Annotated in this window: 47 protein-coding genes, 1 tRNA gene and 1 pseudogene (2 of these 49 running past the window's edge); 28 read left to right on the top strand and 21 right to left on the bottom strand. The window is 42.1% G+C overall.

What is annotated here, in order from left to right; all coding sequences use genetic code 11:
* The 7 genes from NSTC731_RS10285 to NSTC731_RS10255 form a co-directional block, all read left to right on the top strand.
* A protein-coding gene (locus NSTC731_RS10285; RefSeq protein ID WP_445630716.1) for a hypothetical protein crosses the window boundary here: on the top strand, window positions 1-1,355 show its 3' portion. 94 nt of this gene lie to the left of the window's left edge; 1,355 of the gene's 1,449 nt are visible here — the last part of the coding sequence; its start codon lies beyond the left edge, outside the window; the stop codon is at window positions 1,353-1,355.
* A 349-nt stretch (window positions 1,356-1,704) separates the two neighbouring features.
* Window positions 1,705-2,166: a ribosome maturation factor RimP gene (gene rimP / locus NSTC731_RS10280; RefSeq protein WP_322697628.1), complete on the top strand. Its 462-nt coding sequence runs from the start codon at window positions 1,705-1,707 to the stop codon at window positions 2,164-2,166.
* A gap of 225 nt (window positions 2,167-2,391) precedes the next feature.
* Window positions 2,392-3,675: a transcription termination factor NusA gene (gene nusA, locus NSTC731_RS10275; protein ID WP_445630715.1), complete on the top strand. Its 1,284-nt coding sequence runs from the start codon at window positions 2,392-2,394 to the stop codon at window positions 3,673-3,675.
* 134 nt (window positions 3,676-3,809) lie between these two features.
* On the top strand, window positions 3,810-4,079 hold the full coding sequence (locus NSTC731_RS10270) for a YlxR family protein (RefSeq protein WP_322669753.1): 270 nt from the start codon (window positions 3,810-3,812) through the stop codon (window positions 4,077-4,079).
* Window positions 4,080-4,558: 479 nt separating this feature from the next.
* Window positions 4,559-7,723 (top strand): translation initiation factor IF-2, encoded by a 3,165-nt coding sequence (gene infB / locus NSTC731_RS10265; RefSeq protein WP_445630714.1) that lies wholly within the window; start codon window positions 4,559-4,561, stop codon window positions 7,721-7,723.
* Window positions 7,724-7,828: 105 nt separating this feature from the next.
* Window positions 7,829-8,449, top strand: coding sequence for a low-complexity tail membrane protein (locus NSTC731_RS10260; RefSeq protein WP_445630713.1), 621 nt, complete (start codon window positions 7,829-7,831; stop codon window positions 8,447-8,449).
* 310 nt (window positions 8,450-8,759) lie between these two features.
* The gene (locus NSTC731_RS10255) at window positions 8,760-8,957 is read left to right on the top strand and encodes a hypothetical protein (protein WP_322660560.1); all 198 of its coding nucleotides are present in this window, start codon (window positions 8,760-8,762) and stop codon (window positions 8,955-8,957) included.
* Here the strand turns inward: NSTC731_RS10255 and NSTC731_RS10250 are convergent.
* Window positions 8,954-9,493 (bottom strand): alpha/beta hydrolase, encoded by a 540-nt coding sequence (locus tag NSTC731_RS10250; protein WP_445630712.1) that lies wholly within the window; start codon window positions 9,491-9,493, stop codon window positions 8,954-8,956. The two genes, NSTC731_RS10255 and NSTC731_RS10250, sit on opposite strands and share 4 nt — an antisense overlap.
* A gap of 294 nt (window positions 9,494-9,787) precedes the next feature.
* On the opposite strand from NSTC731_RS10250, the gene NSTC731_RS10245 reads away from it, so the two are divergent.
* A complete protein-coding gene (locus tag NSTC731_RS10245; protein ID WP_445630711.1) occupies window positions 9,788-11,482 on the top strand; it encodes a DUF1565 domain-containing protein in 1,695 nt (564 codons plus the stop codon).
* Window positions 11,483-11,828: 346 nt separating this feature from the next.
* Here the strand turns inward: NSTC731_RS10245 and NSTC731_RS10240 are convergent, their stop codons facing one another.
* A complete protein-coding gene (locus NSTC731_RS10240) occupies window positions 11,829-12,122 on the bottom strand; it encodes a DUF3493 domain-containing protein (RefSeq protein WP_445630710.1) in 294 nt (97 codons plus the stop codon).
* Between the two features lie 33 nt (window positions 12,123-12,155).
* Here NSTC731_RS10240 and NSTC731_RS10235 point away from each other — a divergent pair.
* Window positions 12,156-12,227 (top strand) — tRNA-Thr (locus NSTC731_RS10235).
* A 155-nt stretch (window positions 12,228-12,382) separates the two neighbouring features.
* Here the strand turns inward: NSTC731_RS10235 and NSTC731_RS10230 are convergent.
* A complete protein-coding gene (locus tag NSTC731_RS10230) occupies window positions 12,383-12,820 on the bottom strand; it encodes a hypothetical protein (RefSeq protein WP_445630709.1) in 438 nt (145 codons plus the stop codon).
* Window positions 12,821-13,368: 548 nt separating this feature from the next.
* Between NSTC731_RS10230 and NSTC731_RS10225 the strand changes: the two genes are divergently transcribed.
* Both NSTC731_RS10225 and NSTC731_RS10220 read left to right on the top strand, forming a co-directional pair.
* Window positions 13,369-13,767, top strand: coding sequence for a DUF433 domain-containing protein (locus tag NSTC731_RS10225; RefSeq protein WP_335191030.1), 399 nt, complete (start codon window positions 13,369-13,371; stop codon window positions 13,765-13,767).
* Window positions 13,679-14,113 carry a DUF5615 family PIN-like protein gene (locus NSTC731_RS10220; RefSeq protein ID WP_445630708.1) on the top strand — a complete coding sequence of 145 codons (435 nt, stop codon included), beginning with the start codon at window positions 13,679-13,681 and terminating at the stop codon, window positions 14,111-14,113. Before NSTC731_RS10225 ends, NSTC731_RS10220 begins: the two co-directional genes overlap by 89 nt.
* An 84-nt stretch (window positions 14,114-14,197) precedes the next feature.
* Here NSTC731_RS10220 and NSTC731_RS10215 read toward each other — a convergent pair whose 3' ends face one another.
* The 3 genes from NSTC731_RS10215 to NSTC731_RS10205 all read right to left on the bottom strand — a co-directional run bounded on the left by NSTC731_RS10215 (window position 14,198) and on the right by NSTC731_RS10205 (window position 18,020).
* The gene (locus NSTC731_RS10215) at window positions 14,198-15,268 is read right to left on the bottom strand and encodes a M42 family metallopeptidase (RefSeq protein WP_445632057.1); all 1,071 of its coding nucleotides are present in this window, start codon (window positions 15,266-15,268) and stop codon (window positions 14,198-14,200) included.
* A gap of 13 nt (window positions 15,269-15,281) precedes the next feature.
* On the bottom strand, window positions 15,282-16,310 hold the full coding sequence (locus tag NSTC731_RS10210) for an SGNH/GDSL hydrolase family protein (RefSeq protein ID WP_445630707.1): 1,029 nt from the start codon (window positions 16,308-16,310) through the stop codon (window positions 15,282-15,284).
* Window positions 16,311-16,628: 318 nt separating this feature from the next.
* A complete protein-coding gene (locus NSTC731_RS10205; protein WP_445630706.1) occupies window positions 16,629-18,020 on the bottom strand; it encodes an S-layer homology domain-containing protein in 1,392 nt (463 codons plus the stop codon).
* Between the two features lie 1,631 nt (window positions 18,021-19,651).
* On the opposite strand from NSTC731_RS10205, the gene NSTC731_RS10200 reads away from it, so the two are divergent.
* A complete protein-coding gene (locus NSTC731_RS10200; RefSeq protein ID WP_322669737.1) occupies window positions 19,652-20,857 on the top strand; it encodes a histidine kinase in 1,206 nt (401 codons plus the stop codon).
* Between the two features lie 45 nt (window positions 20,858-20,902).
* Here NSTC731_RS10200 and NSTC731_RS10195 read toward each other — a convergent pair whose 3' ends face one another.
* Complete coding sequence (locus tag NSTC731_RS10195; RefSeq protein ID WP_445632056.1) at window positions 20,903-21,928, bottom strand: diguanylate cyclase domain-containing protein; 1,026 nt, start codon at window positions 21,926-21,928, stop codon at window positions 20,903-20,905.
* A gap of 638 nt (window positions 21,929-22,566) precedes the next feature.
* Between NSTC731_RS10195 and NSTC731_RS10190 the strand changes: the two genes are divergently transcribed.
* Window positions 22,567-22,827, top strand: coding sequence for a chlororespiratory reduction protein 7 (locus NSTC731_RS10190; RefSeq protein ID WP_445630705.1), 261 nt, complete (start codon window positions 22,567-22,569; stop codon window positions 22,825-22,827).
* Window positions 22,828-23,156: 329 nt separating this feature from the next.
* Here the strand turns inward: NSTC731_RS10190 and NSTC731_RS10185 are convergent, their stop codons facing one another.
* Window positions 23,157-23,726, bottom strand: coding sequence for a DUF2854 domain-containing protein (locus tag NSTC731_RS10185; RefSeq protein WP_445630704.1), 570 nt, complete (start codon window positions 23,724-23,726; stop codon window positions 23,157-23,159).
* Window positions 23,727-24,136: 410 nt separating this feature from the next.
* Here NSTC731_RS10185 and NSTC731_RS10180 point away from each other — a divergent pair, with 410 nt between their 5' ends.
* The gene (locus tag NSTC731_RS10180; protein WP_292732096.1) at window positions 24,137-24,310 is read left to right on the top strand and encodes a hypothetical protein; all 174 of its coding nucleotides are present in this window, start codon (window positions 24,137-24,139) and stop codon (window positions 24,308-24,310) included.
* Window positions 24,311-24,427: 117 nt separating this feature from the next.
* On the opposite strand, the gene NSTC731_RS10175 is transcribed toward NSTC731_RS10180, so the two are convergent.
* Window positions 24,428-24,829 carry a response regulator gene (locus tag NSTC731_RS10175; RefSeq protein ID WP_445630703.1) on the bottom strand — a complete coding sequence of 134 codons (402 nt, stop codon included), beginning with the start codon at window positions 24,827-24,829 and terminating at the stop codon, window positions 24,428-24,430.
* Window positions 24,830-24,990: 161 nt separating this feature from the next.
* A pseudogene (ppk1, locus tag NSTC731_RS10170) lies at window positions 24,991-27,200 on the bottom strand (polyphosphate kinase 1).
* A gap of 856 nt (window positions 27,201-28,056) precedes the next feature.
* Here ppk1 and NSTC731_RS10165 point away from each other — a divergent pair.
* Both NSTC731_RS10165 and NSTC731_RS10160 read left to right on the top strand, forming a co-directional pair.
* The gene (locus NSTC731_RS10165; protein WP_445630702.1) at window positions 28,057-28,464 is read left to right on the top strand and encodes a hypothetical protein; all 408 of its coding nucleotides are present in this window, start codon (window positions 28,057-28,059) and stop codon (window positions 28,462-28,464) included.
* A 731-nt stretch (window positions 28,465-29,195) separates the two neighbouring features.
* Entirely contained in the window at window positions 29,196-29,627 is a 432-nt protein-coding gene (locus NSTC731_RS10160; RefSeq protein WP_445630701.1) for a hypothetical protein, read from the top strand.
* A gap of 70 nt (window positions 29,628-29,697) precedes the next feature.
* On the opposite strand, the gene NSTC731_RS10155 is transcribed toward NSTC731_RS10160, so the two are convergent.
* Entirely contained in the window at window positions 29,698-32,418 is a 2,721-nt protein-coding gene (locus NSTC731_RS10155; RefSeq protein ID WP_445630700.1) for a hypothetical protein, read from the bottom strand.
* 1,310 nt (window positions 32,419-33,728) lie between these two features.
* On the opposite strand from NSTC731_RS10155, the gene NSTC731_RS10150 reads away from it, so the two are divergent.
* Genes NSTC731_RS10150 through NSTC731_RS10140 form a run of 3 tightly spaced genes read left to right on the top strand, consistent with a single transcriptional unit; the run spans window position 33,729 to window position 39,021 of the window.
* Window positions 33,729-36,290: a GAF domain-containing protein gene (locus NSTC731_RS10150; RefSeq protein ID WP_445630699.1), complete on the top strand. Its 2,562-nt coding sequence runs from the start codon at window positions 33,729-33,731 to the stop codon at window positions 36,288-36,290.
* Window positions 36,284-36,733 carry a response regulator gene (locus NSTC731_RS10145; protein ID WP_445630698.1) on the top strand — a complete coding sequence of 150 codons (450 nt, stop codon included), beginning with the start codon at window positions 36,284-36,286 and terminating at the stop codon, window positions 36,731-36,733. Before NSTC731_RS10150 ends, NSTC731_RS10145 begins: the two co-directional genes overlap by 7 nt.
* Before the next feature lie 5 nt (window positions 36,734-36,738).
* Window positions 36,739-39,021, top strand: a complete 2,283-nt coding sequence (locus tag NSTC731_RS10140; RefSeq protein WP_445632055.1) for a response regulator — start codon at window positions 36,739-36,741, stop codon at window positions 39,019-39,021.
* 252 nt (window positions 39,022-39,273) lie between these two features.
* On the opposite strand, the gene ychF is transcribed toward NSTC731_RS10140, so the two are convergent.
* The 3 genes from ychF to yidD form a co-directional block, all read right to left on the bottom strand.
* On the bottom strand, window positions 39,274-40,365 hold the full coding sequence (ychF, locus tag NSTC731_RS10135) for a redox-regulated ATPase YchF (protein ID WP_445630697.1): 1,092 nt from the start codon (window positions 40,363-40,365) through the stop codon (window positions 39,274-39,276).
* A 45-nt stretch (window positions 40,366-40,410) separates the two neighbouring features.
* Window positions 40,411-40,638 carry a hypothetical protein gene (locus tag NSTC731_RS10130; protein WP_445630696.1) on the bottom strand — a complete coding sequence of 76 codons (228 nt, stop codon included), beginning with the start codon at window positions 40,636-40,638 and terminating at the stop codon, window positions 40,411-40,413.
* A 179-nt stretch (window positions 40,639-40,817) separates the two neighbouring features.
* On the bottom strand, window positions 40,818-41,054 hold the full coding sequence (gene yidD / locus NSTC731_RS10125; RefSeq protein WP_012412579.1) for a membrane protein insertion efficiency factor YidD: 237 nt from the start codon (window positions 41,052-41,054) through the stop codon (window positions 40,818-40,820).
* Between the two features lie 60 nt (window positions 41,055-41,114).
* On the opposite strand from yidD, the gene NSTC731_RS10120 reads away from it, so the two are divergent.
* Together NSTC731_RS10120 and NSTC731_RS10115 are read left to right on the top strand one after the other, a co-directional pair.
* A complete protein-coding gene (locus NSTC731_RS10120) occupies window positions 41,115-41,816 on the top strand; it encodes a diacylglycerol/polyprenol kinase family protein (RefSeq protein WP_445630695.1) in 702 nt (233 codons plus the stop codon).
* Window positions 41,817-42,037: 221 nt separating this feature from the next.
* Complete coding sequence (locus NSTC731_RS10115; RefSeq protein WP_445630694.1) at window positions 42,038-42,517, top strand: pentapeptide repeat-containing protein; 480 nt, start codon at window positions 42,038-42,040, stop codon at window positions 42,515-42,517.
* Window positions 42,518-42,760: 243 nt separating this feature from the next.
* Here the strand turns inward: NSTC731_RS10115 and NSTC731_RS10110 are convergent, their stop codons facing one another.
* On the bottom strand, window positions 42,761-43,660 hold the full coding sequence (locus NSTC731_RS10110; RefSeq protein ID WP_445630693.1) for an alpha/beta fold hydrolase: 900 nt from the start codon (window positions 43,658-43,660) through the stop codon (window positions 42,761-42,763).
* A gap of 448 nt (window positions 43,661-44,108) precedes the next feature.
* Between NSTC731_RS10110 and NSTC731_RS10105 the strand changes: the two genes are divergently transcribed.
* The 5 genes from NSTC731_RS10105 (at window position 44,109) to NSTC731_RS10085 (ending at window position 47,794) form a co-directional block, all read left to right on the top strand.
* Window positions 44,109-44,663, top strand: a complete 555-nt coding sequence (locus tag NSTC731_RS10105; RefSeq protein ID WP_445630692.1) for a thioredoxin family protein — start codon at window positions 44,109-44,111, stop codon at window positions 44,661-44,663.
* A gap of 71 nt (window positions 44,664-44,734) precedes the next feature.
* Window positions 44,735-45,463, top strand: a complete 729-nt coding sequence (pyrH, locus tag NSTC731_RS10100; protein WP_322669722.1) for a UMP kinase — start codon at window positions 44,735-44,737, stop codon at window positions 45,461-45,463.
* Window positions 45,450-45,998, top strand: coding sequence for a ribosome recycling factor (gene frr / locus NSTC731_RS10095; protein WP_445630691.1), 549 nt, complete (start codon window positions 45,450-45,452; stop codon window positions 45,996-45,998). Before pyrH ends, frr begins: the two co-directional genes overlap by 14 nt.
* Window positions 45,999-46,192: 194 nt before the next feature.
* Window positions 46,193-47,314: a geranylgeranyl reductase family protein gene (locus NSTC731_RS10090; protein ID WP_445630690.1), complete on the top strand. Its 1,122-nt coding sequence runs from the start codon at window positions 46,193-46,195 to the stop codon at window positions 47,312-47,314.
* Window positions 47,315-47,368: 54 nt separating this feature from the next.
* Window positions 47,369-47,794, top strand: a complete 426-nt coding sequence (locus tag NSTC731_RS10085; RefSeq protein WP_445630689.1) for a hypothetical protein — start codon at window positions 47,369-47,371, stop codon at window positions 47,792-47,794.
* Between the two features lie 247 nt (window positions 47,795-48,041).
* Here the strand turns inward: NSTC731_RS10085 and NSTC731_RS10080 are convergent, their stop codons facing one another.
* Window positions 48,042-48,599 (bottom strand): Uma2 family endonuclease, encoded by a 558-nt coding sequence (locus NSTC731_RS10080; protein WP_445630688.1) that lies wholly within the window; start codon window positions 48,597-48,599, stop codon window positions 48,042-48,044.
* Between the two features lie 122 nt (window positions 48,600-48,721).
* Here NSTC731_RS10080 and lysS point away from each other — a divergent pair, with 122 nt between their 5' ends.
* A complete protein-coding gene (gene lysS / locus NSTC731_RS10075; protein ID WP_445630687.1) occupies window positions 48,722-50,245 on the top strand; it encodes a lysine--tRNA ligase in 1,524 nt (507 codons plus the stop codon).
* A gap of 417 nt (window positions 50,246-50,662) precedes the next feature.
* On the opposite strand, the gene purF is transcribed toward lysS, so the two are convergent.
* From purF to NSTC731_RS10050, 5 genes are all read right to left on the bottom strand, one after another.
* Window positions 50,663-52,162 (bottom strand): amidophosphoribosyltransferase, encoded by a 1,500-nt coding sequence (purF, locus tag NSTC731_RS10070; RefSeq protein WP_445630686.1) that lies wholly within the window; start codon window positions 52,160-52,162, stop codon window positions 50,663-50,665.
* A gap of 499 nt (window positions 52,163-52,661) precedes the next feature.
* On the bottom strand, window positions 52,662-55,058 hold the full coding sequence (gene purL / locus NSTC731_RS10065) for a phosphoribosylformylglycinamidine synthase subunit PurL (protein WP_445630685.1): 2,397 nt from the start codon (window positions 55,056-55,058) through the stop codon (window positions 52,662-52,664).
* Between the two features lie 30 nt (window positions 55,059-55,088).
* Entirely contained in the window at window positions 55,089-55,493 is a 405-nt protein-coding gene (locus NSTC731_RS10060; RefSeq protein ID WP_445630684.1) for a type II toxin-antitoxin system death-on-curing family toxin, read from the bottom strand.
* Window positions 55,480-55,794, bottom strand: a complete 315-nt coding sequence (locus NSTC731_RS10055; RefSeq protein ID WP_445630683.1) for a hypothetical protein — start codon at window positions 55,792-55,794, stop codon at window positions 55,480-55,482. Before NSTC731_RS10055 ends, NSTC731_RS10060 begins: the two co-directional genes overlap by 14 nt.
* A 912-nt stretch (window positions 55,795-56,706) precedes the next feature.
* Entirely contained in the window at window positions 56,707-57,192 is a 486-nt protein-coding gene (locus NSTC731_RS10050; RefSeq protein WP_445630682.1) for an allophycocyanin, read from the bottom strand.
* 223 nt (window positions 57,193-57,415) lie between these two features.
* Here NSTC731_RS10050 and rlmD point away from each other — a divergent pair, with 223 nt between their 5' ends.
* Window positions 57,416-57,671, top strand: the 5' portion of a protein-coding gene (rlmD, locus tag NSTC731_RS10045) for a 23S rRNA (uracil(1939)-C(5))-methyltransferase RlmD (RefSeq protein WP_445630681.1). 1,115 nt of this gene lie beyond the right edge of the window; 256 of the gene's 1,371 nt are visible here — the first part of the coding sequence; its start codon is at window positions 57,416-57,418; the stop codon falls past the right edge of the window.

Here is a 57,671-nt window from a genome sequence, read left to right as displayed (position 1 = left end):
ATTTAAGTTACGTACCTTGGCGAGATATCTACTTGCGAAAACTTCCTCAAATTACTAAGATTTATGACCCAATTAAAGGTATTGAAAGTCATCGAGACACAAAAAGTTATCTAGAAACAGTAGACGCATTAGAGGAACAAGTTAGGCAAACAGGGTTACAGTCGCCTCAGGTAAATAGCAGGTTAATACAAATAAGTCGTCTTAGTAGCGAGATGATTGACAGTAATCCGTTTGCAGGAGCGAATAAGAGTGGGACGCTGGAGAAAATCAAACAAAGGATGCGATCGCACATCGGTAAAGAATCTGCAAAACAATCCTTTGCTACTTTTTGGAGTCAGCCATACTTATCACAAAATGACTGGCTTGAAGAAATTAATTTTTTTAACAAAAGCATTCGCCCTTTGATCGCCAGTAACTACTACCGCCAAATCGGGGAAAATGGCGATTTTATTGATAAATTCTGGCTTATTGACTTACCTTTTCTGATTTTATTTGGCGTAGAATTGCTGGGGCGCACCTTCTGGCTCAGACGCCAACATCCCGGTTTTAGCTGGTTAGAAGCACTATTGTGGCGTTGGTACGATTTATTTTTACTACTGCCATTTTGGCGAGGGTTGCGAATCATACCTGTATTAATTCGCCTCGATCAAGCGCAGTTATTGAATCTGCATCCAGTGCGAAAGCAACTTAATCAGGGGATTGTTGCCAATTTTGCCGAAGAACTGACAGAAATTGTCGTGGTGAGGGTGATTAATCAGGTTCAGGGTTCAATTCAGCGGGGTGAGTTAACAAACTGGCTCTCGCAACAAGAAAATTTACGTCCCTACATAGATATTAATAATGTGAATGAAGTGGAAGCGATCGCAGGTCTTTTGGTAAAAACAATTGTCTACCAAGTGCTACCTGATATCCAACCTGCGATCGTTGCCATTCTGCGCCACAACATCGAAACCGTTTTCCATCAAGTCCCTGTCTACCGCAACCTCCAGAACTTCCCTGGCGTGGGACAGGCTCAAAACCAGTTAAGCGAACAACTGGCGACTCAAATCACAACTAATCTTTACAAAACTTTAGTTAGCGCTGTTGAAGACCCTGTAGGAGCACAACTCACCAGTCAATTACTAGAAAGCTTCACCAAGGTCTTAGGATCTCAAATCAAGGAAAAACATGTACTCTCAGAAATTCAGAGTTTACTTTTTGACTTCTTAGAGGAAATCAAACTCAACTACGTCCAGCGTTTATCCCAAGAAGACATAGACCAAATTATCGAGCAAACCCGGCAGCTAAGAACACAAGTATCAGTTCCGGTGGTAGTGGATAAAGGTGCTACTCTCCCAAAAATACGGGAAGGGTAGGGAGAGCAGAGGGGCAGGGGAGAAATCAATTCAAAATTCACGCATTCAAAATTCAAGAACTTCTGCCTTCTGCCTTCTGCCTCCTCTTTTCCAATAGACTTCTTGCAGAAGTAGGGAAAAGGGAAAAGGAATAAAAAACCTTTCCCCTTTAACCTTTCCCCTTTTCCCGCAAGAGTGCAAAAGTTACTTTTGCAAGAGGTCTAATGCCCAATCCCCAATACACGACTATAAAAGAAATGCGCTAAACTCGAATTAGGCGAATCATAATTTGGTTCGTCACAAGACTTCTTGGAAGATATACCTATCGCAGGAAGTGGGTCGATGCCCACTTTTTTTATTGAATTCTCTCATGGCTCATCCTTTAGTTCCACAAATTATTGATTTGGCGACACCAGTTGCAGAAGAACTGGGATTGGAAGTGGTTGGCGTGGTTTTTCATACTAACCAAAGTCCACCAGTGTTGCGGGTAGACATTCGCAATCCTGAGCAAGACACTGGGTTGAACGATTGTGAGAGGATGAGCCGTGCTTTAGAAGCCTCCTTAGATGCTGCGGAAATCGTTCCAGATACATACGTCTTGGAAGTGTCTAGTCCTGGTATTTCGCGGCAATTGGTAACAGACAGGGAGTTTATTTCCTTTAAAGGATTTCCTGTTATTATCTCCACAACGCCACCCTACGACGGACAACAAGAGTGGATTGGTCAGTTGATTCGTCGGGATGAGACAGCACTTTATTTAAATCAAAAAGGTCGTGTAGTCGAAATTCCCCGCTCCCTAATTACTAAGGTGCAGTTAGAGGAGCGCCGATAAACAAGTTACTAAGGCTAGAGGCTAGAGACTAGGTATTGGAGGGGCACAGGAGCAGAGGAGCAGAAAAGCAAGGCAGACAAGGTGACAAGGTGACAAGAGGTGAGAACTTGCAACAAGTTTTTCCCCTTGCCCCCAATTCTCCTTGTCCTCTTCCCAATGCCCGATGTCCAACGCTCAATGTCCAACGCCCAGTCTCTAGTTCCTAATTTTTAAAGGAGATTGCTTATGTCAATGGTTACTTTATCTGGATTAAAAGAATTAATTGAAAGTATAAGTCGCGAACGGAATTTACCCCGGCTTGCGGTTCAATCAGCTATAAGAGAAGCACTACTTAAAGGCTATGAACGTTATCGCCGCGCCCAAAATTTAGAGCGCAAACAGTTTGACGAAGATTATTTTGAAAATTTTGAAGTAGAACTCGATATTGAAGGAGAAGGATTTCGCGTTCTTTCTACCAAAACCATTGTTGAAGAAGTAGATAATACAGATCACCAAATTTCTCTAGACGAAGTTCAACAAGTCGCTCCCGAAGCGCAGTTAGGGGACTCTGTAGTGCTGGATGTTACCCCCGACCAAGGAGAATTTGGTCGGATGGCGGCAATGCAAACTAAGCAAGTATTGGCGCAAAAATTACGGGATCAACAGCGCCAGATGGTGCAAGAAGAGTTCCAAGATTTAGAAGGAACTGTTCTCCAAGCAAGAGTTCTGCGGTTTGAACGGCAATCAGTGGTTCTAGCAGTTAGCAGCGGCTTTGGTCAGCCAGAAGTAGAAGCTGAATTACCGAAACGGGAACAGTTGCCCAACGATAATTATCGGGCAAATGCCACCTTCAAGGTATATCTGAAAAAAGTCTCCCAAGGTCAGCAACGAGGGCCACAGTTGCTTGTGTCTCGTGCTGATGCTGGTTTGGTAGTTTATCTTTTCGCCAATGAAGTCCCAGAAATTGAAGATGAAGTGGTACGGATTGTTGCCGTAGCTAGGGAGGCAAACCCCCCTTCCCGTTATGTCGGCCCCCGGACTAAAATAGCAGTAGATACTCTCGATCGCGATGTAGACCCAGTAGGCGCTTGTATTGGAGCTAGGGGATCGCGAATTCAAGTGGTAGTCAACGAATTACGCGGTGAAAAAATAGATGTAATTCGCTGGTCGCCAGACCCAGCAACATACATTGCTAATGCCTTAAGTCCAGCACGGGTAGATGAAGTACGCTTGATGGACCCAGAATCACGGCAAACTCACGTACTTGTAGCTGAAGATCAATTGAGTTTGGCTATTGGGAAAGAAGGACAAAACGTCCGTTTGGCAGCCCGTCTGACTGGTTGGAAAATAGACATTAAAGACAAAGCTAAGTATGACTATGCAGCAGAGGATACCAAATTTGCAGCCGTCAGAACAAAATATCAATCAGAGGAATCAGAAGACGACCCGGACTTTGAAGAAGAATTCGAGGATGAAAATCAGAACGAATTAGAAGAGGAAGATAGTTTTGACAATAACGATGATGAATAATTGATTAATTTTGTAAAGTTTTGATAGTGTAAGATTGTAGTCTTAGTCTCAAAAGCTACTTGGTATAAGTAAAAAATAGTAATAATAAACTTATTTTTACTTCCATTATCCTGGACTGAGATGGCAAAGAACCGATGAAACCAAATTATCGGCGCTGTATTAGCTGCCGGAAAGTAAGCTCAAAAGATCAGTTTTGGCGGATTGTCCGCGTCTTTCCATCGGGAAAGGTACAATTGGATCAGGGCATGGGGCGTTCTGCCTATATTTGTCCAGAAACGAGTTGCTTACAAGCGGCTCAAAAAAAAAATCGACTAGGGCGATCGCTACATGCATCAGTGCCAGAAGCGCTGTACCAAAGCTTGTCGCAACGTCTAGCCCGCAGTAATACCCAAAACCAAATTTAGTTGGAACAACTTTGTGACGTAATCATTAGAGGAATTGTGTCGAAAGCCGAGGTCGCGCTTTCATCACACTCCCTATCGATCGTTAAGGTTAGTGCCAAAATAGTAAATGGGTGTAAAAGGCATTCGGCCCTCTAATAACGAGGGGCGAGGCAACATTCCCAGAACAAAATGTAATCGATTGTGTTGTGGAAGACTCAGAATCAACAAAACAAGAAACTACAAAATGGCAACCTGGTAGCGCTCAGGCGCAGTTCGGCGTCAAGGGTTCCTATAAAAATCTTTTATTTAAGAAATTTTTATGGGTATCCCTCAACCATCATTCCTGGTGGGGATGCCATTATTAAACCGAAACATCTCTCTTTCCTGATTGGAGGCACCGGCAAAAACTGAACGGCAGTCTAAAAACAGTAATCCAAGGATGGAGATGTCGCAAACCAGGCAACCATCCGCTAAAACTGTAAATTAAAGGGGAAGAGTGGATGAACAACGGCAAAGTTAGAATTTATGAATTATCAAAGGAATTGAATTTGGATAACAAAGAGCTACTAGCAATTTGCGACCAGCTCGATATTGCGGTCAAAAGTCATAGCAGCACGATTTCAGAATCCGAGGCAGAAAGCATCCGGGCGGCAGCAGAAAAGCTAGCAGCCACGAATGTGTCAGCCAAAAAGGAACTAGGTACAACCAGCCATAAACCAAATTCACCACCCAACGGCGGACGTAACCGACCTGCTGCACCCCACAAACAGCAAATTTTGGAAATACGCAAACCCAAAATATTGAGAAATACTACTCCCAACGCCCCAGAGGCGTCACTTGCTAACAATACCCAAGCTGCCTTGTCTGAAGCTAATCCTCCCTCTCCGCCACGGCCTTTCGCTACACCAGTCTCACCCCAAAAACCGGCAGCACCAACTCGACCTGTGCCCCGGACTCAATCTGAGACTCAAGAGCAACCTTCGATCGCTAACTTGGAACAAACGCCTAATCCAAGTCCGGCACCGGAAAAAATAGCATCCCAAAAACCGGAAAAAATAGTTCCACCTAGACCAAAATCGGAAAAACCGATCAAACCACAACTAGTTGCTCCTCCAGCCAGACCTGCGGCAGAAGAAGCCCAGATGGTAGATGAGCCGCCAGTATCTCAGGCAGATAAACCGATCCTCAAGCGCGACCAACGGCAACGACCCACAGAAGGCGATCGCGAACAAATTAAGCCGAGAGTCGCTAAACTGCCAACAGACCAGTCTCCACCAAGTGCGCCACAAAGGGCAAGTCGTCCCACCCCTGCACCCAGCAGACCAGAGCAGAGAGCTAATAGACCATCTGCTCCATCACAACTGGGAGAGGGGCAACGACCCAGACCGGCACGTCCAAGTGAAGCAGTAGCAGCCGCAATGCCGATCGCTACTCCCCCCAGGCAGATGTCAGGCATAGCGAGCAAATCTCAAGGATTGGGTGATGAACCAGTCACACCCGATCTCCTCGATTTGAAACGCCCAAGTCCACCTCGACCGACCAAAGGCGGCAAAAAGTGGGTAGAAGAGGAAATAATTGACGAAGTTAAAGAGAAGTCAAAAGCTGGCGTCAAAGGTAAGCGAATCAAGCCGATACTGGATGATGAGTTTGAAGAAGATTTGCTGGATGATGACGATATCGACTCACCAGCCACAGTCCAAGTCAGCCTTTCTATCGCTCGTCCTCCCAAACCGAAAGCGACTCGACCTGTACAGATACCAGGTGCAACCCTTGCTAGCGCCCCAACTGCAAGAGCCAAAAAGTCTGGTTCTAGGTCTGGTTCCAAGTCTGGTTCTGGACGCGACAATCACCAAAACCGTCGCCAAGAAGGCGAGACAAAGCGCGAACGCCCCGAAAAAGTGACGATCACAGGGCCGTTGACTGTGCAAGAACTGGCTGACGTATTAGCCGTTCCCGATACAGAGATTGTGAAAATCCTGTTCCTTAAAGGTATGGCGGTGAGTATCACTCAAAATCTGGATATTCCGACAATTACCCTGGTAGGAAAAGAACTAGAAATAGAAGTCGAAACCGCCGAACGAGAAGCAGAAGCTCGGAAAATTACGGAAATGGTCGGTGCAGAAGACCTAGAACATCTCCACCGCCGTCCGCCTGTCGTGACAATCATGGGTCACGTAGACCACGGAAAAACAACCCTGCTCGACTCAATTCGCAAAACCAAAGTGGCTGCTGGCGAAGCTGGTGGGATCACTCAACACATTGGTGCATACCATGTGGATGTAGTACATGAGGGCAAACCACAGCAGATAGTCTTCCTGGATACTCCTGGTCACGAAGCCTTTACAGCAATGCGGGCCAGAGGAGCGCGGGTAACAGACATTGCCGTGTTGGTAGTAGCTGCCGATGATGGTGTCCGTCCTCAAACCATTGAAGCCATTAGCCACGCCCAAGCTGCGGGAGTGCCAATTGTTGTTGCAATTAACAAAATTGACAAAGAAGGGGCACAGCCAGAACGCGTTAAACAAGAACTCACTCAGTATGGTCTGACCTCAGAAGACTGGGGTGGTGATACGATCATGGTTCCCGTGAGCGCCATCAGAGGCGAAAACCTGGATACGCTCTTAGAGATGATTCTCTTAGTAGCAGAGGTTGCAGAACTATCTGCCAACCCAGATCGTACCGCCAAAGGAACTGTGATTGAAGCACATCTGGATAAAGCTAAGGGAGCAGTTGCTACATTGCTAATTCAGAATGGTACCCTGCATGTGGGAGATATCTTGGTAGCTGGCTCGGCTTTCGGTAAAGTTCGGGCAATGGTAGATGACAGAGGCAAGAGAGTAGAGATTGCTTCTCCTTCATTTGCCGTCGAGGTACTAGGTTTAAGTGATGTGCCAGCAGCCGGCGACGAGTTCGAGGTCTTCGAGAACGAAAAAGAAGCCAGAACGCTTGCTAGCGATCGCGCCGACAGACAACGCCTATCCCGTTTGTTACAGGGTCGTGTTACCCTGACAACGCTCTCGGCTCAAGCACAAGAAGGCGAGTTGAAAGAACTCAACTTGATCTTGAAAGGAGATGTACAAGGTTCGGTAGAAGCCATTGTGGGAGCGCTCAAGCAAATCCCGCAAAACGAAGTCCAAATTCGGATGTTGTTGGCTACTGCTGGAGAAATCACCGAAACAGATATCGACTTAGCAGCTGCCAGTAACGCTGTAATTATCGGCTTCAACACCACCTTTGCCAGTGGTGCTAGACAAGCCGCCGATGAAGCAGGTGTTGATGTCCGGGAATACAACGTGATTTACAAACTCCTAGAAGATATCCAAGATGCCTTGGAAGGTCTTTTGGAGCCAGAGTTGGTGGAAGAACCCTTGGGTCAAACCGAAGTCCGTGCCGTCTTCCCAGTCGGTCGTGGTGCGGTTGCCGGTTGCTACGTTCAATCTGGCAAGCTAGTTCGTAACTGCAAAGTCAGGGTGCGACGCGGCGGTAAGGTGATCTATGAAGGCGTTCTTGACTCCCTAAAACGGATGAAAGAAGATGCTCGTGAGGTCAACGCCGGTTATGAATGCGGTGTTGGTATCGATAAATTCAATGATTGGGTTGATGGTGATATCATCGAAGCCTATCAGATGGTTACGAAGCGCCGCACTCTTACCTTAACGAGATAGTGTTCAGGGTAAAATGGTTAGAAGTTAGGAGTAATAAATTAAGAGTTAGGAGTTAAAGACTGCTAATTCCCAACTCCTAACTCTTAACTCATAACTTTTTAAAATATGCATTCATTTCGCTCTGAACCTATTTTGTGGATTCACGTCGCTGGATTAGCGACGTTGCCTGTTTTTTTAGTACTCTGCTTATTGTTCTTGTCTGTAGGCGAGCCATTTTTACCAGTTTGGATGGAGCTATTCTTAGTTGCCGCTATTGGTGTTCTCCCCCTGCTATGGATGCAGTTGCGTCGCCCCTTTTATATATTTGCTCTTTTAGGAATAGCCCAAAAACCAGAAAATCTGACTGAGCGGCAGCGAAAAATTCTCTGTTTAATTAATACAAAGGTAAATCGGATTCTGGCATTGGTGGCAGCAGCCTTGTCGGTTTTGATACTGTGGTATCTTTACCAAATTGCCCCATTAGTAGCAGATTCAGCTAAATTTCTCCCACAATGGCGCAGTCTTGCACTAGTGCTGGCGGGATTAGCATTTTTGGGTGGCAATCTATTTTTACAAGTACCTGTGAGTGTAATGCGAGTTTTGGTGACGAATGACACAGAATTTGCTGGCATAGAACCATTATCTTTAGAAAAGATTAAGCAAGATTTCACAATTTTAGGGGTGCGAGTTAATCAAATCGTGCCTCGATTATTACAATCCTTGTTTAAGATAAATACAGATTCGTAGCAGCCCGTAAAGTATATTATTTAACTTTAAAGGGCTACAAATAAGTATCAGAAGAATCAGAAGATGCAGGGGTGCAGCACTTCTCTACGAGACGCTGCGCGTAGCTTGCTTCCCCGGAGAGGTACGGCTACGCTCAGTGAACGAGGAGCGGGGAGATGAGGGAGTGAGGGGACAAGGAGATAAACAAAACTCTTAACTCTTAACTCAGCACTGGCTCAACGCCGAGCTGACGCTAACAGCACTCCTAACGCCCAATGCCCCATTACCAATATCCAGTTACCGTTGAAGAAAAACAAAGGAATGAGGAACTATGGCTCAAATTCCAGCTTCTAGCGATCGCCAATTTTCTGCCGATACTGAAATTTGGTATAGCCTCAAATGTGCGATCTCCACTAGTTCCGGTTTTCAACGCTGGCAACTAGAACGCGATGCTCAATTAGAGGGAATTCGCTTAGAACATCAGGTACAACGGTATTTAAGAGAAACTTTAGAAACTTTAGCTTACTAAAGACCAAATAAATCTTGTAGGTTTGTTTGCAAACGACGGAGTTGACGGTATGCACCCTGCAGGCGATCGCCATCAACTTCCACTTCATTTGTGGGATAATTCTTAATAATTTCAATCAGCGACACTTGCCCGTCTTGATTCGCAGCAAGTACCAAAGCGGCTCGTAAAGCTTGCCGATTTGCTCTTTGAGACGGTGTAGAAATAACTTGACTAACTCGATCCAAAATAATATTACCAATCTGGCTATTGAGCACTTTATCTAAAAATTCAGAGTTTACCTTTATTGGCTGTGTTAAATACTGACGAATGGCTTTGGGGTCTTGTCGCGCCAAAGCTACATTAACTTTTAGTAAACCTGAGAGTTCACCTGTTTGGGCAAAGGTAGATATATCCTCTACAGAAAGTGATTCACGGAAAATACCATACTTCAGCACTACTCGTTCTGCCGCAAAGGCAGCAGGAGTGGACAAAAACAGAAGACAGATAATGCTTACTAAAACTAAGACGCGATGCAGCCATAAAAAATTAAAATGCATTTCTCTCGATTTCCAATAAGTTTGCTTTTTTTGTGATGATATTCCAGCAGAATTAGTTGCAGCATCTAGCTTTAGAGAATACTAAAAATCGCCTCATCTTCATAGTGCCCCTCAGAAAATGTTCTGAATAACCCAATATAACTAATGTATAAGTTCTGTAACCTCTCTAGTAGATTTAGCTGAATCAGTGCTAATCATCCAGTATAGTTTTGCATGGGTTTTAGAGCAGCTACAACGTTGTTATCTTTAACCTTGTTCGACATACCGTAATTCAGCACATCACAGACTCAAAAAATGAAATATCGGGGTTCTTACATTACTTTTGCGAAAAATTTTCGCCTTCTTTCCAGCAGTCATCTGAGATACACGTTGCGCGTAGGAGCCGGGCTAACGGCAATACTTGTTGTTTCTAGTGGATCGATACTACTATCTAGTGAGGTTAATGCTGGTGCGACTCATCCAGAAAATATCGCCCCAACTCGCACAGCCCAAGCTCCTGCAACTGCCGCAGCGATTTACGTTAATCCAGCAACTGGTGCAGATAGGGCTGGTGCTGGTGCCACCTCGGCAGCACCCTACAAAAGCATAAGTTTCGCTCTCAGTCAAGCCCAAGCAGGTGCAGTTATTCAATTAGCACCTGGTAACTATAACCAAGAAAGTGGTGAAACCTTCCCGCTTTTACTTAAACCAGGGGTGACACTGCGGGGTGATGAAGCTACTAAAGGTCAGGCGATATTGATTACAGGTGGAGGCTTCTACACTAGTCGCACTTTTGCCAGACAAGACATTACCATCCTGGCCGAGCAAGATACCACGATCGCTGGTGTCACCGTCACCAACCCAAATAGCCGGGGTACGGCTGTGTGGGTGGAGTCAACTAATCCGACTATCAAAAACAGTACTTTTACTAACAGTGTCAGAGAAGGTGTTTTTGTCACGGGTACAGGCAATCCCAAAATTGAAAGTAACCTCTTTGTACAAAACAAAGGCAATGGGATTTCAATTGCTAAAGCTGCTCAAGGAGAAATTCGGAGTAACTTATTTCAGGATACTGGTTTTGGTCTGGCGATCGGTGGCACTTCCACACCTCTAGTTGTAGAAAACCAAATTATCGAAAACCAAGACGGTCTTTTTATCTCAGAGTCAGCGAAGCCCGTATTGCGTAAAAATGTCATTCAAAATAATAAGCGGGATGGAGTAGTAGCAACTGTCAACGCTTCACCCGACCTTGGCACCAACGAAAATCCTGGTGGCAATCTTATTCGCAATAACACTCGTTATGATGTGAACAACGCCACTAAAACCAGTAAAATTGTCGCTGTTGGCAACGATATCGATCAGAAAAAGATTTTTGGCTCTGTAGATTTTGTTGCCGCCAGTGTTGATGTACCGCCTGGAGGGGCTGTTGCCTTTAAAGATGTACCAGCAAATTACTGGGCAAAAAGCTACATCGAAGCTTTAGCTTCTCAAAATATTATTGCTGGTTTTCCTGATGGCAGCTTTAAACCCAATGAACCTGTAACCCGCGCTCAATTCGCCACTATTGTCACTAAAGCCCTAACGCCAGCAGTTAAACGCCCAGCAATTAAATTTAAGGATGTAGCAAGCAATTTCTGGGCTTACGCTGCCATTCAATCTGCTTACCAGAGTCAATTTGTTTCTGGTTATCCCGATGGCACTTTTAAGCCACAGCAGCAAATTCCTAGAGTGCAAGCGTTAGTCGCTTTAGCTAATGGTTTGGGCTTAACTGCAAGTAATCAAAATGTCGTTTCCTTTTACACTGATGCTGCTCAGATTCCTAATTATGCGATCGCACCAGTTGCCGCCGCAACTGCACGACAACTAGTAATCAACTATCCTACAGCCAAGCAACTCAATCCTAATCGTGAAGCGACTAGAGCCGAAGTTGCTGCTTTTGTTTATCAGGCACTTGTCAATGCTGGACGTGCCCAACCAATTCCTTCATCTTATTTGGTAACAGTTCAGTAAATGTCTAGTTAGCAAATTGGAAGCGCCAGACTAATAAATTATCAGTCTGGCGCTTTCAATATAGTGGTTTTTTAATTTTAGGGTTTTTGAATCATAAAATTTGGGGTCTTTAAATATAGCTGACCCCATTTGAATGTGATTGGGTTTATGGTCAGGGTCTTTATATTGGCTGACCCCGTTTCAATGATTTCTATTTTCACAGAAATTTTTGCTTTTTGGGATTTCCTAATAATTTTTTTATTTTTTCTTTCTGGATATTTTAATCTTCATAAAAGCATGAATAAATTTGAAGAAAAGATATATCAAAAGAAAGTAGTCAAAAATTAACTAGCTCAGATTTCCCCCTTTAAGAATTAGGATTTTTACCCGAATTGGGGCGTTGTTGCTGACGCTGTTCCCAACGCCAGAGGAAAACCATTAAAGCAACTATTCCGACTTGGAGAGCTAAACTTGGTATTGCACTCTCAACATTGCGTCCGGCAAGCACTTGGAAGAAAAAGACGAATGCACCGAGTAAGCCAGAAGCGCCGAAAGCAATGTAAAAAAATTGTCGGAAGCCGCGATAGGGAGCAGCTATTTCTGCTTTCAGACTGGCATACTGTTCAGGATTAAGACGATTTTTGGGATTTTGATCTACCATGATTAAATCGTGTTATACTTTTAGATTGTGTACGCCGATGTGGCTCAGTGGTAGAGCAGCTGATTCGTAATCAGCAGGCCGTGGGTTCAAATCCCATCATCGGCTTTGATGAAAGTATTCCTCAATATTTAGAGTTTGACATAAATCATGTACAGTGATTAATTATCTGTCGTCGGTGACACATCGATCTCGTTGTGACAAACTACTGCCATTGGTAGATTTTATAGCAATGCTGGCGATCGCTGCTACTGGATATGTAATTATTGCAGCAAAGAAGTTGTGCCATTACCGTTAGTTAAGGCATTGGCAATTGCAGCTTCAGTAGGTTGAGTAGTAAGAACCGCTATAAGTGGAGTAACTTTTGAACTAGATTGTTTACTTCGTCTTCGATTAGAGCCGCCAGCCTTGGAATACTCTATACTGTTTCTGCCGTAGACACTTGCAACTCCACTTAGCATTCGTTCAGACATTTCGGAAAGGGCTTTATCCATCTGGGTTACTGTTTTACGCGATTCTTCCAGATTGGAAACCAGTGTATTATTAGCTTCTAGCATCGCACGGGTAGAGTTGATTAACTGACTGTAAGCTTCAATGGTTAACCCATGTCCTAAATCCAGATTCTCATCAATAGATTTAAGTAAGGCGAGACGAAGTTGGGCTTTGTCAATAGCAGCAGATCCACGAGTTTTTAAAGACATAACACATCCTTTTTTAATAACTCCTTTCTCAACATAGTGGAGTATCCTTTTGCCTGAGATGGGTAGTTTTGTGGATTTATTTCATTACAAGTTAAACGAAATAATTACGAGTTTCCCTGTGTTTTTACTCATTTTTTATATCAATTTCTTGTTTGAGAATAAGTACAATTAGCAATTGGGTACTCCGAAATAGCAATTGGGTACTCCGAAATAGCAATTGGATACTCCGAAATAGCAATTGGATACTCCGAAATAGCAATTGGGTACTCCGAAATAGCAATTGCGTACTCCGAAATAGCAATTGGGTACTCCGAAATAGCAATTGGGTACTCCGAAATAGCAATTGGATACTCCGAAATAGCAATTGGGTACTCCGAAATAGCAATTGCGTACTCCGAAATAGCAATTGGGTACTCCAAATCGATAAATGCGTTGGAGTAGCCCAACCCAGGCATCGCCAAAATCACAAACGATAAATTGAAACTGCTACGGGGCGATCGCGTAGAATAAAGCAAGTAATGAAAAGTAAATTCATTGAGCTTCAGCAAATGCCTTCGTACTTGGTCAATTTACCTGTTCAACTACAGCAAGAGATAGAGCAATGGGCAACTAGCCAAGGAATTTCCCTCGATCAATTTATTTTGTGGGCAGTAGCAGAAAAAGTTGCCTCCCTTCGCCATCAACTGAACGACCCCTCCTTTCCCTTGATTAGCTATCGCATTGGAAGCAGTGGCCAAAAAGTTCCCGTTGTTAGTGGTACAGGAATTCGAGTGCAAACTCTAGCGATTGCTGCTCATCAGTGGGGCTGGTCTTGCGAGGAAATTGTTCAACAATATGGTATTACTGAAGCTCAGATCAATGACGCACTGGGTTTTTACACTGCCCATCGTACCGAGATTGATGAAGCGATCGCTACAGAACAAGCGATTGAAACTGCTGGTGTCTAAACTCCTGCTGCATTTAGATGCAGACACCTCCATTAAAGCATTGCATACGGCTCTAGTTGCTCGTGGTCATGATGTGACTCGCACTCCCAATGAATGGATGCCAGAAGATGCTAGCGATGAAATGCAATTGCTGAAAGCCACAGATAACGGACGGTGTATTTTTACCTTCAACATCAAAGATTTCTTGTCCTTAATTATTCAGTATCCGCAGCACAGAGGCATTATTCTAGCGGCACAAAATAGTTGGAATTTGTCTGACCTCATTCAAGCATTGGATCGCTTGCTATCAGAAACTCAAGCAGAAGACTGGCCTGGGCAAATACGTTGGTTGAATCAATGGCGATGAGAATAGCGTATCAATTGAAAAACAGAACTTTGCGATCGCTAAAATCGCAATTGCAATGCTCCTTCAAATTAAAGCCTCTATACATCACTCAAACTCAGTTTCACAGAAAGCTTTTAATAAATCGATACAATTAGCGATCGCTCCTAAATGAGCAATTTCATATCCATGTGTATTTTGGGTAGGAAACGCCAAACACGCAGCACGGCCAACATGACCAAACTTCATCGCAATTGAAGCATCGCTACCAAATCCACTTAGAGTTGTAAATTGTATCGGCATATCGAGTTGCTTGGCACTATGGCGCAATTGGCCATTTAGTCCCTCATCATATATTCCATAGGCATCTTGAGATAAAAGTACAGGACTTTTACCATCTTTAACAGGATATTCCTCAGATAATGGACAAATTTCTAAAGCAATCAAGGCATCCAAACGCTGATTTTGAGTGAAAAATAGCGCCCCAATTGCTCCCACTTCTTCTTTAGCTGAGGCTACTAAATAAACATCAACTGCTGGCTGTTTCAGGTTTTCAGCCAAAGCTAGCAAAATCGCCACAGAAGCTTTGTTATCCAAAGTGTAACCAGCAATATGATCCTTTAACCGAATTGGACGCTTGCGATGTTTGCCAATCACCATTCTGGTTCCAGGTCGAATACCAGCTGCTTCTAATTCAGCAGATGTCAGCTTCGTTTCAATCCAGGCATTTTCCCACTTCACAGTAGTATCTTCCTGCTGCACTTTTTGCGGCGATTCGTGGGAAACGTGGCGGGAACCAAAGCTGAGAATACCGTGAATGGTTTCGTTATCTCCGAGTAAATCGACAACTCCTTCACCGTAAACCCACGGGAAAGAACCGCCGAGTTTGCGGACTTCCACACGACCTTCATCGCCAATACTCTTGACAATTGCACCAATTTCGTCTTTATGTGCTGTGATGGCGTAGGCGCGAAGCGGCTTGTCGTTAGACATCGCTCGGTCTGGATTTTTCCCTGGAATTTTCGCAATAATATTATCGGCGCGATCGCACCAGACTTCCACACCCAGCGCCGCAAATCGTTTCATCAACAACTGGTTAATCTCAGCTTCTGCACCACTCGGAGAATGGTGCATAACCAATTCTTCAATAATTTCAAATAAGCGATCGTAATCCCACATCAATACAGTTAGTTTAGTTTTCAACTGTTGTATGAGACAATTGTGCATCAAAAACCCGACCTGCTGACCTTTTTTGTTGACGCTTCAGCACTCCTACCGCACCAAAAGCACCAAGGGCTAAAATCCCCAAGTCGATCGCAGGTTCAGGAACAGACTTAGCATCAATCGCCGCTAGTGCAGCGTCTGCTACTAACTTATGAGCAGCAGTCGTTGGGTGAAAATCGTCCCAGAAGAGAAACTTGTTGTTACCTGGATTACATATATCTAGCCTAGATAAACAAGACTCGGTTACATTCGTAAAACCTAATGCACTTGTCTGATTGAATAAAGAATAAGTATCAACAGAGATGATGTTGAGATTTGGGTTTTGACTCAAAGCGCTCACAGTTTTTGCTAAACCCAAGTTAAACTCACTCGTCGATTTACTAAGGGTTGCAGGGTTGCGATCGTCAATTGTAGCTGCTGGGATCTTTCCCAAATCTGACAAGTTAAACACCAAAATATTTTTCGCGCCGACTCCTACCAGAGTATTCAACGCCAGGGATATATTACTGATTGGCGTGGTAGAGTCTTCGGGGTTAAGAAAAAGGAAATCATTCGCACCTCCCCACAATGTATAAAGTGCATTTGGGTCAGCAGTTTGATTATTTGCTTGCAGAGTTCCAGCAAAACCAAGGACTTGTTTGAGTACTCCCGGTAAATTTGGATTAGGAACGACAGCGTTACCTGAACCAGAGCTAGCACCACCGAAAGCGAAGTTTATCCCTTGAGTAGCAGGTGTGGAAGGAAGAGTAGTGAATAAAGTAGGCTTTAACCCTAGCCGATCTCCGAGATAATCTACCCAGAGCGGCCCATCGGAAAAACGTCCTTCAAAGTAAGGTGGGCTTTGAGGGAATGTTTTCCCAGTAGCATTGTATATATTGCCTGTATCGGAAAGACTATCGCCAAATACATAAAGCCGATCGAAACTCACAGCCGAGGCTTTGGTCGGCAACATGAAAGATAGAAGAACAAATCCTGCTGCTACAGCTTGTTTTTTCATATTTGTTTTACCTGTGGTCTTTTTAATTTGTTTAAAAACAATGAAAGGGCGATAGTTTGACAACTTACTCTTTTGAGATACTTCAAAACTAAGTACGTCTATTGAGTTAATTTACGTTGTTTTACTTAACTATGCCTCAAAAATTCATCAAACACAGGTAAAAACGCTTAAAACACTTAGATTTACATTTTCTTGATGAAAAATAGGTGTATTACAAAGAAATAGCAAAATTTATATCCTAAAGGACGGAATTGCCTACTTTTATGCTGATGGTGGACTAACCACAACTAAATCAGGTAGACCATCGTAGACATAGCTTTAACTTTGCTTTAATTTCAAAGCCTCAGTAGCCGATACACCCTCACCTTGACTGCCGAAATACCACAAAGCCGTAGCAGCCTCAGCACGAGTTACTGGTTTTTTGGGTTGAAACAGAGTCGTATAACCAAACACCCGGCGAATATTCGATTGTTCGCCATTCTGATAATCAGCCAACACTGCTCTTAAAGCCTTAGAGTCAATTTTCGCTACGTCTTGGAAACCCCAGGTTTGTTTAACCGCATCTAAGTTAGCAGAGGGTAAAGCTTGGCGAGTATCTAAGGGTAATTTCCACAGTAGCAACTGTTCCCGCGTTAGAGGTGCATCAGGACGAAATAAAACTACTGTAGAATCTCCAGACAAAGGACTAGGAATTAAGCCAGCTTCAGCTAATCCCTGAATTGCAGGAAAATCAGGGTCTTTTGCTGACACATCACTAAAAGCTGGTTGAGTACTTTCTGATGCCAAACGAATCTGTTTAGCTGGATTGTTCGTATATACAGCATTGTTAGCAGCAATCAGCCAACGGGCATATTCTCGATGTGTAACGATTTTACTGGGTTCAAACTGATTAGTTGTAGTAGTATTGCTCTTAGTTGTTTTTGTTTCTATAGATAAAACACCTAATGCAGCCAAGTCCTGGATATGTTGCTGCCATTCTTGTGGTGCCTTATTCAGATCGTTGAATACCTGAGATTTAGAGGTGGTTGTAGGGATTGTTTGGTTATTAGCTGTGCTTGGTGGCTGTGCTGCCGAGTTTGTCGGTGGTATTGGGCCAATGAACTGTGAATTTCCCGGTTGAGGAACAGCGTTAGCAGTTTCGTTAGGATTTGTAGTTGAAGTAGGTTGTGCTGTTGCAGTACTATTCGGTACGTAATCAATCAGTAATTCAGTGGCTGTTTGGGGTTGATTGGGTGTGGCGTTAGTAACTGATTTGGGCTGAATGGAAACCTTCAACAGCAAATCGTTGCGACGTGCCTCAAAAGCCCCTCCGGCATCATCTGTTGGCTGTTGTAAAATCTGCCAGTTATTTGTTTGAAACTGACTGCGATAAAAACTAGCAATAAAATTACTGGGGTCAGAACTTAACCAACGAGTTGAAATTTTGTTTTCTGAGCCGCTAGCAGGTGTAACTTCCTGTAGCTTGGCATTGGAATATAGTGGGATATCTTTAGGAAAATCAACTGGTAACTGAACAGTTGATTCGTTTTGCTGTGCTTGCGGTTGGTTACTCTGAGATTCTCCAAAAACAACTGGATTGCTTTGCAGTTGTGGATCTGCCGCCAAAGATTCCTCAAGGTTTTTGGCGACTGGACTATTAGCACAAGCTGTTAACGAAGTGAGTATAACAGCACAAATGAGAAATACAGCTGGACGTTTACAGGGAAGCACAGGAAATCACAAATTGAGTTTCAATTCCTACCCTAGCGCAGACTGTCCATTAAATGGGAATGAGGCATGGGACATGGTTATTCTCCTTTATTCCCCTGCTCTTTTCTGACTCTCTATATCACCCAAAAACACTACCGACTCACTACGTCTTCTTCGTAAATGTCTATTTTGGTGATGATATCTCCAAAAATGAGTAAACGGTAGCAAAAGCTACCGTATTGTCTTCGTTTTACAGCCATTAGGTTTTGATAATTCCTATGCTTATTTATAGAGTTCCCTAAAATTCTGGAAAACTAACATTTTTGGAAAAAAATATAAATAAACCTGAAATCATTGCTAGATAAGAGTTTTATAATTTCAGAATTCGTAGTCAGGACTTTAGTATTTAGATAAAAGTCACCAACTACAAACCGAGCGATACTAGATTGTGAAGCAATCTTTTAGAGAGTTATCTAAACATCCAAGTTGTAGAGCAGATAACTGATTGATAACTGGTCAAAAAACATTTTAGCCAGCAAAAGCTTGAATCTACTTCCAGATGCACTAGTTGTAACGCGATGCCTACGCCAAGCAACTGAAGTGATAGACTTAGAATAAAGCTCCCCTTAGCTTCACCCAAAGAGGGGAATAGAGCGAGTTCACTAACACTGGCTAACAATCGATTCTGAAAATTATTCATCTGACGATGATAATGTGAGTCGGGCAATAGCTGAAAAATGCCAGTGTTAAACAATTCCAGTAACTTAGCGTAAGTTCGTTATTCTTGACGATTGGGGTAATCAGTAAAGCAGTCAAGTGTCGCAGCAGTTTCCTTAGTATCTCTAAATTGATTTTCTGGAGAAAGTGCTACTTGTGCTGTAGTCAAGAAATTATTGACAGCCTAGAAAGCAGTGAGTGCTTTCTCTAAAAGTGCGTAGTTTACCGCCGTAGGTCTTACCCTGAGCCTGTCGTACCACTTCGTGGAAGCAAGCTACGCGGAGCGTATCGTAGAGAAGGGCATCGCCTTTATGTTATCCAAAACTTTCCCTCAATCAACCCATCCCCTGTTATTCTTGGATAGGGCTGTGCTTCTTTTAGGAAAGCTGGAAGGTGCGCTTCGCAAGTTATAGAAATAGTACATAGTTGGCTTTGGCTGTTTTTCCCAATCCTAGTTAATGATTGGCTTGAGGCGAAAAAGACACTTCATCAAATGCACTGGTGGTTGAAAAAACCTCTACAAACTTGGTCTGAACAGTTAACACCTTCCTGATAGATTAGATACAATTAGCATCTGTGTTTTCTTGGGCGTAGGCGTAGCCCGTCGTAGACATCGCTTGCTCAAAGCAAATATTCAAATTGACATGGTGCTGGACTAGCCAATTTGACATAGTATTAAACCTTTCACCTGCTGGCTCTGACGAAAATTTTTGATTCTGGGCAAATTAAGACTTATATTCAAGGGGCTTAGGTGTTTATTGGAGATGAAGTTCACCAAAAGGGAGCAAAAGGCTGAAAAAGACACGTTTGATGTCAAAAACGCAGATCGGATAGGAGTATGAAAATCTAAAATAGATATTAAGAAGAAAAAACAACGACCATCGACAACCGTCAGTCCTTTTTACTTTCTGTAAAGCGTCACCGGGTTGTTACCAGTGCTGAAACACGATTACATGCAAGTTTCCCAGGATCAGCCTATTTATTCTGAGGCTCCACTCCAGCTGTTACTGTTTGTCGATGGACGTCCCAAGTCCCGTCAACAGGTGCAGCGAATACGTGCTTACTTAAAAGAGTTGCAGGTTGAGTATAGTTTTGAACTTCAAACTATTGATGTTGGTCAACAACCTTACTTAGCAGAACACTTTAAATTGGTAGCAACGCCAGCTTTAATTAAAATTCACCCGGAACCACGGCAGGTTTTGGCTGGAAGTAATATCATCGCGCAATTGAAAAACTGGTGGCCTCGCTGGCAAGCCGCTGTAGACGCCTATTTGAAATTACAGGAAGACTTACAAGAACGGATAGACGATAATGCTAGGGTGACATTACCCAAATCCACTATTCGTTCAGTTGCTGTTTCTGCCGAACTGATCCGACTCTCAGACGAAATTTTTCGCTTAAAACAGGAAAAAGATAACCTCCAAGAGCAGCTACAGTTTAAAGATCGGGTGATTTCGATGCTGGCACACGATCTCCGCAATCCCCTAACTGCCGCCGCGATCGCCATCGAAACTCTCCAATCTAACTACAATTTAGAAACAGGTCAATTTCAGCGCCTTAAACCATCCTTAACGGCGCATCTATTAAAACAAGCCCGCAATCAAACTAAGATCATCGATCGGATGATTGCCGACCTTTTGCAGGTAGGTCGGGGGAAAGATACTGAGTTTCCGATTTTACCACAAAAATTACAGCTAGGTAAACTGTGCTTAGATGTACTAGAAGAATTGTGCGATCGCTACACCGCTAAATCCCAAGAGGTCGAAACAGATATTCCCAATGACTTACCTTATGTATATGCTGACCCAGAACGCATCCGGCAAGTGCTAGTGAATCTGTTGGATAATGCCATCAAATACACCCCAGAAGGTGGCAAAATTAGCATCGCCGGATTACATCGCACTACCCAAAAAGTTCAGTTTAGTATTGGCGATACTGGGCCTGGTATTCCTGTGGAGAATCGCGATCGCATCTTTGAAAACCACTTCCGCCTGCAACGGGATGAAGGTACAGAAGGTTACGGCATTGGTCTTTGTCTATGCCAACGCATCGTTTTAGCACACTATGGCCAAATTTGGGTAGACTCTGCCCCCAATAATGGAGCATGGTTTCACTTCACACTGCCAGTTTATCCTTCTTAGGTAATGGGTATTAACAAATGACCAATGACTAATGACAAATGACAATTAAAAACTTGAGACAAAGCGATCGCGTCCCCCGGCCTTTGCTTGATAGAGTGCTTTATCTGCCAGCACGATCAACTCTGAAGGTGAAGATTCCCAAGTCGGGACAACAGTTGCCACACCCATACTGAGAGTGACGTGCTGACTCACCGCAGAACCGTCATGAACAATTTGCAAATCTTTGATTCCCGCTCGAATTGCGGCGGCGACGTGAAGTGCGCCAGATGCAGGAGTGTATGGCATAATCACAGCAAATTCTTCGCCACCATAACGCGCTACTAAATCCTGATGTTTTTGTGCCTTAAGGCTTAAGACAGCACCCACCTTTTGTAAACATACATCCCCTGCCGGATGGCCATATTTATCATTATAAAATTTAAAAAAGTCGATATCACACAAAATCATTGACAAAGGAAATCCCTCTTGTGCGAGATTAATCCATTGAGTATTGAGATAATCGTCAAAGCGGCGACGATTAGCCAACTCAGTTAAGCCATCTACATTGGCAAGGTGATGCAAAGCTTCGTTTGCCGCCTTTAACTGTTTGTATACTTGTGCTTGCTGTAGCAGTCGACGCAACCGCTGGCGTAATACAGGCCAGTGAATTGGCTTAGTGACATAATCAGTCGCTCCCGCTTCAAAAGCACGGTTTACAGATTCCTCGTCGTCCAAGCATGTGATCATCAAGATGGGAGTGCGTTCCCATATCTTAGACATGACCGTATTGTTAAGAGTCGAGTCAGTATCAAAGGTGGCAAGGGCTGAGATTAAATTATTCCTAGCCATCTGGAGCAAGTGCTTACAGCAGGTAAAGCCATCCATCACAGGCATTACAGCATCTAGCAAAACTATATCCGGTTTGATAGTCTCGTAAGCATCTAAACATTGCTTACCATCATTAACCTCGACCACTCGATAACCTTCTTGTTCCATTGCTTTACGCAACAATACCCGGATGGTCTTGTCATCATCAGCCACTAGAATCAGTGGTGGTTGCTTAGAAACAGAAAATGGGCTTATGCCTGACATGAGTTGCCTTCCACTTGCAGGACTATCCTGAAAAAGACTGTGCAACTCAATCGCATGGGGGCGATCGCTATTTTCATCAATGCCAGGATTTGCGGCAAAGGCGTGTCTAGCTTCACAATCAACTGTTTTTTGACAATGGACTGCCCAATGTTGTTGGGCCAAGCAAGCGGTAGATAGATAAGTTGCATAGACAATCTGTAATTTGAACACGAAGGCAATTGCTGCCTTTTTGTTCAACGATGGTTATGGGAGAAAATGTTACTTTTATATTTCCCTATTGTTAAAGTCAAATTACAATTTTTTTGAGAATTACAAATACACACCCTAATTATTTAATTATGTAGTTAGTTTATAAACCCAGTGAGACAAGTAAAAGCAATCGCCAAAGTCTCTTCAGAAGATAGCTAATACTAAATACTAATGACTGAAATTTATTTAGTCTGTCCGACAAGGCTTGTTGAGGTTTAGTATAATTACATAAGATTGAGATAGAACTTAGTGCCAAACTTTATTTTCAAGTGACTTTATAACTCTTTCGTTCTAGCCATAAACTGCCCACAACTAAAGTTGACTACACAAATAAGCAAAAGTTCTTCTAAAAACCATCCAAACCTATTGACATTCGCTAAATCTTTAAAATGCCAGACTCATTAATGTACCAGCAGGATAATTTTGTTGTTCTAGAAACAAACCAACCAGAACAATTCATGACATCATCAGAGCTATTAGAAAAGCTCAAAATAACTCTTCAGCAAATCATAATTCAAGATTTACCGCCTGACTTACAAAAGTTTAATACTGTGGAAACTCAAGCCCAATATCTAATTGACACTAGTTGCGAATTAGATATTGGTCCGGGAAAATATTTACAGTGGTACGCAGTTCGTTTAGAAAAGTAACTTTTTGGGAAATGCTTAAGAGAATCCCAAAAAAATTTTAACAAAAAATTTCTGACTACCTCCCCGACTTTTTGAAAAAGTTGGGGAGTTAAATCTTGGTCAAGGGAATTCTCCAAAAAGGATAATTACTAATTCATAATTCATAGTTCAAGACACTGTATACTAATCCACACTGCTCATCAAAAATTTGGTAGTTAATAAGAGCATGGAGCCTACAGATACCACTAATTGTAATTATGAACTATTAATTATTTTGACTGTTGCCAAAATATGGGTAACAACAAGTCATAAAGGGATGAAATTTGGGTAACGATAATTTTTACTCTTGACTATTGACTACTGACTAGTGATTCTTTTTGAGTATTGATTAGCGCTAGCTCAATTGTATTTTCAGATGGCTGCGTTATTTGAATTTCCAAACCAGGGCCAAAATAATTGGTCATTTTTTCATGCTTTTTTTGCCACACATCAATCGGTATTAGCGGTGAATCAAATTCTAAAATTAGGGCATAGCTCCCATTAACTTCCGTTTCTCGTAACCCTGTCACTGTTGGCCGTTCTTGGTCAGTGGGACTCAAACCCAGAAAAGAAAGTGTTGTATCTAGATGAGCATCTTGACCGTAGCAATATCGGGTGATGTCTTTGCGAATTTTATTTTGCGTCTCAGTTGCTTGCTGCTGGCGCAGTTTCAATGCTGATGGTGACGTAGTTTGGGTAAATGGTACTGGCTTAAGTTCATTCGCTTTTAGTGCCAGTCCTCCCAATAGTAGAGGAATTCCGTAAAAAAATCCGACAAGATTGAGTGTGGCATTATTATCAGCATAGGCGACAAAGCCAATGATGGTTAATATGCTGCCGATAGTTAGACCGAGTGTTCCCAAAGAGATTTGGCGTAGCATGAGCTTAAATTAGGATAAAGTCTGAATACCTTAGTTTTATTATCATCGGCTATGAGCAACAAATTAGGAAAAAACATTGTCTCCAAGTGCTAGTATTCAACTAACCCCAAATTGCCATATTAAGATGGTTAGAAACCGCACGCCAGTTGCTCATGAATGGGAAGGGAACATACCAAGAGCGAATAAATCAGGCATTGTCGCTCAAAACACTGGCTTCGTTTAAACGAGACTTTACCCACCTTCGTCTTTGTGGTTTTCAAACACTCAATTTATCCTTAGTCTATATTCGCGCAGCATCACGCACAGAAGGCAAGTGGCACTAAGTTGACTAATAAGGTGTATAGTGTCCCAGAATATTAGATTTTGAGTTAACTTTAAATTTAAAGGTAGTTAAAGATAGGAAAAAAATAATGGACCTACAGACTATAAAAGAACGAATTGTCGCAGTTCAAAATAAACGCGATTACCTATTAAGCTTACTGGAGCAACCAAACCTGGGAACTTTGAGAATAGATGTAAATCAGGCTTTGGAAGAACTGGATGAATTAATTGATGAATTTACACGCACCATTCCGGTAGAGTAAAATTTATTAAAATTTACGTTGGTTTAACCTCAATTTCCGGCTAGACCGACGTTTTTCAGTAGTATCATGTCTTCAAATCCCCAAAATTGAACTATGCTTGAGTTGGCGAAGCAATAATCAATCTCCTACACGCTGACCTAACTGCCTAACCAAGGCAATAAGTTCGCTTGTAGGTACATCTTTCTTGCAAACGTTATCAAAGCTAGACATTGCCTTTTGCCCATGAAAATTTACGTCTTCCACTGAGGAGTAAGCAAGTATCTGGGTGTTTGGAGATATAGCTTTAATGTGACTGGACGCACTCCAGCCATCCATGACTGGCATCTGTAAATCTAGAACAATTACGTCAGGATGGCAACGTTTAACCATTTCTATAGCTTCTTCACCATTACTGGCTAAACCTACTACTTGAATATTTTCCTGGCAAGAAAAAACTAATTGTAAGGTTAAACGAGTCAGTTCGTGATCGTCAACTACTAAAACACGCAAAATAGACAGCTCGCAGGATAACATTAACATTGAGGGGAAAGACAAGTTTATTCAGAATAACCTCTCCAGTTTATGAGAACAAGTGCCAGCACTGACTCTATCCTATGGTTGAATAACTTGTGTGAACCTATGATAAACAACTTAGACAACTGCTCAAAAAATTCAATTTTTCCCAAAAAAACTAAGTTGAGCTAGTTGTCAAGGTATAAGTAACTTATTTTTTTATCAATCAGGTTGGGACTACACCAGTTGAGCGTAATGCCATGTTTATGAGAATTTTTTGTGAATTAGCTTCTGGAGAATCATCATAAGGACGCCGTTGAATGTAACTACCATCAGCTTGTAATTCCCAAGCTTGGCGATTATCTGCGAGCATAATTCCCATAATTTCTTGCAAATCTTTAGCAATATCTGGGTCTTTGACTGGGGTAATTACTTCGACTCGGCGATCCAAGTTGCGGCGCATCCAGTCAGCACTGCCGATATAGATTTCCTCCTGTGTATTGTTATGAAAATAATAAATCCGAGAGTGCTCTAAAAAGCGACCGACAATACTGATAATGCGAATATTTTCACTAATGTCTTTGATTCCTGGGCGTAAACAACAAACACCCCTAACAATTAAGTCGATTTGCACTCCGGCGCGGGAAGCTTCATATAAAGTGGCGATAATTTCTGGATCTACTAGGGAATTCATTTTGGCGACAATCCGTCCAGAAAATCCATTTTGAACATTTTCGATTTCGCGGTGAATTAATGCCAAAAAGCGATCGCGCATATTCACTGGCGCAACCAGCAACTCTCGATAAGATTTTTGCAGAGAGTATCCGGTTAAGAAATTAAATAAATCTGTAATGTCAGCACCCAACTCTTCACGGCAACTAAACAATCCTAAATCTGTATACAGCCGTGCTGTTTTAGGGTTATAGTTACCAGTCCCAATATGTACGTAGCGACGTATCCGGTCTTTTTCGCGCCGTACCACCATGACGGTTTTACTATGGGTTTTTAGCCCGACTAAACCATAGACAACATGAACTCCAACTCTTTCTAGTCGTTTTGCCCAGTAAATATTATTCTCCTCATCAAATCGCGCCTTTAATTCCACCAGCACAGATACCTGCTTGCCATTTTCAGCAGCAGCAATCAAGGCGTTGACGATCGGCGAGTCACCAGAAGTCCGGTAAAGGGTCATCTTGATGGCTAACACATTTGAATCGTAGGCAGCATGAGTAATAAAGCGCACTACTGTAGCCGAAAAAGATTGATAGGGATGGTGTACTAGTAAATCCTTTTCCCGAATTACAGCAAAAAAGTCTTTTCCTTCGTCCGTCTCCAGCGCATCTGGGTCTAAACTCGGTTCTCTCAGCCTTTGCAGGCGTAATGGTACAACAGATTGGCGTGGTGGATCTTTGAGCTCCGGCAATGGTAAGGACATAAAGTACATTAAATCCCGCAGTCCCAAAAGACCATCTACCTCGTAAACATCACTTTCTGCTAATTCCAAATCATGTAATAATCGCGATCGCACTATTTCCGGAGTCTGGGATTGAATTTCTAGCCGGACTGGACTACCACCCAGGCGCCGTTTTCGCAATTCCTGTTCGATCGCTAACAACAAATCATCTGCTTCATCTTCTTCTAAGACCAAATCGGCATCACGGGTAATGCGGAACGGATGATATTCTTGAATGTTCATCCCTGGAAATAGTGATTCCAAGTTATGAGCGATCGCCTGTTCTAAAGGTACTCCAGTCCAATGGGCAGGTTTTTCGCTATTCTGATCTCCCAACTCAGGCGGTATTGGTAAAAATCGTGGTAGAACGCTAGGGACTTTGATTCTGGCAAAAAATTCTTCTTCGGTGTCTGGATTCTTGACCACAACAGCCAGATTTAAACTGAGATTAGAAATAAACGGAAAGGGATGACTAGGATCGACAGCCAGAGGAGTCAAAACTGGAAAGATTTGTTCCTCAAAATAGCTGTTGAGATGAGTCCGCTGCTTTTGATTTAAATCTATGTAATTCAGAATATGAATGCCATGATTTACTAGTAGAGGACGAAGTACTTGCTCAAAATGTTGGTGCTGTTTGTGGACATGGGGAATGAGAGTAGACCTAATATCGTCTAGCTGTTGTTGTGGTGTGCGACCATCAGGAGTTAACAGGCTAACTTTTGCCTCTACTTGTTGCTTTAAGCCAGCAACGCGCACCATAAAAAACTCATCTAAATTAGAGTTAAATATTCCCAAAAACTTAAGACGTTCCAGAAGTGGGGTGCGATCGTCACAAGCTTCATGTAATACCCTGGCATTAAATTCTAACCAGCTTAACTCTCGGTTAAGATAATATTGTGGATCGCTGAGATTGATGGGGGTAGCGCTTTTCTTAGATTTTGCCATAATGACCTAATGCCAGGCAGATGTAGCCCATTCAACTGGGGGACAATAAATATAGTAGGTTAAATGGTGCTTGAGCAAAACGCTGAGGCAATTTTTTGCTGTGCTTATTATCTAGCTCACTACTGGTAAAAGACAGACATCAGAATTTTAAAAATCTATTTGTATTTAAATAACTGTAGTCAAAGACTCAAAAATTAACTTGTGTAGGCACGAAAGCCAACATTCCTAAGAAATTTTTGGGTGCTTTGCGCGTAGGCATAGCCCGTCGTAGATATCGCCTTGGCTATCTTCCAGATAATCACCCTAGCCACCCAACCTATAACTAGATTTTATAGCCATTTTCAATTTTATGGAATATGGTGTTGGCGTATAGTTATCTGCCCTTTCAAACTATTGCATCCATACAATAACTGCGATCGGACTGGGATTCAAATCGTTGCCCACAGCATATTACCTATAAAGATGCACTTAAGATTTAGCAAAGATATGACATAGCCATATCTAACAAGTTTTAACGAATTATTAAGCAGTGTTTACAGGGTATTGGGACATTGAAAGCAGTCTAAAGGCTTACCTCCAAGACTTGATGGATTTGGTTTTATCAAACCCAAAATTGAGTAATCATTACTACAATCTTTATACAGGCATTTAGTAGGCATAAGCCTTACTGCAACTCCATTTTTATGAGGTATTTGAAGCTTTTATTCAGAGCTACACCAATACTTCCATCTATTAGTTTTTTTAATTTATGACCTCTGCAATTTTTTAAAACTTCAGTACAATCTCTGAGATGTTTCTGGCAGACAATGGTTATATTGATAACGTAAAGAAAAACAACACGGGGAGTTTGTTAATCATGAAAATTTCTGCGATCGTTAAAGGAAGCATCTGTTTATTAGGTTTGGTTGGTGTTGGTAATATCCTGGCTGCACCAGCAAATGCAGGACAAGCTTCTGCTCGTGGTGCAGTTACAATAGTTAGACCATCAGGTGCTTCTCTCAGCGTCAGTGGTGAGTTGGTTGCAGCTCCGGGTACAGACTTTACCGCACTAGATGTTGTCGTTAATGGTAATTCTGCTCCAGGTACAAACCAAGAAGTTGTCACAGGTCTCACATTAACTCCAACTGCTGGGACATCTTCAGTCACACCTCCCACCACAATTTCAGCAGCTATTGCAGCAGCTATTGCAGCCAATGCTCCTACAACTGTTGAAGATTTAGCAACCCTTGTCAGAGCAGCTGGTGCTGGTGGCGGTCTAGAGTAGATTGAATTTTTGCCTCGTAAGTACTTACAAAATTTTTAACAACTGACAAAACAGTTGAATAAATTAATAGATCGTAGGGAGGAGAAATAGCAATGCTATATCTGTTCCCTATATTTATTTTGTGGCTCAGATTCCCAACTTTTTGAAAAAGTTGGGAATTTTGTTATGTGGGTCTTTCGTAGAGACGCATAGCTAGAGTCATTGGTGTTAAGTAAACGTGAAAGCTGGTAAGCAAGAATGCTTTGAGACATTATCTTGTTCCTAGTCTCTTGACTGGAAAGACATATTTTGTCCACCTCAAGTATTGAGGTAGAGCCGCAATGACAAGTATTTCCAGCTAGAGACTGGAAGCGAGGTTTTAAAAGGTTTTACGTTTAAACTCAGTAAAGGCAATTCATGAATTGCCCCTACTGAAAACTAGGATTTTAGTCCTTTATTGAATTGCCATCTAACTCCTCATCAATCTTTTACATAGCTTTAGTGATATCAATATAAACCCTGAAACTCTCACTGAATATTGAATAGAGAGCTTGCGTAAAAATACGAAGCCTCAAAATGTCCATTTTTCACAAAACGCTCCCAACAAACGTTTTATATTTTTATACACTGAAAGAATAAAAGCCCAATAACAAAGGGTTCTGCCTCTACTTTTGCTAGTCGAGGTTAATTTTGCATTTCCAAGCAAAATCTGGAAACAAGCTAAGGCGAAGAATATGAGGAGTTTATAAAACATGAATAGCTTATCCCAAAAATTATCTATAAGTCTTCGGAGAAGTATCTGTCTATTAGGCTTAATAAGTGTAGGAAACTTTTTAGCCGCACCAGCAAACGCACAACAAGCTACTGCTGGTGGTGCTGTTACTCTTATTAGACCTTCTGGCACTTTTCTCAGTGTCAGTGGCGAGGTAACTTTACCTTCTGGCTCTTACTTTAACGGAGGTGTAACAATTTCTCCTACTTATGGAGGTATCGCAGGTGGAAATGACGAAACAATAACTAGTCTGACTATAAGCCCAGGATTAGTTCAAACTACTACACTCTCTAACCCAAACTCATTTATTGATACAACAGCAAACTTATTAAAAAATACTACTTCTGTTGAAGATTTAACAACTGTAATCCGAGCGGTCGGTGGTAATAATGGCTTAAATGGTTTAGATTAAACATAATTGACAAATTAAAAACCTTATATCCCCGACTTCTTTGATAAGTCGGGGATATTTTACGATGCCATCAAAATCGATAACCACCTTGAAGCTGTAGGTCAAATCCATTCTCGCCTGTACCAATTTGAGTTTCTATAAACACACTATTATCTGGAAAATTATGTCTGAGAATCACTCCATAATTGAAGCCAGAAACTCGGTTGCTCAAACCTATATTATTAATAGCATAGTTTTTAAAATAAACGCCAGCAGAAAGATTTTTGCTAACTTTGTGCAAACCTTGAAATTGAAAGAAAAACTCTTTACCCATCTCCAAATTAGTCTTGAGGTTCAAACCATAACTAGTACTAAACTCTCCATTAAAAAGACCTAGAAACTCACCATTGCTATTATTCTCAACAAAAGCGATACCAGGAGCTAAAGAAAAACCAAAATTTCTTTCTTGATGCTGATATAAATAACTTAAATAAGTAGAAAAAGGATTATTTTTATTAGAAGCACTATTCCAATCAACTCTCAAGAATGGTACGTGAGTGTTAATAGCTACAGGCTTTTGGGCTGAATTTAACCGCACATCAGTTTTAATATAGTTAAGAAGTATATTAGTATAGAAACCTAATGTTGGTTCTTCTATTCCTAAATTATTATTGGAAACGCCTGGAGCTGAGTTAGCATCTATATTCAACCATGTTCCTACATTAGCACTATAATTAAAATTTCCAGAAGTACCTGCTGCTAATAATTCAACTGTCGGCAATGAGAGATAACCGTTAAAACTATTAAAACTAACACCAATTTTGTCAACTCTAGTGAGTTCCATATAATCGAATGCTAAATCGGCTGCTCGCGCTTCAATTGGTACTATTGTCGAATCTGAGGAATTAAATTTTTGTACAAATTGTTGTCCTTGGGGACTTGTCAAAATTACTTCGGCAGCAGATGATTGGTTAATAGGATTAATGGAAGTATCATTTAAAGGAATTGGAATACCAATGTAAGTCAGAGGGCCAAAAGTTTTATTAGAGAGCCTTAAATCAGAAAAGAATGTATTACCTTCCTTTAAAATAGAAATATCTCTTCCAAGAAATTGAACTGCTCGTTTGTGGTTTCCCGTTCTTATTTGTAAAATACTAGAGTTCTGAGGAGTGACTTGACTAGGAAATGTGTAAGTTCCAGATACCTGCTCTAGTCCACTAGATGCATTAGCATAAGATAAAGTGCGATTCAGCCTGTTATTGATTTGTCTTCTTTGTTCAGATGTAGCAGTTGTATGTAAAGAATTAAAGCCTTCTCCATCCTTAAATTTTTGTCTAGCTTCTTGTATACCTTGTTGAATATTATCAATTTTAATAGCTTCAAAAACTTCACCTAATAACAAACCTAATGTAGAATTTACTGATTGAATAGCATCAAGACTAGTATCGCTGAATTTAGCTGTCAAAGATAATCCGGGAGCAGAAAAAATATTAGAATAAGTAGCCTTAACTGCAACTGGGTCGTATTGAATTAAACTGCGATTATGAGGACGGCTAACATATAGCCTATGCCAATCTGAACTTTCTTGAGTTTGAGATAGCGTCTGAAATACAGGTTGTCTTCTCCCTAAAGATACCCACTGCAAAGAGTTAAAATAATGAAAGTCTTTCTCCGGTTGAGAAAGAAAAGGATTGACTGCTACATTTAATAAATCATAGTTATCAAATTTGCCAAGTTGAGCAACCTTAATACCTGGTAAGGAAGAGATAGGAGCATTAAAACCAAAACCTTCTCCTGTCAAGATATTTCCCCAGGAGATACCAGTGGCTTCTAGGGCACTATTAGGAATGATTTCGCCTATTTTGAGTTTGACATTTCCATCATCTAGTAAAGGCTGTATATTCGTCGTTGGAAAGCCTTGCAAAATTTTGGGGGCATTGGCAGCATCTAAAGCTTGAAATAAAGCTTGTCCACCATTAATACTCAAAGTAGAACCACTACCAATAGCTGGAATAGGATTTCTTAGAACTGTGACATTAGGATTGTTTGAGTCAATTCCACTATTAATGGTAACTCTGCCAGCAGGTATCCCTTCAAGATTTACCAATTGTCCAACTATTGAGGTTATGGAAAAATTCTGAGTATCAACGTCTCCAAATAAATTCTGAAAATCTGCAGGTATAGCGAACAGAGTTTGCAATCCCCAAAATGCCTGTTGTGAAGTAACATTTTGGGTGATATAAGTATGAGTTTGTCTTCCTTGAGAGATGATACCGGCTTGGGAGCCTTTGGTTTCAACTACTATTCTATTGCCATCGAGAACCCAGTAAAACTGGTCAGTCTTGGGAAATTTTGCATAAGTAAACTTATCAATAATCTGATTTTCTCCAGAAAATCTTACTCTTAGATCCGTATCTATATAATTTTCATTTTTATTTGGCTTAAATAATTCTGTGGAAAAAGTAAGGTTATCTGTAGGATTAACAATCCAAGGATACTTGTTGGCACTAAATGTTAGGGCATCAAGAATTATTGTCTTTTGGATTGCTTGTGGTTGCTTTTTTGTTCGGCGTAGTTTTTCGATTAGTATTTGTTGTTGGGGTGTGTATGGTTTGGACGGATTTGAATTTGATGGTTGAATTGTATTTGGTTGAGGCTTTTCTCGATCTTCTTCAGGTAGCTGAGGAGGCTTTTCTTTGTATTCTTCAATTGGGATAACATCAGCAATGGTGAATTTGCGTAACTGTTTTGGTTTCTCTAAGTTAGAGTTAGACTTTCTTAAAGCCTGTTTTAACAGTTCTTGGTTTTGCAAGTTATTTATTTTTCGAGCGGAATTTATTAATGACTTGTTATGATGAGCGATTAAATCAATATTATTCCTGTCTATGCTTAGAGCGATCGCAGATAATTTAATAAATACAATTTTGTATAAAATTGTTGAAAATAACAAACAGATACCAAGAATCTTGATACTTTTTCTGAATCTCATTAGGGAGATATTGATAGTTCTTCGATTTGAATTTTTCAATGTTTTCAAAATAATTTTTTTGGCTATTCAAACTTTTGAGCATTGGCTAATGTCGAAAATTAACCATTATTTAATACTTAGTCTTTGATTTATTTGATTTGATGGATGGATTCAACAGTGTTTCAGTAAATATAGTTAGTCAAAAAAGTTTTCTTTCTTATCCTGTCGGCAAATAATAAAATAGGATTAAGCAGATTTACTGCAACAAGAGTGTAATTCTTGAGCAAAAATTCAACCTCAGCAAAATCACCACAACTCAAAAATTCAGCTATTATTTAGCCGTATAAATACGTAAGTAAAGACTATTAACTTAAAAAATGGAGTAAAAATATACTTCAGGCTACTCGCTCTCGTCGGCAAATTTGATACATTTGCTGCTTTTTAGTAGAGTTTATTTATACATCCGGAGTAGACTGATTGAGCTAATTGAGGATACCCTTAGCCATGTATTGGAAATACTAGAGCCATATCTCACAATCAGCCGCCGTGCATCGATGCTGATGTAGATAAATTTCGCATTAATGTAAAAGCCAGTTTTTCTGAGAATTTCGACACAGTAGAAGACGATCGCATCGACCTAGAATGGTTTAGTCCGACTAGTAAATTACTCTGGTCAAATCACTAAATCTCTTATGTCTAATAACTAAATCTAATCATGCATAGTAAATAATCTCAGTCCTAAACTTGTCTACACTAGGATTATGGCGATGTCTACGATGGTCACTGAGCTTGTCGAAGTGCGGGCTAGACCTAGACAATAACTTTGCGGCGTAAACAGGCAGTGGCTGATAATAGTTTGTTGAAAAAGTTGTAAAGTATACTCAAAACCCTTATTCAAACTTCTCCCTGAAACGGAGAGAGGCTTTGAAACAGTCATTCTCTTGTAGGGGAAGAGAGCTGAGAGAGTTAAGTTTCTAAGGCTTAGATGCGATGAAAAATACTTTTCAAACATCCTTTAAGAATCGCTTTTAACAGACTTTCCTGAACAGCCAAAGGTGAGGAAAGGGCTAACAATTATTAAAAAACGTTAAGCTCTTTTTCAGATAATCACACTGATGACTCGATATCACATTTAGATTTATTAAAAAAAGTTAATGAAACCTAGACAGATTGATACAGAAGTAGCGAGGTTAGAAGCCCTCCGCCAGTATCAAATTCTTGACACAGAACCCGAAGAAGCCTATGACAATCTTGCTCAGTTAGCGGCCTTTATTTGTGGCACACCCATATCCTTGGTAAATTTTATTGATGAAAACCGTCAATGGTTTAAGGCAAAAATAGGTTTAGATGTATCAGAAATGCCCCGTAGTGTTGGGTTATCTTATCTTTGCCAAGAGCAGCGTCATGTTGTGGTGATTCCTGACACCCTTGTTGATGAGAAGTTGGCAAGTAATCCGGTAGTAACTGGCTATCCATATATACGGTTTTATGCAGGTGTACCCTTAATTACTCCGCAGGGAGATATGCTGGGAACTCTGTGCGCGATTGACCAAGTTCCACGACAACTAAGCCAAAAACAAGTGGAGGCATTTGTGGGTTTGAGTCGCCTGGTAATTGACCAACTCGAACTCAGGCGTCATGTAAGTGAGGTATCTAAAGTTACTGAGAAATTAGTGGCACACGAGCAAGCAGCCCGCGCCCAATCTGAAGCCGCCAAAACCCGCATCACTAATCTTCTCGAAAGTATCACTGATGGTTTTTTTGCCTTGGATCAAAAATGGCAATTCACCTATATTAATAGTCAAGCAGAACGGCTGTTGCAAAAAACTCACAATGAGCTTTTGGGTAAAAACATCTGGGAGGTGTTTCCAGAAATTATCGGCACAACATTTGATTGTGAATATCGCAGGGCAATCTTAGAACAGGTTAGTGTCGAATTTGAGGAATTGTATCTGCCACAGCAGTGGCTTAAAGTCCACGCCTATCCAGCAAAAGACGGCTTGTCTGTTTATTTTCAAGATGTTACTGAACGACGCAAAACAGCAGAAGCACTACGAGAAAGTGAAGAACGTTGGCAATTAGCATTAAATGGTAATAATGATGGTATTTGGGATTGGAACCTCAAGACTAATGAAGTGTTCTTCTCAACTCGATGGAAGGAAATGCTCGGCTATAAAGACTACGAAGTTTCCAACCATTGGGATGAATGGATAAGACGAATCCATCCCGATGAGCAAGATTGGGTAATTCAGGCTTTCCAAGACCACTTTGCCAAGAAAACACCGTTTTACGTCTGTGAATATCGAGTCCAATGCCAAGACGGCAGCTATAAATGGATTCTAGATCGAGGACAGGCACTTTGGGACGCATTGGGTGATATAGTACGGATGGTTGGTTCTTATACTGATATCACAGATCGGAAGCGGGCAGATGAAGAATTAAAGCGGCAAAATCTGCGATCGCAATTATTTGCCGAAATCACCCTGAAAATTCGAGAATCTTTACAAATAGATGAAATTCTTCAAACCACTGTCACAGAGGTACAAAAACTACTGCAAGCCGACCGAGTGTTGATTTTTCGACTGGAACCAGACGGTTCGGGAACAGTTGTACAAGAAGCAGTTCTGCCTGGTTGGCCGGTAATTCTAGGAGAAAATATTTTTGACCCCTGCTTTAAAGAAGAATATATAGAGAGATATCGCCAGGGAAGAGTAAGTGCCATTGAAGACATTGAAGCTGCTCATATCCAACCATGCCATCGAGAATTTCTTCAGCAGTTTGCTGTTAAGGCTAATCTGGTAGTGCCGATTCTTGTCAGGGACGATATTTGGGGCTTATTGCTAGCTCATCAGTGTAGCGCACCTCGACAGTGGAATCAGTTTGAGATGGATTTGTTACAGCAATTAGCGAACCAAATTGGGATTGCTTTATCTCAGGCACAACTATTAGAAAAAGAAACCCAGCAAAGTCAGGAACTTACTCGTTCTAATGCAGAATTAGAACAGTTTGCCTACGTAGCTTCCCATGATTTGCAAGAGCCCTTGCGGATGGTAACTAGTTATTTACAACTGCTGGAGCGGAGATACAAAAACCAACTGGATATCAATGCGGATCAGTTTATTGCCTATGCAGTAGATGGGGCCAGCCGGATGCAAACCCTAATCAATGATTTGTTAAACTATTCCCGCGTCAGCACCCGTGGACAGCCTTTTGTGCCAGTTGATTGTAGTGTTGTCTTAGAACAGGTGCTTGCTAATCTTCAAGTGGCGATCGCAGATCGAAAGGCAGTAGTCACCTACGATACTCTACCTCAAGTGATGGCTGATGCTACCCAATTGACACAAGTATTTCAAAACCTGATTGCCAACGCGATCAAATTTTGCGATCGTCAACAGCCATTAATTCACATTGGAGTAAGTAAGAGAGATACAAATATATCAGATGGAAAAAATTTAAATTTTATCCCCTCAGAGGATGAATGGTTGTTCTGGGTGCGTGATAATGGAATTGGTTTGGAATCCCAATATACTGAACGTATTTTTATAATCTTTCAGCGCTTGCACGGTAGAGACAAGTATCCAGGTACTGGAATTGGTCTGGCAATTTGTAAGAAAATTATCGAACGCCACAGCGGCCGGATTTGGGTTGAGTCGAAACCGGGTCAAGGCTCGACTTTCTACTTCACAATTCCAGATAGAGCAGGTAAGCAATGGTAAACACCATAACAGCGATTATGCCTATTGAGGTTTTGTTAGTAGAGGATAATCCTGGCGATGTCCAACTTACACGCATCGCCCTAGAAGATAGTAAAATCTCAATTCACTTAAACGTAGTCGAGGATGGTGTAGAGGCAATGGCATACTTGCGAAAACAGGGAAAATATGCTAAATTACCTCATCCAGATATTGTACTGCTCGATTTTAACCTTCCGAAAAAAGATGGACGAGAGGTATTAGCAGAAATAAAAGGAGATGAAAACCTCAAACGAATTCCTGTAGTAGTTTTGACTACTTCCCAAGCTGAAGAAGATATCCTCAAAGCCTATAACCTTTTTGCTAACTGTTATATAACCAAGCCAGTAGATTTCGATCGGTTCGTTAAAATTGTCCAATCAATAGAAAATTTTTGGTTTGCGATCGTAAAACTGCCACCGGAGTAGTGGAAATGGCAGGTGAAAATATTATTAAAGTTTTGTTAGTAGAAGACAACCCTGGTGATGTCTTATTGTTACAAGAGTTATTTAAGGAAGTGATCGCAGTTGTAGTTGAGTTGATGCCCGTTGAACGGCTTTATGAAGCAGTCAACTACCTAACAAACGAAACTTTTGATGTGATTTTATTAGACCTCTCGCTGCCAGATAGCCAGGGATTACAAACCTTTGTCATTGCTCACAATCAGGCAAAAGCAACTCCAATCATTGTGCTGACGGGTATAAATGATGAAACCCTAGCAACTAGCGCAATGCAACAAGGAGCGCAAGATTATTTAGTGAAAGGACAAGTAACTGGTGACTTGCTGGTGCGATCTATGCGTTATGCCATTGAACGTCAACGGGCAGACAACGCACTACGGCAGAGTGAGGAGCGATTTCGGGTTGCTCTCAAAAACTCTCCAATTTTTGTCTACAACCAGGATAAAGATTTACGGTACACCTGGGTTTACAATCCCCCATCTGGATTGACAGTTGAGAAAATATTGGGCAAGCAAGACTTAGATATCATCCCAGTAGAAGATGCTCAACATCTGATCGCAATTAAACGTGGAGTGCTGACTACAGGCATCGGAACGCGAAAGGAAGTATCAATTACCATCAAAGATACAACGCGATATTACGATTTAACTGTCGAGCCACTACGGAATGAAACCCAAGAAATTATCGGGGTGACATGCGCCAGGATAGATATTAGCGAACGACAAGCTGCGCTACGCGATCGCAAGCTAGCAGAAGAAAAAATTCGCGAACAAGCAGCATTACTAGATGTCACCACAGATGCCATTTGCGTCCGAGATTTAAACAATCAAATTATCTTCTGGAACAAAGGCGCAGAAACACTTTACGGCTGGCAAGCTACAGAGGCTTGCGGTAAAAATGCTAGTGAACTTTTGGATGACGAACCTTCACCGGAAATTGAAGCGGCTCTATTGCAAGCTATTAGTCAAGGTAAGTGGCAGGGAGAGTTAACAAAACTTACTAAAATGAACAAAGAAGTCCTTGTGGCTAGTCGCTGGACTCTGGTATGCGATGAACAAGGAAAACCAAAATCAATTCTCACCGTTGACACAGATATTACCGAGAAAAAGCATCTAGAAGCCCAATTATTTCGCGCTCAACGCTTGGAAAGTATTGGCACTTTAGCTAGTGGTATCGCTCACGACCTCAACAACATCCTGACACCGATTTTGGCAGGAGCGCAACTGCTACCGCTGAAATTTCCCAATGTAGATGAGCGGACTCGTCATCTTCTAGAAATTTTAGAAATTAACGCTAGACGCGGTGCTGATTTAGTCAAACAGGTACTATCCTTTGCGCGGGGTGTAGAAGGGAAGCACATAACTTTGCAACTCAAACATATAATTGTAGAAATTGCCAAGATTCTGAAAGAGACCTTTCCCAAATCGATAGAAATCAGCACTAATGTACCGCAAGATTTGTGGATGGTTTCTGGAGATAGTACTCAACTGCATCAAGTGCTGATGAACCTCTGCGTTAACGCCCGCGATGCTATGTCCAACGGTGGTACTTTGAGTATCTCTGCTGAAAATATGTTGATTGACGCAAATTATGCCCGCATGAACCTAGAAGCTAAAGAGGGGCCTTACATAGTGATTACTGTCTCCGATACTGGAGTTGGGATTCCAAAACAAATGCTAGATAGAATTTTCGAGCCATTCTTTACTACAAAAGATGTCGGACAAGGCACTGGTTTAGGACTTTCCACAGTATTGGGGATCGTTAAAAGTCACGGAGGTTTTGTGAACGTGTATAGTGAACCGGAAAGTGTCACTAGCTTTCAGGTTTACTTGCCAGCAGTGGGCGGAATAGAAACAATTAGCCCCGAAGATTTGCCACCACAGACAGGACATGGAGAATTGATTTTAGTTGTGGATGATGAAGCAGCCATTCAAGAGATTACGATAACATCACTAGAAGCTCACAACTACAAAATCTTAGTTGCCAGTGATGGCATTGAGGCGATCGCGCTATATGCTCAAAATAGAGACAAAATTAGTGCCGTCCTCATGGATATTATGCTGCCCTCACTGGATGGTTTAACAGCCATACGTACCTTGCAAAAAATCAACCCCCAAGTCAAAATTATTGCCAGCAGTGGACTTATGTCCGACAAGAAGCTCAGTGCAGTAGCAGCTATTGGTGTCAATACGTTTTTGTCAAAGCCCTATACTGTCAATGAATTATTGCTTTCTTTGCAGAAAGTACTATCATGAATCAAATACTTACGTAAGTATACTAGTATTTTGGATTACAACAAAATACTCACAGCTTGGCTGTATTGTGGGTGGAAGTAGCTACTAGATTTTGAGGATTGCTGGTTTATTTGCGATCGCCTTGCATATTTTTATCCACATTAGAGAATATTTGTCAATTTATTTATGGCGATGCCTACGGCGGGTAAAGCCTACGCAACTTAGTGTAAGTAGACCATTATCTTATCGATAACGGCCACTCATTAATTACATCTACACATTAAATCGGAACAACATTACATCCCCTTCCTGCACAACATACTCTTTGCCTTCACTGCGAACCAACCCTTTTTCCTTCGCCGCATTCATCGAACCAGTTGTTACCAAATCTTTATAAGCAACAGTTTCGGCGCGAATAAATCCCCGCTCAAAATCACTGTGGATTACACCAGCAGCTTGAGGTGCAGACATTCCGGCATTAATTGTCCAAGCGCGGGTTTCTTTGGGGCCGCAAGTAAAATATGTCCGTAAGCCTAGAAGCGTGTAAGTTGCCCGAATCAACGATTTCAAACCGCCTTCTTCTACGCCTAAAGACGCCAGAAAATCAGCTTTATCTTCTTCTGGTAATTCCACTAATTCAGCTTCAACTTGAGCCGAAACTATCACAACTTGAGCATTTTCTGTCGCTGCAATTTGCCGTACTGTTTCCACAAAATGATTACCAGTTGCCAACTCATCCTCAGATACATTCGCGGCGTAGATAATCGGTTTATAAGTGAGCAAATCTAGCCCTTTAATAATTACTTCTTCCTCTTCATTCAAGCTTACCTGACGCACCGATTTCCCTTCATTTAAAGCCGCAGCTAATTTTTCTAAGACTGTGATTTCAAACTGTGCATCTTTGCTGGTACGAGCTAGTTTACGAGTGCGGTCAATTCGCCGCTCAATTTGTGCTAAATCTGATAAACCCAACTCTAGATTAATGATTTCAATATCTCGTGCTGGGTCAACAGAACCAGCAACGTGGATAATATCATCATTCTCAAAACAACGTACCACATGGACGATCGCATCAACTTCCCGGATGTGGGACAGGAATTGATTTCCTAGTCCCTCACCCTGACTAGCACCTTTAACTAAACCGGCAATATCCACAAATTCAACCCGCGCCGGGATGATTTGTGCCGAACTGGCAATTTTAGCAAGAACATTTAACCGTTCATCCGGTACTGCGACAACGCCGACATTCGGTTCAATCGTGCAAAAAGGGAAGTTAGCCGCTTCTGCTTTAGCATTAGCAACTACAGCATTAAATAAAGTAGATTTTCCGACGTTGGGAAGTCCGACAATTCCGGCTCTTAGCATTTTGGATTTTAGATTTGAGATTTTGGATTACATTACCAAGGTAATCTAAACAGGTTCCGGTATGGTTTGGGGAATTGTCCCTGGAACCGTCTGAGGAATGGGAGCAGGTACTGGTTCTGGTACAGGCCCCGGTAACGGTTGAGGAATCGCTGGCCCCGGTACTGGTTCGGGACTAGGTAACGGATTCGGCTCAGGATTGGGACTAGGTAGCGGACTCGGGCCAGGAGTAGGAATTTGTGGTTCGGGTATAGAAATCGCAGTAGGCTTAATCATCGTAAGTCCAAATTAAATTATTCAACCTCCCCACGCTAGATGACAACCTCAACTGTTGACATCTCCCCAAATAGCTATACCCACAAACACTTCATTTAATAATCTACCCCTCTTCTCATTCTCTGCGTCCCTCCGCGCTTCCCTCCGCGCCCCTTTGCGTTTAAACTCTAATCCTCAAACTACTCCTCCTTCACCTTTTCTACCACCTCTGGCACTGGATCGTAACCACCTGGATGAAACGGATGACAGCGCAAAATCCGCCGAGTTGCCATCCAGCTACCACGTAATACTCCGAATCGTTCAATAGCTTCAATAGCATACATCGAACAAGTTGGTTGAAAGCGACAAGTCGGGAGAAACAACGGCGAGATAAACATTCGGTAGCCCCGAATCAGCCAAATAAATAATAATTTCATTGCAGCTACCCAAATCTTATAAATTAGTAACAAGGGTAAAACTTTTCATTTGTCGCATCTTTGTTAATTACATTTTCTGACTTCACCTCAATTCCGGTTTTCTGGCTGCAAATTGCGTCGGCTGCAATTTGGGTTTTACTCATCCTCCTGATTGCATGGGTGGTAAACCGCTTCGCCGACGAGCCAGAAATCGTGCGGAAGATAGTTCATATTGGCACTGGTAATGTGATTTTAATCGCTTGGTGGCTAGATATTCCCGCCAGTGTAGGGATTACAGCTTCTATTTTAGCGAGTGCAATCACCTTATTATCCTACCGATTACCAATTCTTCCTGGTATTAATAGCGTTGGACGGCAAAGCTTAGGGACATTTTTCTACTCTGTCAGTTTTGGTATTTTAGTCGCCTGGTTCTGGTATTTGCAACAACCTCAATACGCAGCACTAGGAATTTTGATTATGACTTGGGGAGATGGATTTGCAGCTTTAATTGGGCAACGTTTTGGTACACACAAGTATAAAGTTTTTGGGATAGAAAAAAGTTGGGAAGGCTCCCTAACTATGATGCTCGTTAGCTATGTCGTCAGTAGTTTGATTTTAGTTGGAACTCAAGGAAACAGTTGGCAAACTTGGGCAGTATCACTTGTGGTAGCAGTTATAGCTACTGCTTTAGAAGCTGTTTCATTTTTGGGTATTGACAATTTGACAGTTCCTTTGGGCAGTGCAGCCCTTGCCTTCTTTTTAAGTCAGTTAGTTTTGAATTAGTAATTGCCTTGAGTACTATTCCTAATTGAGCAAACAAGAGATAATGCCAAAAATTTATTGTTAGTCAATAAATATAGGGCTTCTCATCTGATTCCAATACGGGTAATACCAATTCTGTATAAAGATGCTCCAAATCAGATGAGGAACGAACCGCAAAGGGCGCAAAGTACACAAAGAAAGAAATAAAAAGTATATGTATTAGTTAATGTGAGGGTTGGGTTATGGATGCTGAAGAGTTGTACAGGCGCTATGCTTCTGGGGAGAGAGATTTCTCTGGTGTTGACTTGAGCTATGTCAACCTTAACATTGCTAGACTTGATGAATATGACCCCACTAGGAATAATCTTAGCGGCATTAATTTGAGTAGTGCTAATTTGACTAGAACCAACATGATATGCGTCAACTTGAGTGGTGCTAATCTCAGTAGTGCTTATCTGGGACGTGCTACTTTGACTTCTGCTAACCTGACTAATGCTGATTTGAGGGATGCGGATTTTGATTGTACTGATCTCGAAGGTGCTAAACTAATCAATGCCAATCTGCGTAGTGCCCATCTTAGTTCCGTCATATTGTATGGAGCTGACTTGACTAATGCCGATTTGACTGGTGGTAGTCTTACTGGTAATGTCAGATACCTGACTTTATGCAACACTATCATGCCAGATGGTACTGTTAGAACTGAGTTCCTTGATACTGAGTGAGTAAGCTAATGATTCTGTATCGGCTAGGAGAAATGAAGTGATTGGTATTGGAACAGGACTCAAATAATCTTCAATATGTTCTTGAATATCTTCAGGAATATTTGAAAAGAAGTCTATTCCTGTCAAATTTTCAAGTTTATTCACAGTCAACCGCCAATTTTTTGTATCGGCTCAATCAACAAAAAATAAATCTTTTTGAATATATTCAATACCATCCATTACGTGAAAATTGAGCCGAGTCTATTACCGCGATCGCTCCAAAATCCAATCGAGTAAAATCGGATTGACTAACTCCGGCGCTTCATCCTGCGGACAATGCCCCACTCCCTCTAAAGGAATAAACTTTTCTACTTGCGGAAAGTTAGCTAATTTTCTCCCTAACTTAATTGGTTCCCACGGATCGGCTGTTCCCCATAAGATAATCGCTGGACACTGTAACAGTGGTAAAAGGTCTTCTGGTAATGGCCCTGTAGAATAAGAAGTAAAGGCAAGGAACACAGCCCCAGCCCCCGGATCGCTTGCTGGTGACATGAGAATATCCACCAACTCATCTGTCACCATCTCAGGATTCGAGTATGCCTGTAGAAGAATCTTCCGTACTGTTTTTGGTTTGGCGAGTTGATTGAAAAAGAAATTACCAACTGGTTTGATAGATAACAGGCGTTGCAGTAAAGGCGCTCCATAACGACGAGATAAAGGTAAAGTTACCCGTTTGCGATCGTGCAACAGCCGTAAAGAACAGTTGAGCAAAGCAACTCCTAAGGCAATATCTGGGTTGCTGGCTGCTGCTTGCATGGCGACAATACAGCCAATGGAATTTCCGACTAAAAAAGCTGGCTCACCGACAACTTCACGGCAAAAATCTGCTACTTGCTGTCCCCAAGTTTCTAATGTGTAGGTAATTTTTTCACCAGGTTGAGGTTTTGCGGAACCACCAAAACCAATCAAATCAATAGCAAAAACTCGGCAATTTTCCGCTAATACGGGAATATTTTTTCGCCAATGCCACCAAGAAGCACCAAATCCATGAACCAGGACAACAGCTGGTCCAGTAGTTCCTTGGGTTTGGTAACATATCGGAAAATCTTGCCAAATCCAGGTTTTTGTAAAGTTAAGTGCTGTTTTTGAACTTGAGGTTGTCATGGTAAATTTTACGTAAAGAATCCTAAAAGCTTTTTAGTAGCAAGGTACAAATAAAATTGTTTTGAATTTGCAGAAAATTTATCAGATTTTCAAAATAAATCCTTGGCTCTAGTGATAGCTTATACATATACCACAAAAGCTTCTAAGCTAATAGTTTTATCCAGTCTAAAGAGTTTTCATCTTATTGATAGAGGTAATTTACTCATAACTGAGATTATGTCAGTATTAAAAATCATAACGTTTCTAATATGAGTAATATTTGGGCTATTTTTTAGATGTGAGTGAATTAGCATCAGTGCTAGATTCAGTAGTTTCACAATTTACGATCGCAAATTTGGTCTATAAGATTGGCGAATATGAGGCATCGGCTAAGGGGTGGTTTGCAACTGGAAACTGACGCTGAATTTAACAATATTTTTCTTGTTCCTAGTTCTGCGAGCCAGAAATCATGAATCTACTAGAAACAATTGATACTCCCGTTGGGAGCTACGCACCAGATTTTGAATTGCCAGGAATTGATGGTCAAGTACACCATCTCAGGCGTTATCTTGAGAAGTTCCGAGCAGTCGGCGTTATTTCTATGTGTAACCACTGCCCTTATGTCGATCGGTATTTAGGCAGATTAAAAAACATTCAAGCCGAATTTGCCCCAAAAAGCTTCACACTAATTGGACTCAATGGTAGTAATGTTGACTACGACACTAGGTCAAGCTTTGAAAATATGAAAGCTTTTGCCCGACATCACCAGTTGAACTTCCCCTACCTGTGGGACTCAACCCAAGATGTGACCGGTAGTTTCGGTGCAACAAAAACACCAACAGCCTTTCTCATAGATACTAATGGTATAGTCCGTTACAAAGGTAAAATTGATAATCATCCCCAAGATCCATTATCAGTGGGAGAGGATTATTTGAGAACTGCGATCGCTTCTCTGTTTAAAGGTGAAGAAATAGCCATACCACAAACAGAACCAGTTGGGACTACATTGATTTGGCGTAACTAGACATAGATAGTCCCTGTAACTGCTATCTTAAATTGGAGGCAATTGCAACTTTTTTGATAAAGCGTAACTTCATGGGAACGAATTACCGACGGGTTTTACTCAAACTGAGCGGTGAAGCCTTAATGGGAAACATGGGCTATGGCATTGATCCAGAAGTGGTCAAAGGAATAGCACAAGAATTAGCAGAAGTGATAGCCACTGGTACTCAAATCGCCATAGTTGTTGGCGGCGGCAATATTTTTCGTGGCGTCAAAGCAGCATCGGCGGGGATGGACAGGGCAACAGCTGACTATATCGGGATGATTGCCACGGTAATGAATGCCATGACGCTGCAAGATTCGCTAGAACACATAGGAGTACAGACGCGGGTGCAAACCGCGATCGCTATGCAAGAATTAGCAGAACCATATATCCGTCGTCGTGCCATCCGTCATCTTGAAAAAGGACGGGTGGTAATTTTTGGTGCTGGTTCTGGAAATCCCTTTTTTACTACAGATACGACTGCGGCATTAAGAGCAGCAGAAATCGATGCTGAGGTGATTTTTAAAGCCACCAAAGTAGATGGAGTATATGATGCCGATCCTCATATTTATCCTGACGCCAAGCGTTACAATAGCTTAACCTACGCGCACGTTTTAGCCCAAGATTTGCGGGTGATGGATAGTACTGCGATCGCCTTGTGTAAAGAAAATAATATCCCAATTCTGGTATTTGACCTAACGGTGCGAGGAAATATCCACCGAGCAGTCTTGGGAGAATCCATCGGCACCCTTGTGGGAGGTTCTTGTGAAATTAGCTGAAGCTGAAAGTACGATGCAAAAAACCGTTGAGGCAACTCAACGAGCTTTTAACTCGATTCGCACTGGTCGCGCCAATGCGAGTCTATTAGATAAGGTCTTGGTGGACTATTACGGTTCGCCTACTTCCTTAAAATCACTGGCAAATATTAGCACGCCAGATGCTACGACGATCTTAATTCAACCCTACGAGCGCAACACCCTAAACATCATTGAGAAGGCTATTTCCCTCTCAGATGTGGGTTTAACACCCAGTAACGACGGTTCTGTAATCCGGTTGAATATTCCGCCCTTAACGAGCGAACGCCGTAAAGAATTCGTCAAAATGGCATCCAAGTATGCCGAAGAGGGTCGTGTTGCTATTCGCAACATTCGCCGCGATGCCATAGACGCCATTCGCAAACAGGAGAAAGCCTCTGAAATCTCCAAAGATGAATCAAAAGACCAGCAAGACAGCTTGCAAAAACTGACAAATGAGTACACTGCCAAAATAGACTCGTTGTTGGCAGAAAAAGAAAAAGACATCACGACTGTTTAAAGTCTCAAGTCTTAAGCATAAAGGCTGAAGGATAATGGATAAATTCTTCAGCCTTTATCATTTCTTAAGTTATTGCATAAATCCTAGAAAAATTGATCGAGTAAGTAAGTAGACATGAATAATTAAAGTAGGAACAATTCATAAATTGCCCCTACTCAATAGAAAATAAACTAATTCTGGAGCAAAAATTCAATATGTACGACTGCATCATCGTCGGCGCAGGGCCAGCTGGTGGAACAGCTGCATATCATTTAGCCAAACAAGGTCGCTCAGTATTAGTGTTGGAAAAAGAATCTCTGCCAAGATATAAACCTTGTGGTGGTGGTGTATCTCCAGCGATCGCTCAATGGTTCGATTTTGATTTTAGCCCAGTAATTTCTGTAAAAGCCGACTCCCTTCGCTTTACCTGGAATTTGGGCGACCCCGTAGAAGCAAAAATCGCCACCAAAGAACCAGTCTGGATGGTACGACGAGATATTTTTGACCATTTCCTAGTGCAGCAAGGGCAAAAGCAAGGGGCTGAACTACGAGATAATACGGAAGTAACGGGTATTGAGTTTCAAAGTGACTATTGGCAAGTTAACACAACTAATGGCTCAGTTACAGGTCGCTACTTAATCGCGGCTGATGGTGTCAAAGGGCCAATGGCAAAATGGCTAGGCTTCAAAGACCGTAAACGCCGTTTAGCAGGAGCTTTGGAAGCAGAAGTGGCCGCGGAGGTCAAGGATAAATCTACAATTCACTTCGAGTTTGGCTTGGTCAAAAACGGCTACATTTGGAACTTCCCGAAGGCGGACGGTTATTCCATTGGTGTCGGTACATTTGTCGGCGGCAAACCCCAGGATTTTAAGAAAATTTTAGATGAGTACGCGCGATCGTTTAATGTAGATATCAAAACTGGCAAACAATATGGTTATCCTCTTTGCTTGTGGGATGGCAACCAAAAGTTGCATACTCAAAATGCAGTTTTAGCTGGGGAAGCTGCTTGTGTAGTCGATCCCATGACAGCAGAAGGCATTCGTCCGTCAATTTTTAGCGGTTTGATTGCAGCAGGAGCCATAAATGAGGCTCTTTCTGGTGATATCAATGCTTTAGAAAAATATAGCGAAGCCATTAATGAAGAATGGGGTACTGAAATGGCTTGGGCACAAAAATTAGGTGGGGCATTTTATCGCTTTCCTAGCATTGGCTACAAAGTTGGTGTTAAGCGTCCTTCCGGTGCGAAAATCATGGGTAAGATTCTGTGTGGAGAACTGCGCTATGGCGACGTTGCCGGTCGTGCCATCAAGCGTTTAATTCCTGGTTTTGGAACTTGAGCAACTTGTTAAAGTAAGCAAACTTCCGCCGCAGTGTACTAGATATTTCTCAATATGGCAATTTACTTGACAAAACGGCTATCTGTGTTCGCTAATATTCTTGCTCTTGTCCTCTTTATGCCGGGAATTGCCTTAGCTGCACCCCTTCAAATCAATACTACTTCTGGTATTATTTTCGCCCAAACTACTAAAACTGTAAGCTACTCCACCTCGCCGGAGATTAACCTGACTCCCCTACAACGGCAAGAACTTCAGGCTGTGCGTCAGAGAAGAAACAGGGAAATTGAGGCAGTATTAAACTCAGCCCAGCGTGCCCAACTTAATCACAATCTCCGGGCTGGTAATAATATCAAGCAAGCCCTAGAAAAACTAAATTTGCAACCAGAACAGCAAGATTTTGTAAAGGCGATCGTACAATTTACTAACTTGAAAATGAAGGCTATTTCATCTAGGCATTTGCTAAAAATAGGACATAATTAAAGGCTTAAAAGAAGCGATCGCCTAATAATTTTTTAGTAGCGATCGCCAGCAATTTTTATTTTAGCTGTCTCATACCAATTCGATCAAGAAATACGGCAAAGAGATAATTGTTTACTACATAGAAGCAACTAATTTAGGAAATGCTATGTTACTTTATTTAACTTAATTATTTTAATTATTAATGCGATGTACAACTTATTCTTAGAATCCCACTTTTATTATTCCTATACCCCACAGTCTGAGAGACTTATGGAAATAGTTGATTAATCATAACTTCAATTTCTGGAAATGCAATCAAGGATAATGTTGCGTCCTCCTGCAAAATAAATTCAAGATTGTAACCTTTCAAGCTTGGTTCGCGAAAAACATAAACCTGACGCTGATTCACATCTAAAATCCAGTAATCATTAATTCCTGCTTTCGCATAAAGAGGCGCTTTGTGTTTACGGTCTGCTTCTAGTGTTGTATCCGCTACCTCAATTAATAAAAAGATTTCATTCGGTGCAGGATGACGATCGATATACTTTCGCCCATCAATCTGAACAACAGCAATATCTGGCTCAGGTTCCGAGTATTCGCTCAACTGAATGGGATCTTTTACCCGAACTAGGGCAACTTTTGCTAGCAGTCGCTTGAGATAATCAGATGCACACAGCGTTGTCGCTGCATGGGGAGGATTTTTGGCGCTCATCGGGATAACTTGCCCATTAATCAGTTCTACCCGCTCATCGTCTGTAATAATACCCGTTTCAAACATCCGGTGATATTCGTTTACAGTCCACAGGCGCACTCTAGTTTGTGTCATTGTATTTCCTTTAGCGATACCTACAGTGGGCTACGCCTACGCACATCACTTTTAGGCGATTATCTTTTACTCTCAACTTTGGCAGCATCTATAATTAATCTTGCCCTATTTAGTTCGTTACCATGTCGGAAGAAGATATCCGAGCCGCAAGGCTGGAGAAAGTAGAACAGCTCAAGCAGCTAGGGACTAACCCTTATGCCTATCGTTGGGAATCCACCCATCATGCAGCGCAGTTGCAAGAAAAGTTTGCCAATTTATCGAGTGGTGAAGAAGTCGATTTGGAAGTTGCCATAGCCGGACGCATTATGGCGCGTCGCGTTTTTGGTAAATTGGCTTTTTTCACCTTGCAAGATGAAACCGGTACGATTCAGCTTTATTTGGATAAAAATCGCATCCAAGAAGGTATGGCAGATATTGATGCCGATGCCTTCAATCATTTAAAACAACTCACAGATGCAGGCGATATCCTGGGAGTTAAAGGTACTATTAAACGGACTGAAAAGGGCGAGTTATCTGTCTACGTTAAACAATATACTATCCTTACTAAATCCCTGTTGCCTCTACCCGACAAGTGGCATGGATTAACGGATGTTGCCAAGCGCTACCGTCAGCGCTACGTTGACTTGATTGTAAACCCAGAAGTGCGGCAAACTTTTCGCCGTCGCGCTCAAATTACTGCTGGGATTCGCCGTTATTTAGAAGAACGAGATTTTCTAGAAATTGAAACGCCCGTTTTGCAAAGTGAAGCTGGGGGTGCAGATGCACGTCCATTTATCACCCACCACAACACTTTAGAAATGGAATTGTATCTGCGAATTGCCACAGAACTCCATCTCAAACGGTTGATTGTAGGTGGTTTTGAAAAGGTGTTTGAATTGGGACGGATTTTCCGCAATGAGGGAATTTCGACTCGACACAATCCCGAATTTACGACGATTGAAGTTTACCAAGCCTACGCCGACTACAACGATATGATGGCGCTGACAGAAGGGATTATTACTACTGTTGCACAAGATGTACTCGGCACATTGCAAATCACCTACCAAGGGGAACCGATAGATTTAACACCACCTTGGCGACGGGTGACAATGCACGATTTAGTTAAAGAATTTACAGGCTTGGATTTTAATTCGTTCCAAAGTTTGGAAGAAGCAAAAACAGCAAGTAAAAATGCTGCTATCCCTGGTATAGATGAAGCTCAATCAATTGGTAAGTTATTAAATTTAGCCTTTGAAGAGAAAGTAGAAGCTAATTTAATTCAACCTACCTTTGTAATTGATTACCCTGTAGAAATTTCGCCCTTAGCAAAACCCCACCGTTCTGTACCTGGTTTGGTGGAAAGATTTGAGTTATTTATAGTCGGGCGAGAAACAGCGAACAGCTTCTCAGAACTTACCGATCCTATCGATCAAAGAGAACGTTTAGAAGCACAAGCGGCGCGGAAAGCTGCTGGTGACTTAGAAGCCCAAGGTGTAGATGAAGACTTTCTGACAGCTTTGGAATACGGTATGCCGCCTACAGGTGGTTTAGGGATTGGGATCGATCGCTTGGTGATGTTATTAACCGATTGTGCCAGTATTCGGGATGCGATCGCTTTCCCCTTACTCAAGCCAGAAAAATCAGAATCATCCCCAGAAGAATCCTAATCTTACACCCCATTCCTTAATCCCCTCCTTGTTTGCGGGGCTACAGTGTACACACATCCTGTCAATTAAGCCCAAACCTTGGATTTACCCCCCTTAATCCCCCCTTTGCAAGCAGGGCTGATTCATTCCATTTCAAACAGGATTTGTCAAGATGGTTAGCAAGAAAATTGTAAGTAAGCGTGACAAATAAATGAACATTTAAGTACTGAAATATCAGTAAAATAGTTGGTTTCATCGGCACGTCGGTAACAAAATAACTAATTTTCAATCGCTAGAACCTTTGATTTTTAAAGCTCTTTGGGGAATGAATCAGCCCTGCCTTTGCAAGGGGGGAAATCCGGTTCTCCCCCTTACCAAGGGGGAGTTAGAGGGGGTGAGAAAGACTTGTGTGTACACCGTAGCTTTGGCGGGGTTGTGTTACACCACTACCTTTTCTAAAATCAGCTTAGAACGTTTCACTTGCTCAGGAATCGTTACGGGATAATCTCCGGTAAAGCAGGCAGAACAGAAACTATTAGTATCTTCTCGTGTCGCTTCTAGCATTCCTTCCCAACTTAGATAGGCGAGGCTGTCTACTTCCAGTTGCTTGGCAATTTCTGCTACTGACTTGGTAGCAGCAATTAGCTGATCTTGAGAATCGGTATCGATGCCATAGAAGCAGGGATGAGTTACAGGCGGAGACGAAATTCGCATGTGTACCTCTACTGCACCTGCTTCACGTAAGGTTTTGACTAATTTACGGCTGGTAGTACCCCGTACAATCGAATCGTCTACAATAATTACTCGTTTACCTATCAGCACATCTTTGAGGGGGTTGAGTTTCATCCTCAGTCCCGATTCCCGCATGGTTTGGGTTGGTTGAATGAAGGTTCGCCCAACATAGCGATTTTTAATCAGTCCTTCGCCGTAAGCGACACCAGACGCTTGGGAAAATCCAATAGCAGCAGGTATACCAGAATCAGGAACACCAAAGACAATATCGGCATCTACAAAAGATTCTTTAGCTAACTGGTGTCCTAATCGCATTCGATAGCTGTACAAACTCTCGTTGTGCATGACGCTATCAGGGCGAGCAAAGTAAATCATTTCAAAGATACACAATTTCCGCTCGGACAGTTGACTCCAATGATAAGAAGCTAAACCTTCTTCTGTAATCCAAACTAATTCACCTGGTTCTACGTCTCGTAGGTATTCGGCTCCAATGATGTCTAAACCACAAGTCTCGGAAGCCAAAACGTAACGGACTGGATTACCAGCCAAAGTGCCGATTACTAAGGGGCGGATTCCATTAGGGTCGCGGACACCCATAACGCCGACGGGAGTGCCAATAACTAAACTAAAGGCTCCTTGGCAACGTCGAAATGCCTGAATTCCACCTTCTAGCCAATCAGCGCCCGTATCTATGGCTTCGGCGATCGCAAAAGCGATCATTTCTGAGTCTGTTGTGGTGACTAAGTTACATTTATTTTCAAGCAACTCTTGACGTAGTTGTATGGTATTGACCAAATTACCATTGTGTGCTAGCGCTATTGAACCTAAACGGGTTTCTAGTACTGCGGGTTGGGCATTAACTTTGCGGCTAGAACCTGTGGTGGAATAACGAGTGTGACCAACAGCAAGACTACCGGGCAATTGATCCAAAACAGATTCATTGAAAACTTGAGACACCAAGCCCATATCTTTGTGGAGATGTACTTGAGTTCCCTCAAAGGTGGCAATACCAGCTGATTCTTGACCCCGATGCTGGAGGGCATACAATCCAAAGTAGGTCAGTTTAGCAACGTTTTCTCCTGGGGCGTAGATCCCAAAAACACCGCAAGCTTCTTCTGGCTTGTCAGACTGATTTTCATGACTATTGATTGGGTTGTTGGTCTGGTCGGGGTATTCATCCGAAGTGACAGAATGAATAGAAATCATGCTAGCTTTGCTCCTGATGGGGGGGTCAATCAATTTTGGATTTGAGACTTCAGCTACGCTCAGTCGAACGATTGACGATAGCGGAGCGTAAAGCCTTCTCTACGAGAGGCTGCGCCAACGGCATGGCTTCGCTTAGAGCGAGTCCGCGTACTCTGTAAGAGTTGCAAGCTACGCGCAGCGTCTTGTAGAGAGCGTTTTTTGGATCGATCGCACCGTAGTAAAGATGCGGCTTGGGATTTAAGAATGGCTATTTCAGATTTTTTGCCCAGTAAGAGCAAGATATGAACTAGAAGCAACGCCCCTAATCCAAAATCTAAAATTCAAAATCTCAAATTGGTAGTCAGTCACTGGGATTATATAGATGGCTGGGGAGTTCTTAACAAATCTTTAACCATCCATTAAAACAGTACCCTAATTTTGCTCAGAGACGCTAATAAAAGAGTGAGGAATTAGGAGTGAGGGGTTAGGAGTTATGCATTTTATTCCTAACTCCTCACTTTCAACTCCTAACTTCTTCAGAAGTAGTGGTATGGATGGCGAGACGTTTGGCGATCGCATGGAAATAGCGATCGTTCATATCTTCGATACTAACTTTGATTAAGGTTTGGTTATCAGTGGTGAAAACCCCCAAACCCGTCTCAAAATTACCAACTACACCCAGTTTTTGCCATTCTTGACTCAGATGTTCCTGTAAATATGATTCCCAAATTTCTTGTTGTGCTGATGCTACAGAAACTAAAATTCTGGCACCACCTTCGGCAAACAACACCTCATCCAAGCGGTTTAACTGTGTAGGTGCTATTTCTAAATTGATTTCAGCACCAAGGTTGCCAGCAAGACAACATTCGGCTAGTGCGATCGCCACTCCCCCCTCAGCAGAATCGTGAGCTGAACGTACCCAACCATTACGAATTCCTTCACGACAAACTTTCTGGACGCGGCGTTCCAAGTCAAAATCAACCCGTGGTGGTTTTCCGGCAACAGTATTGTGGATGGTGGCTAAATACTCAGATGCTCCCAAACTGATTTGAGATGCTAAAGGCAATCCCAGAAGATAAATCACATCGCCGGATGCTTGCCAACCTTGACCACAAATTTTGGTGATATCAGGAATCAAGCCCACCATTCCGACAACAGGAGTGGGATAAATCGGTTGTGGGATGCCTTGAGAATCAAGAGTTTCATTGTACAAAGAGACATTTCCGCCCGTGACTGGTGTTGCCAATTCTCGGCAACCTTCCGCCAAACCGCGACAAGCTTCTGCCAATTGCCAGTAACCAATGGGTTTTTCTGGGGAGCCAAAATTCAGATTATCCGTCACCGCCAGAGGTTCTGCACCCACACAGCTAAGATTGCGTGCAGCTTCAGCCACCACAGCCTTAGCTCCCTCGTAGGGGTCAAGATATACATAACGAGGATTGCAATCTACCGTTGCTGCCACACCGCTTTGGGCATTGAGGGTTTCCTTGTCTGCTTGTCCCCTTGTCCCCTTGTCCTCTTCCAGCGGGCGCAAGCGGATAACAGCCGCATCTGCACCACCTGGAAGCATTAACGTATTATTTTGTACCTGATGATCGTACTGACGATATACCCAGTTTTTAGAAGCGATCGTGGGTGTATCGAGCAAAGTTAAGAGAATATCATTCCAACTTTGCAGTCCTCCTGGAAGTTCTATTCCAGCAGTTGTGGAAGCAGGTAGGGAGTCAGCAGTCCATTCCCAAGCTTGACGCGCATATTCTGGTGCTTCTGCCAACAACTCCCGATTATACAGTGGGGTATTTTCCGCCAAAGCTTCAGCGGGAATTTCTGCTGCTACTTCACCCTGAAAGAGAATTCGCACAATCGGATCGGCGATAACTGTCCCAGCAACAACGGCTTGAAGTCCCCACCGATGGAAAATGTCAATTAATTCTTGCTCGCGCCCTTTATGAGCAACAAACAGCATTCGTTCTTGAGATTCCGAAAGCAGATATTCATAAGGAACCATCCCTATTTCTCTGACGGGAATCTTATCTAAATCTAGTTCAATTCCCACACCGCCTTTTGCCGCCATCTCTGAGGTAGAACAGGTGATTCCCGCAGCTCCCATATCTTGGGCGGCGACAACTGCACCCGTCTTAAACGCCTCCAGACAAGCTTCAATCAACGACTTTTCTAAAAAGGGATCGCCCACTTGTACAGCAGGTCGATCGTCTATGGATTGATCGCTCAATTCTGCACTAGCAAAACTCGCGCCTCCCATACCGTCGCGCCCAGTGGTGGAACCAACATACAGCACGGGGTTGCCTAAACCAGATGCTCCAGATTTGACGATTTCTGAGGTTTCCATCAACCCCAATGCCATAACGTTCACTAGAGGATTACCAGAGTAAGCAGAGTCAAAGTAAACTTCGCCGCCAACGGTGGGTACTCCCACACAGTTACCATAATGAGAGATTCCTGCCACCACACCGCTAAACAGTCGTTGGGTTTTGGCATCTTCTAAAGAACCAAAGCGTAACGAGTTTAATAGGGCAATGGGACGCGCACCCATTGTAAAAATATCTCTGAGAATACCTCCGACTCCCGTTGCAGCTCCTTGAAAGGGTTCGACTGCTGAGGGATGGTTGTGAGATTCAATCTTAAAAGCTAGTTGGAGTCCATCACCCAAGTCTACAACACCAGCATTTTCACCAGGCCCCACCAAGATGCGGGGGCCATCGGTGGGAAATTGTTTGAGTAAAGGTCGAGAATTTTTGTAACAGCAATGCTCAGACCACATAACGCCAAACATTCCCAGTTCAGCTTTGTTGGGATGACGGCCTAGCCGACGGACAATTTCTGCATATTCTTCTGGTTTAATACCAACAGCCGCAATTTCTTGGGGGGAAAAGGCTGGTTTTGAGGTTGCAGTCATGGAAGTAATGCACTCTGGGGGGACAGAGCATTATTCTATCGATTTACTTGCCTGTAAGTGTAGTTCCAGAAATGTAGATAATTCTTCTTTGGATATTTCTTTCTGAACTACTTGAATCACCAAGTTGTAAGCTTGCTCTTGAGATAGGTTGAGAGTGTAGCCATTTAAGCTCAAAAAAGTAAGCATAACAGCGAAAGCGGTACGCTTATTGCCATCAATAAACGGATGGTTCATTGCTAAATGGTAAAGGTACGCTGCTGCTTGCTCGTGAATTGTTGGATGGAGAAGTTCACCGCCGAAAGTAGCTTGAGCTTGTGCCAGTGCTGAATCTAGCAAACCTTCGTCTCTAACACCTGATGTTCCACCAAATCTTTGAATTTGGCGTTGGTGAATATTTAAGACTTGAGAAATAGTGAGAAATTTAGGAGTCTGCAAGCTGAAGGAATACCTCTTCCCATTTTTTTTCAACTGCTAAGTAAGCCTGCCATACTTCTTCATCTGAGGCAATCTGATTTGAGGCAGTATTTTCTAACTTGTCTTCATTTTGTTCAATCTCGCGGAAAGATTGGGCAAAATCAGGAATATTTAATAATACTTTTTCAGTAACTTCGTTTTCTTCTGTTTCTTGCAAATAAGCCAGAAACGCAACTGCTAATCGCAACTTTTCAATAGAAAGTTGACGCAAACGGCTTTCGGCTTCTGATAAATAAGTGCTGTGCTTTTGTTCTGTTGCCATCGTTACCCCAAGCTAGGTTCGTTGCCAGTTATGAATCAGTTTTCTTGCTAACTCTAGCTTATCGCCCTATTGTGATTTACTCATTATGTTGCAAAACACAATGCCTACGGCGGCAAGCTACGCACTTTTACTTCCTGTAGATTGAAGCGCGATCGCTCTTTAATTTAAACTCTAACTAAATACTTGTATTTCCATCTTGGTAAATCTTGGCAGTAGATGCTTATACAGCCTTTATTACAAGCAAACTTGTTTCTTGGATGCAAGGGTAGTAAAACCTCAGAATGCACTCAACAGGATTATTCCGACCATGAGCTAGACAAGATGAAGATCATTAGCATACAAAATGCTTTAATCTTTAAAAATAACTTTATTTTTTAATCCTGGTGAAATTTCTAGCTCCTTTACTTACGTGAGTCTAGTCTCACTCAGAGATTATTCGGGTGTATGCAGTTTAGATGTAACAATCAAGTGACGAGAATCACACATATCGATGATTAGGATCGTCTCCCAGCGATTGGTAACTAGGCATAATTAATGACAACTGAACTCTAGCCGAGTCATTAATAGGGAACACACTTAATAGCCGACAGCCTTAATCAAGGACTGTCGGTTTTTTGTATTTGTCCTTAGTCATTAGTCATTAGTCATTAGTTAAATGCCCAATACTTCTCTACAAGACGCACTTTCGTTCGCGGTTCCTCAGTGTAGCGAAGGGCAGTACAAGTGCCCATACCCATATCCATAAAATTTCCCCACAACTGGTTGGTAACTTGACAGAGATTTTGCCACAGCCACTACCAAATGTGGGGAAGGTACGATCAAATTGGGGATCTTATGCCTATCGAGTGCTAATACCTCGCACTCACTCTAGTAGACCGAAAGTATATTCCTAGAACCAGCACACACTTTGTCTTAAGACATCGCTTGAATGATGTAATCAAAGTAAGGCGCTGCTTCGGCTGCGTCTTCCGCACTCAGTAAGCTAATAGAGGCTGTTTTGAGGGAATTAATCGCTTCTACCATTCCAGGCACGGGAACGCCCAATGAATTGTACATTTCCCGCACACCAATCAAACCGATTTTTTCGATTGGCTCTTTATCACCGGCAAGTACACCATAAGTAATTAGGCGTAAGTACCAGCCAAAATCACGGATACATAGAGAGCGTTGGCGTTCACCGTAAGCATTACCTCCAGGGGAGATAAAGTCAGGACGCTTCTGCCACAGTTGTTTAGTTGCTTCTTGAACTATCTTCTTTTCGTTTTCGGCTAAGGTAGCCGCAATCCGCGTCCGTTGTACGCCGGTTTGCAAAAAGTCTTTGATATTTTTAAGTTCGCCACTGCTGGGATAACGCAGTTCGTCGTCGGCTTTGAGAATAACTTGGCTAATTACAGTCATGATTATTGAAATCACCTGAAATATTATCTGTTAGTTTAGCGAGTTGGAGGTACACAAGTGAAGGGATAGGAGCTACTTATGTATTGAATTTATCTATTTCAGGAGAGTGGAGAGTGAAGAAAGGAATAGGTGACAGGTTACAGGGTATAGATTATTCCCTGTCATCTGTCACCTATTACCTCTCCCCTAATCCCAATGACCAATGACTAATGACTAATGACCAATGACAAAAATAATTTGGCAACAGGGTGAATTAATCGAAGTGACGATCGCTAATCTGAGTGATACAGGCGATGGTGTGGGACGTGCTGATGAGCGTGTAGTGTTTGTCCCAGATACCGTCCCAGGCGATCGCGCTATTGTCCGTTTAGTACACGTTAAACCAAAATACGCCCACGGTAAGCTGCAACAGCTATTGTCACCATCCCCCCACCGTGTTCGGCCCAGTTGTATTGTGGCGGATAAGTGCGGTGGTTGCC

Source organism: Nostoc sp. DSM 114167, from assembly GCF_052692655.1.
This window is presented reverse-complemented; position numbering and strand designations above follow the sequence as displayed.

Bases quoted from the DNA above. Each gene is read 5' to 3' on its own strand.
- NSTC731_RS10255 (WP_322660560.1), top strand. From the start codon at position 8,760: ATGGCTCAAATTCCAGCTTCTAGCGATCGCCAATTTTCTGCCGATACT.
- NSTC731_RS10145 (WP_445630698.1), top strand. From the start codon at position 36,284: ATGGTAAACACCATAACAGCGATTATGCCTATTGAGGTTTTGTTAGTA.
- NSTC731_RS10245 (WP_445630711.1), top strand. From the start codon at position 9,788: ATGAAATATCGGGGTTCTTACATTACTTTTGCGAAAAATTTTCGCCTT.
- NSTC731_RS10050 (WP_445630682.1), bottom strand. From the start codon at position 57,192: ATGACTGTAATTAGCCAAGTTATTCTCAAAGCCGACGACGAACTGCGT.
- NSTC731_RS10115 (WP_445630694.1), top strand. From the start codon at position 42,038: ATGGATGCTGAAGAGTTGTACAGGCGCTATGCTTCTGGGGAGAGAGAT.
- NSTC731_RS10250 (WP_445630712.1), bottom strand. From the start codon at position 9,493: ATGCATTTTAATTTTTTATGGCTGCATCGCGTCTTAGTTTTAGTAAGC.
- NSTC731_RS10165 (WP_445630702.1), top strand. From the start codon at position 28,057: ATGAAAATTTCTGCGATCGTTAAAGGAAGCATCTGTTTATTAGGTTTG.
- NSTC731_RS10110 (WP_445630693.1), bottom strand. From the start codon at position 43,660: ATGACAACCTCAAGTTCAAAAACAGCACTTAACTTTACAAAAACCTGG.
- NSTC731_RS10150 (WP_445630699.1), top strand. From the start codon at position 33,729: ATGAAACCTAGACAGATTGATACAGAAGTAGCGAGGTTAGAAGCCCTC.
- NSTC731_RS10085 (WP_445630689.1), top strand. From the start codon at position 47,369: ATGGCAATTTACTTGACAAAACGGCTATCTGTGTTCGCTAATATTCTT.
- NSTC731_RS10185 (WP_445630704.1), bottom strand. From the start codon at position 23,726: ATGCTACGCCAAATCTCTTTGGGAACACTCGGTCTAACTATCGGCAGC.
- NSTC731_RS10080 (WP_445630688.1), bottom strand. From the start codon at position 48,599: ATGACACAAACTAGAGTGCGCCTGTGGACTGTAAACGAATATCACCGG.
- NSTC731_RS10180 (WP_292732096.1), top strand. From the start codon at position 24,137: ATGGACCTACAGACTATAAAAGAACGAATTGTCGCAGTTCAAAATAAA.
- NSTC731_RS10240 (WP_445630710.1), bottom strand. From the start codon at position 12,122: ATGGTAGATCAAAATCCCAAAAATCGTCTTAATCCTGAACAGTATGCC.
- lysS (WP_445630687.1), top strand. From the start codon at position 48,722: ATGTCGGAAGAAGATATCCGAGCCGCAAGGCTGGAGAAAGTAGAACAG.
- NSTC731_RS10175 (WP_445630703.1), bottom strand. From the start codon at position 24,829: ATGTTAATGTTATCCTGCGAGCTGTCTATTTTGCGTGTTTTAGTAGTT.
- NSTC731_RS10160 (WP_445630701.1), top strand. From the start codon at position 29,196: ATGAATAGCTTATCCCAAAAATTATCTATAAGTCTTCGGAGAAGTATC.
- NSTC731_RS10260 (WP_445630713.1), top strand. From the start codon at position 7,829: ATGCATTCATTTCGCTCTGAACCTATTTTGTGGATTCACGTCGCTGGA.
- NSTC731_RS10090 (WP_445630690.1), top strand. From the start codon at position 46,193: ATGTACGACTGCATCATCGTCGGCGCAGGGCCAGCTGGTGGAACAGCT.
- NSTC731_RS10130 (WP_445630696.1), bottom strand. From the start codon at position 40,638: ATGATTAAGCCTACTGCGATTTCTATACCCGAACCACAAATTCCTACT.
- NSTC731_RS10220 (WP_445630708.1), top strand. From the start codon at position 13,679: ATGACGCACTGGGTTTTTACACTGCCCATCGTACCGAGATTGATGAAG.
- NSTC731_RS10190 (WP_445630705.1), top strand. From the start codon at position 22,567: ATGCCAGACTCATTAATGTACCAGCAGGATAATTTTGTTGTTCTAGAA.
- rimP (WP_322697628.1), top strand. From the start codon at position 1,705: ATGGCTCATCCTTTAGTTCCACAAATTATTGATTTGGCGACACCAGTT.
- NSTC731_RS10270 (WP_322669753.1), top strand. From the start codon at position 3,810: ATGAAACCAAATTATCGGCGCTGTATTAGCTGCCGGAAAGTAAGCTCA.
- ychF (WP_445630697.1), bottom strand. From the start codon at position 40,365: ATGCTAAGAGCCGGAATTGTCGGACTTCCCAACGTCGGAAAATCTACT.
- NSTC731_RS10215 (WP_445632057.1), bottom strand. From the start codon at position 15,268: ATGTGGGATTACGATCGCTTATTTGAAATTATTGAAGAATTGGTTATG.
- yidD (WP_012412579.1), bottom strand. From the start codon at position 41,054: ATGAAATTATTATTTATTTGGCTGATTCGGGGCTACCGAATGTTTATC.
- NSTC731_RS10140 (WP_445632055.1), top strand. From the start codon at position 36,739: ATGGCAGGTGAAAATATTATTAAAGTTTTGTTAGTAGAAGACAACCCT.
- purL (WP_445630685.1), bottom strand. From the start codon at position 55,058: ATGACTGCAACCTCAAAACCAGCCTTTTCCCCCCAAGAAATTGCGGCT.
- pyrH (WP_322669722.1), top strand. From the start codon at position 44,735: ATGGGAACGAATTACCGACGGGTTTTACTCAAACTGAGCGGTGAAGCC.
- NSTC731_RS10055 (WP_445630683.1), bottom strand. From the start codon at position 55,794: ATGGCAACAGAACAAAAGCACAGCACTTATTTATCAGAAGCCGAAAGC.
- nusA (WP_445630715.1), top strand. From the start codon at position 2,392: ATGTCAATGGTTACTTTATCTGGATTAAAAGAATTAATTGAAAGTATA.
- NSTC731_RS10230 (WP_445630709.1), bottom strand. From the start codon at position 12,820: ATGTCTTTAAAAACTCGTGGATCTGCTGCTATTGACAAAGCCCAACTT.
- purF (WP_445630686.1), bottom strand. From the start codon at position 52,162: ATGATTTCTATTCATTCTGTCACTTCGGATGAATACCCCGACCAGACC.
- NSTC731_RS10105 (WP_445630692.1), top strand. From the start codon at position 44,109: ATGAATCTACTAGAAACAATTGATACTCCCGTTGGGAGCTACGCACCA.
- NSTC731_RS10210 (WP_445630707.1), bottom strand. From the start codon at position 16,310: ATGAAAAAACAAGCTGTAGCAGCAGGATTTGTTCTTCTATCTTTCATG.
- NSTC731_RS10195 (WP_445632056.1), bottom strand. From the start codon at position 21,928: ATGTCAGGCATAAGCCCATTTTCTGTTTCTAAGCAACCACCACTGATT.
- infB (WP_445630714.1), top strand. From the start codon at position 4,559: ATGAACAACGGCAAAGTTAGAATTTATGAATTATCAAAGGAATTGAAT.
- NSTC731_RS10225 (WP_335191030.1), top strand. From the start codon at position 13,369: ATGCCTTCGTACTTGGTCAATTTACCTGTTCAACTACAGCAAGAGATA.